This is a genomic window from Lactiplantibacillus sp. ME-2 (genome assembly GCF_022549155.1).
Lineage (GTDB): Bacteria > Bacillota > Bacilli > Lactobacillales > Lactobacillaceae > Lactiplantibacillus > Lactiplantibacillus plantarum.
The window spans coordinates 1-47,972 of sequence record NZ_JAKZEQ010000028.1 but is presented as its reverse complement, the minus strand read 5'-3'; the positions used below and the strand labels follow the sequence as shown (position 1 = coordinate 47,972).

At 45.6% G+C, this 47,972-nt stretch carries 54 protein-coding genes and 2 pseudogenes; 12 read left to right on the top strand and 44 right to left on the bottom strand.

Annotated elements, in window-relative coordinates; all coding sequences use genetic code 11:
- The 3 genes from MMY95_RS10830 to MMY95_RS10820 form a co-directional block, all read left to right on the top strand.
- On the top strand, positions 1–742 hold a 742-nt coding region (locus tag MMY95_RS10830), incomplete at its 5' end, for a C69 family dipeptidase (protein WP_241277641.1).
- Between the two features lie 183 nt (positions 743–925).
- Positions 926–1,192: a hypothetical protein gene (locus MMY95_RS10825; RefSeq protein WP_003640448.1), complete on the top strand. Its 267-nt coding sequence runs from the start codon at positions 926–928 to the stop codon at positions 1,190–1,192.
- Between the two features lie 77 nt (positions 1,193–1,269).
- Positions 1,270–1,491 (top strand): CsbD family protein, encoded by a 222-nt coding sequence (locus MMY95_RS10820; protein WP_003640447.1) that lies wholly within the window; start codon positions 1,270–1,272, stop codon positions 1,489–1,491.
- 211 nt (positions 1,492–1,702) lie between these two features.
- Here the strand turns inward: MMY95_RS10820 and MMY95_RS10815 are convergent, their stop codons facing one another.
- The gene (locus MMY95_RS10815; RefSeq protein ID WP_241277640.1) at positions 1,703–1,969 is read right to left on the bottom strand and encodes a GlsB/YeaQ/YmgE family stress response membrane protein; all 267 of its coding nucleotides are present in this window, start codon (positions 1,967–1,969) and stop codon (positions 1,703–1,705) included.
- Positions 1,970–2,175: 206 nt separating this feature from the next.
- Positions 2,176–2,424: a hypothetical protein gene (locus tag MMY95_RS10810; protein WP_053267271.1), complete on the bottom strand. Its 249-nt coding sequence runs from the start codon at positions 2,422–2,424 to the stop codon at positions 2,176–2,178.
- A gap of 211 nt (positions 2,425–2,635) precedes the next feature.
- Here MMY95_RS10810 and MMY95_RS10805 point away from each other — a divergent pair, with 211 nt between their 5' ends.
- The 4 genes and pseudogenes from MMY95_RS10805 (at position 2,636) to MMY95_RS10790 (ending at position 5,168) form a co-directional block, all read left to right on the top strand.
- Positions 2,636–3,532 (top strand): diacylglycerol kinase family protein, encoded by an 897-nt coding sequence (locus MMY95_RS10805; RefSeq protein ID WP_202861360.1) that lies wholly within the window; start codon positions 2,636–2,638, stop codon positions 3,530–3,532.
- Between the two features lie 146 nt (positions 3,533–3,678).
- A complete protein-coding gene (locus MMY95_RS10800) occupies positions 3,679–4,044 on the top strand; it encodes a DUF805 domain-containing protein (protein WP_003640442.1) in 366 nt (121 codons plus the stop codon).
- Between the two features lie 157 nt (positions 4,045–4,201).
- Positions 4,202–4,660, top strand: a complete 459-nt coding sequence (locus tag MMY95_RS10795) for a universal stress protein (protein ID WP_003644345.1) — start codon at positions 4,202–4,204, stop codon at positions 4,658–4,660.
- 27 nt (positions 4,661–4,687) lie between these two features.
- Positions 4,688–5,168: pseudogene (locus MMY95_RS10790) on the top strand (TspO/MBR family protein).
- Between the two features lie 144 nt (positions 5,169–5,312).
- Here MMY95_RS10790 and MMY95_RS10785 read toward each other — a convergent pair.
- Positions 5,313–5,561 (bottom strand): hypothetical protein, encoded by a 249-nt coding sequence (locus tag MMY95_RS10785; protein WP_003640439.1) that lies wholly within the window; start codon positions 5,559–5,561, stop codon positions 5,313–5,315.
- A 389-nt stretch (positions 5,562–5,950) separates the two neighbouring features.
- On the opposite strand from MMY95_RS10785, the gene MMY95_RS10780 reads away from it, so the two are divergent.
- Entirely contained in the window at positions 5,951–6,232 is a 282-nt protein-coding gene (locus MMY95_RS10780) for an antibiotic biosynthesis monooxygenase (RefSeq protein WP_015825545.1), read from the top strand.
- A gap of 374 nt (positions 6,233–6,606) precedes the next feature.
- Here MMY95_RS10780 and MMY95_RS10775 read toward each other — a convergent pair whose 3' ends face one another.
- Together MMY95_RS10775 and MMY95_RS10770 are read right to left on the bottom strand one after the other, a co-directional pair.
- Positions 6,607–7,212, bottom strand: coding sequence for a lytic polysaccharide monooxygenase (locus tag MMY95_RS10775; protein ID WP_045351306.1), 606 nt, complete (start codon positions 7,210–7,212; stop codon positions 6,607–6,609).
- 247 nt (positions 7,213–7,459) lie between these two features.
- Complete coding sequence (locus tag MMY95_RS10770) at positions 7,460–8,632, bottom strand: cyclopropane-fatty-acyl-phospholipid synthase family protein (RefSeq protein WP_003640436.1); 1,173 nt, start codon at positions 8,630–8,632, stop codon at positions 7,460–7,462.
- 332 nt (positions 8,633–8,964) lie between these two features.
- Between MMY95_RS10770 and MMY95_RS10765 the strand changes: the two genes are divergently transcribed.
- Positions 8,965–9,165: a hypothetical protein gene (locus tag MMY95_RS10765; protein WP_003645107.1), complete on the top strand. Its 201-nt coding sequence runs from the start codon at positions 8,965–8,967 to the stop codon at positions 9,163–9,165.
- Between the two features lie 128 nt (positions 9,166–9,293).
- Positions 9,294–9,632, top strand: a complete 339-nt coding sequence (locus tag MMY95_RS10760; RefSeq protein WP_045351301.1) for a hypothetical protein — start codon at positions 9,294–9,296, stop codon at positions 9,630–9,632.
- Between the two features lie 201 nt (positions 9,633–9,833).
- Here the strand turns inward: MMY95_RS10760 and MMY95_RS10755 are convergent, their stop codons facing one another.
- Both MMY95_RS10755 and MMY95_RS10750 read right to left on the bottom strand, forming a co-directional pair.
- Positions 9,834–10,700 carry an SPFH domain-containing protein gene (locus tag MMY95_RS10755; protein WP_011101510.1) on the bottom strand — a complete coding sequence of 289 codons (867 nt, stop codon included), beginning with the start codon at positions 10,698–10,700 and terminating at the stop codon, positions 9,834–9,836.
- 160 nt (positions 10,701–10,860) lie between these two features.
- The gene (locus tag MMY95_RS10750; protein ID WP_027821427.1) at positions 10,861–12,564 is read right to left on the bottom strand and encodes an MFS transporter; all 1,704 of its coding nucleotides are present in this window, start codon (positions 12,562–12,564) and stop codon (positions 10,861–10,863) included.
- 89 nt (positions 12,565–12,653) lie between these two features.
- On the opposite strand from MMY95_RS10750, the gene MMY95_RS10745 reads away from it, so the two are divergent.
- Complete coding sequence (locus tag MMY95_RS10745; protein ID WP_045351297.1) at positions 12,654–13,205, top strand: TetR/AcrR family transcriptional regulator; 552 nt, start codon at positions 12,654–12,656, stop codon at positions 13,203–13,205.
- A gap of 60 nt (positions 13,206–13,265) precedes the next feature.
- On the opposite strand, the gene rsgA is transcribed toward MMY95_RS10745, so the two are convergent.
- From rsgA to MMY95_RS10730, 3 genes are all read right to left on the bottom strand, one after another.
- Complete coding sequence (gene rsgA / locus MMY95_RS10740) at positions 13,266–14,324, bottom strand: ribosome small subunit-dependent GTPase A (RefSeq protein WP_045351295.1); 1,059 nt, start codon at positions 14,322–14,324, stop codon at positions 13,266–13,268.
- 264 nt (positions 14,325–14,588) lie between these two features.
- Positions 14,589–15,089: an acyl-CoA thioesterase gene (locus MMY95_RS10735; protein ID WP_003645113.1), complete on the bottom strand. Its 501-nt coding sequence runs from the start codon at positions 15,087–15,089 to the stop codon at positions 14,589–14,591.
- A gap of 205 nt (positions 15,090–15,294) precedes the next feature.
- Positions 15,295–16,182 carry a LysR family transcriptional regulator gene (locus tag MMY95_RS10730; RefSeq protein WP_003645114.1) on the bottom strand — a complete coding sequence of 296 codons (888 nt, stop codon included), beginning with the start codon at positions 16,180–16,182 and terminating at the stop codon, positions 15,295–15,297.
- A 126-nt stretch (positions 16,183–16,308) separates the two neighbouring features.
- Between MMY95_RS10730 and MMY95_RS10725 the strand changes: the two genes are divergently transcribed.
- Positions 16,309–17,034 carry a DUF554 domain-containing protein gene (locus MMY95_RS10725; protein WP_087509765.1) on the top strand — a complete coding sequence of 242 codons (726 nt, stop codon included), beginning with the start codon at positions 16,309–16,311 and terminating at the stop codon, positions 17,032–17,034.
- A 193-nt stretch (positions 17,035–17,227) separates the two neighbouring features.
- Here MMY95_RS10725 and MMY95_RS10720 read toward each other — a convergent pair whose 3' ends face one another.
- The 34 genes and pseudogenes from MMY95_RS10720 to MMY95_RS10555 all read right to left on the bottom strand — a co-directional run.
- Positions 17,228–17,779: a 4'-phosphopantetheinyl transferase superfamily protein gene (locus MMY95_RS10720; protein ID WP_003645116.1), complete on the bottom strand. Its 552-nt coding sequence runs from the start codon at positions 17,777–17,779 to the stop codon at positions 17,228–17,230.
- Positions 17,779–18,537, bottom strand: a complete 759-nt coding sequence (fabI, locus tag MMY95_RS10715; protein ID WP_003645117.1) for an enoyl-ACP reductase FabI — start codon at positions 18,535–18,537, stop codon at positions 17,779–17,781. The genes MMY95_RS10720 and fabI overlap by 1 nt, the downstream gene beginning before the upstream one ends.
- A gap of 20 nt (positions 18,538–18,557) precedes the next feature.
- Positions 18,558–19,328, bottom strand: coding sequence for a carboxyltransferase subunit alpha (accA, locus tag MMY95_RS10710; RefSeq protein ID WP_003645118.1), 771 nt, complete (start codon positions 19,326–19,328; stop codon positions 18,558–18,560).
- Positions 19,321–20,163 (bottom strand): acetyl-CoA carboxylase carboxyltransferase subunit beta, encoded by an 843-nt coding sequence (locus MMY95_RS10705; protein WP_003645119.1) that lies wholly within the window; start codon positions 20,161–20,163, stop codon positions 19,321–19,323. Before MMY95_RS10705 ends, accA begins: the two co-directional genes overlap by 8 nt.
- Positions 20,132–21,520, bottom strand: a complete 1,389-nt coding sequence (locus tag MMY95_RS10700) for an acetyl-CoA carboxylase biotin carboxylase subunit (protein ID WP_003645120.1) — start codon at positions 21,518–21,520, stop codon at positions 20,132–20,134. Before MMY95_RS10700 ends, MMY95_RS10705 begins: the two co-directional genes overlap by 32 nt.
- 14 nt (positions 21,521–21,534) lie before the next feature.
- Positions 21,535–21,948: a 3-hydroxyacyl-ACP dehydratase FabZ family protein gene (locus tag MMY95_RS10695; protein ID WP_003645121.1), complete on the bottom strand. Its 414-nt coding sequence runs from the start codon at positions 21,946–21,948 to the stop codon at positions 21,535–21,537.
- Positions 21,948–22,409, bottom strand: coding sequence for an acetyl-CoA carboxylase biotin carboxyl carrier protein subunit (locus MMY95_RS10690; RefSeq protein ID WP_003645122.1), 462 nt, complete (start codon positions 22,407–22,409; stop codon positions 21,948–21,950). Before MMY95_RS10690 ends, MMY95_RS10695 begins: the two co-directional genes overlap by 1 nt.
- Positions 22,406–23,638, bottom strand: a complete 1,233-nt coding sequence (gene fabF / locus MMY95_RS10685; RefSeq protein WP_003644335.1) for a beta-ketoacyl-ACP synthase II — start codon at positions 23,636–23,638, stop codon at positions 22,406–22,408. Before fabF ends, MMY95_RS10690 begins: the two co-directional genes overlap by 4 nt.
- Before the next feature lie 18 nt (positions 23,639–23,656).
- Positions 23,657–24,385, bottom strand: a complete 729-nt coding sequence (gene fabG / locus MMY95_RS10680) for a 3-oxoacyl-ACP reductase FabG (RefSeq protein WP_015640346.1) — start codon at positions 24,383–24,385, stop codon at positions 23,657–23,659.
- Entirely contained in the window at positions 24,372–25,304 is a 933-nt protein-coding gene (locus MMY95_RS10675; RefSeq protein WP_053267014.1) for an ACP S-malonyltransferase, read from the bottom strand. Before MMY95_RS10675 ends, fabG begins: the two co-directional genes overlap by 14 nt.
- 3 nt (positions 25,305–25,307) lie before the next feature.
- Positions 25,308–25,556, bottom strand: coding sequence for an acyl carrier protein (gene acpP / locus MMY95_RS10670; protein ID WP_011101500.1), 249 nt, complete (start codon positions 25,554–25,556; stop codon positions 25,308–25,310).
- Between the two features lie 56 nt (positions 25,557–25,612).
- Positions 25,613–26,599, bottom strand: coding sequence for a beta-ketoacyl-ACP synthase III (locus MMY95_RS10665; protein ID WP_045351278.1), 987 nt, complete (start codon positions 26,597–26,599; stop codon positions 25,613–25,615).
- A 74-nt stretch (positions 26,600–26,673) separates the two neighbouring features.
- Positions 26,674–27,117 carry a 3-hydroxyacyl-ACP dehydratase FabZ gene (gene fabZ, locus MMY95_RS10660; RefSeq protein WP_003640408.1) on the bottom strand — a complete coding sequence of 148 codons (444 nt, stop codon included), beginning with the start codon at positions 27,115–27,117 and terminating at the stop codon, positions 26,674–26,676.
- Positions 27,118–27,579: 462 nt separating this feature from the next.
- The gene (locus tag MMY95_RS10655) at positions 27,580–28,566 is read right to left on the bottom strand and encodes an AraC family transcriptional regulator (protein ID WP_003645127.1); all 987 of its coding nucleotides are present in this window, start codon (positions 28,564–28,566) and stop codon (positions 27,580–27,582) included.
- Positions 28,567–28,580: 14 nt separating this feature from the next.
- Entirely contained in the window at positions 28,581–29,393 is an 813-nt protein-coding gene (locus MMY95_RS10650; protein ID WP_003644332.1) for an oxidoreductase, read from the bottom strand.
- A 289-nt stretch (positions 29,394–29,682) separates the two neighbouring features.
- Positions 29,683–30,045, bottom strand: a complete 363-nt coding sequence (locus MMY95_RS10645; protein ID WP_045351275.1) for a DUF1648 domain-containing protein — start codon at positions 30,043–30,045, stop codon at positions 29,683–29,685.
- 306 nt (positions 30,046–30,351) lie between these two features.
- A complete protein-coding gene (locus MMY95_RS10640; protein WP_053267684.1) occupies positions 30,352–31,395 on the bottom strand; it encodes a Zn-dependent alcohol dehydrogenase in 1,044 nt (347 codons plus the stop codon).
- A gap of 300 nt (positions 31,396–31,695) precedes the next feature.
- Positions 31,696–32,244, bottom strand: coding sequence for a M20/M25/M40 family metallo-hydrolase (locus MMY95_RS10635; RefSeq protein WP_241277639.1), 549 nt, complete (start codon positions 32,242–32,244; stop codon positions 31,696–31,698).
- The gene (locus MMY95_RS10630) at positions 32,214–32,816 is read right to left on the bottom strand and encodes an amidohydrolase (RefSeq protein ID WP_238352302.1); all 603 of its coding nucleotides are present in this window, start codon (positions 32,814–32,816) and stop codon (positions 32,214–32,216) included. Before MMY95_RS10630 ends, MMY95_RS10635 begins: the two co-directional genes overlap by 31 nt.
- Positions 32,817–32,828: 12 nt before the next feature.
- Positions 32,829–34,067, bottom strand: coding sequence for a hypothetical protein (locus tag MMY95_RS10625; RefSeq protein ID WP_087509325.1), 1,239 nt, complete (start codon positions 34,065–34,067; stop codon positions 32,829–32,831).
- A 208-nt stretch (positions 34,068–34,275) separates the two neighbouring features.
- On the bottom strand, positions 34,276–34,776 hold the full coding sequence (locus MMY95_RS10620) for a GNAT family N-acetyltransferase (protein ID WP_053267683.1): 501 nt from the start codon (positions 34,774–34,776) through the stop codon (positions 34,276–34,278).
- Between the two features lie 214 nt (positions 34,777–34,990).
- Positions 34,991–35,941, bottom strand: a complete 951-nt coding sequence (locus MMY95_RS10615; protein WP_241277638.1) for a zinc-binding dehydrogenase — start codon at positions 35,939–35,941, stop codon at positions 34,991–34,993.
- Positions 35,942–36,481: a cysteine hydrolase family protein gene (locus MMY95_RS10610; RefSeq protein ID WP_003640399.1), complete on the bottom strand. Its 540-nt coding sequence runs from the start codon at positions 36,479–36,481 to the stop codon at positions 35,942–35,944.
- Between the two features lie 160 nt (positions 36,482–36,641).
- Positions 36,642–37,436: a tryptophan synthase subunit alpha gene (trpA, locus tag MMY95_RS10605; RefSeq protein ID WP_053267681.1), complete on the bottom strand. Its 795-nt coding sequence runs from the start codon at positions 37,434–37,436 to the stop codon at positions 36,642–36,644.
- Positions 37,429–38,628 (bottom strand): tryptophan synthase subunit beta, encoded by a 1,200-nt coding sequence (gene trpB, locus MMY95_RS10600; protein WP_003640397.1) that lies wholly within the window; start codon positions 38,626–38,628, stop codon positions 37,429–37,431. The genes trpA and trpB overlap by 8 nt, the downstream gene beginning before the upstream one ends.
- A gap of 1 nt (position 38,629) precedes the next feature.
- Positions 38,630–39,256 (bottom strand): phosphoribosylanthranilate isomerase, encoded by a 627-nt coding sequence (locus MMY95_RS10595; RefSeq protein WP_021356291.1) that lies wholly within the window; start codon positions 39,254–39,256, stop codon positions 38,630–38,632.
- Positions 39,253–40,035 carry an indole-3-glycerol phosphate synthase TrpC gene (gene trpC / locus MMY95_RS10590; RefSeq protein ID WP_053267680.1) on the bottom strand — a complete coding sequence of 261 codons (783 nt, stop codon included), beginning with the start codon at positions 40,033–40,035 and terminating at the stop codon, positions 39,253–39,255. The genes MMY95_RS10595 and trpC overlap by 4 nt, the downstream gene beginning before the upstream one ends.
- Positions 40,032–41,051: an anthranilate phosphoribosyltransferase gene (trpD, locus tag MMY95_RS10585; RefSeq protein ID WP_027821416.1), complete on the bottom strand. Its 1,020-nt coding sequence runs from the start codon at positions 41,049–41,051 to the stop codon at positions 40,032–40,034. Before trpD ends, trpC begins: the two co-directional genes overlap by 4 nt.
- 24 nt (positions 41,052–41,075) lie before the next feature.
- Complete coding sequence (locus MMY95_RS10580) at positions 41,076–41,651, bottom strand: aminodeoxychorismate/anthranilate synthase component II (RefSeq protein WP_003640393.1); 576 nt, start codon at positions 41,649–41,651, stop codon at positions 41,076–41,078.
- The gene (locus tag MMY95_RS10575; protein ID WP_104795695.1) at positions 41,635–43,071 is read right to left on the bottom strand and encodes an anthranilate synthase component I family protein; all 1,437 of its coding nucleotides are present in this window, start codon (positions 43,069–43,071) and stop codon (positions 41,635–41,637) included. Before MMY95_RS10575 ends, MMY95_RS10580 begins: the two co-directional genes overlap by 17 nt.
- 472 nt (positions 43,072–43,543) lie before the next feature.
- Positions 43,544–45,139 carry a hypothetical protein gene (locus MMY95_RS10570; RefSeq protein ID WP_016511669.1) on the bottom strand — a complete coding sequence of 532 codons (1,596 nt, stop codon included), beginning with the start codon at positions 45,137–45,139 and terminating at the stop codon, positions 43,544–43,546.
- Positions 45,132–45,896, bottom strand: a complete 765-nt coding sequence (locus MMY95_RS10565) for an ABC transporter ATP-binding protein (protein WP_003640390.1) — start codon at positions 45,894–45,896, stop codon at positions 45,132–45,134. The genes MMY95_RS10570 and MMY95_RS10565 overlap by 8 nt, the downstream gene beginning before the upstream one ends.
- A 496-nt stretch (positions 45,897–46,392) precedes the next feature.
- Positions 46,393–46,863, bottom strand: coding sequence for an alcohol dehydrogenase (locus tag MMY95_RS10560; protein ID WP_003645142.1), 471 nt, complete (start codon positions 46,861–46,863; stop codon positions 46,393–46,395).
- Between the two features lie 21 nt (positions 46,864–46,884).
- Positions 46,885–47,972: pseudogene (locus MMY95_RS10555) on the bottom strand (mucus-binding protein); the annotation flags it as partial.

Genomic DNA, 47,972 nt, shown 5'->3' with positions numbered 1-47,972 from the left:
ACTGAATTTCCGGGAAGTCTTCGGTACGGCCGACCTTTCTGATCGATATTACAACACGCCTCGCGTTTGGTATGGTCAAAGATGCTTTACACCAAGTGTCACCCAGACGCCTGAGTCGTTTGACTTACCGTTCATTCAACGGGCGGATGGCTTAATTCATATTGACCAAGTCCAAGGCTACTTAGCGTCCCATTATCAAGGCACACCGTTTGATCCCGTCGGCCAGGGCACTGCTACGGAGAAACATCAGTATCGGCCCATCAGTCTCGCCAAGACGCAAGAATCACACGTCTTACAATTGCGACCGGACCTTCCCGTCACGCTGAGCGGGATTCACTGGCTGGCGATGGGTGTAGCCGCTGAAAGTGTCTACGTTCCATTCTATGCCGGTGCTACGACCACTCCAGCAGCTTATCAAGTTGCTACAGAAAAATACGATGCTACCTCAGCATACTGGATTTTCAAGCACGTCGGTATCCTAGTCGACGCCCACTACCATGAACTACACGGGGAATTACAAACAGTACAAAAGGAATTGGCGATTCAACTTGGTCACCACATTATTGTCACGGATCAGCAAGTTGCCGCTTTGACTGGCGACGAACTCGCTATGGCACTGACCAAAGCCAATCAAAAAGCCGCTGACCAGGCCTTGAACACAATGCAAGCTCTCGCCGCTGACCTGATTACTAAAAGCACCGATATGTCACCGTTGAATTACGATACTGATTTAAACCTATAAATCACACCCCCTATCCGTTTTTGAGGGCAACCATTATTGATGTGGCGCGGCTTTCGGACTGGTCAAAATGCGCTTAGTTCCGTTACTATCCAAATAAAACTCGGTGCACGCCGTTAACCTGGCAATGGTGTATTTTTTCTTAGAAACCATCAGCATGATTATTTCTAAGGGAGGTTACCATTGATGACCACGTTAAAGTATCTACGCCATAGTATCCTAATTGCGTGTTTTTTAAACTTGATTTTTGCCCTGACTCATTGGGCCGGCATTGCCAGCGACCATCTGTTGATCGCTACAAATTACGGGCTCAGCGCCCTGATTATTTTAATGGTTTTGTTGAACACGATCGTTTTGACACATCATCCGACAATCATGCTCCCCCAGCGACAACAAATTTGGCTGATCAACTTTGCTGCCCTACTGATTGCCTTTCTGACCGAGTGGTTATGAGCATTGTGCATATTGGTTGCGTTTTGTCATCACTTATCGCAAACTAAGGTTAATTCTTATATTAGGAGGCGCTTTTTATGAGTGATGTTAACAAGAAGTTCGATAGCAAGAAGGACCAGTTGAGCGGCAAGGCCAAAGAAGTCGAAGGTAAAGTAACCGGGGACCGTGCACGTGAAGCCCAGGGCAAAACACAATCCTTAATGGGCAAAGCTAAGGACAAATTAGCTGACGCAGAAGAAACTGTTAAGGGCGTCGTGGATGAAGCTAAGGATAAAATGAAGAAGAAATCTGACGATTAAAATTTGTCGTGGGCACGGCGCAAACGGATGGTGATCAAAATCACCATCCGTTTTTTTATGATTACGCCACTTCAAATGAGAGCCCCCATCGGCGCACACAAAAACAACTTCGAGTAAGCTAGTACCTCGAAGTCACCTGTGGGGCTGTTTAGGGTGATGTTTAACATTTTTTGATGCCGAGCGTAACAGCCAGGCTGTCAATTGGCACTGTTCAATTGTGTTTTGACCGTCGAACCCGTGCCCACTGAACCACGAACATCATTATCAGAGCGACGGCAATTGCACCGATTGCGGCTGGTATCACAGTCATTCCGGCTAACTCAGGCCCCATCGGCCCCAGCACACCTTCACCAATGAGTGCCCCAAGAACGCCAGCAATAATGTGACCGATCCAACCCCGCGATTGACTGGGGCTCATGATAGCACCTGCAAAAGCACCAACCGCCGCGCCAACAATCATTACCCATAACCAATGCATGCTGTCATCCCCTTTTTAGCGGCGGTGTTTGAACTGCCGCACTTCTCGAAACACAGTCAATCCTAATTGCCCAATTGCAATCAATAGTGACAATTTACCCCAAAAACCAGGGGTCTGTCGTTTAATTTTAGCCATTACGGACACCTCCATCTTTTGATAACGCTAACAAGTGCTACTTCAACAAATCCTTTTATGCCTAATCACAATTACTGCGGCTGAAGCACCTGGGCAGCAACGGTTCCGATCACAATAAGTATCATCGCCCCGCTCACGACTGGCAACAACGTCATTCCAGCAACTGTTGGCCCGAACCATCCAAAAGACAGCTGGCCACCAAGTGCACCGAATAAGCCTGCGATTAAATTAATTGTCGTTTGACGCCGACCATGTGCGCCTACCGCATTTGCAACGATACCTATTGTTAGTCCTAATATCGCAACACCTATCCATCCCATTGTGAACACGCTCCATCCCGATATTGTGTGATTAAAATTATCATAACTATAATATTTATATTGAGCAATCAAAATGCTCATTGACCCGACTAATTCAGTAATGATGCATATCATTTCCAGTCAAACTAGTGTTCAAGCTATACTGAGACTATCAAAAGCTTACTAAATAAGCGATGAATAAACTTAATTTTTTAATCAAGAGGTGATTGTCATGGCAACAACTTACGGCATTTTCTATAACGGACAAGCGGGTAATGGGCAAGCGGCAACCGTCGCCCATCAAACCGCGCAAGCGCTATCGAACCACGGCATTGAGTCTCAATTACTGACAACACCAGGAATCCCCCGGGCAATTGCGTTAATTAAGCAAACGCTTCCTCAACTGTCAGCACTAATTATTGTTGGTGGAGATGGCACACTGAACGTTGCAATGACAGCCCTAATCCAAGCTGAAGCACATATTCGTATCGGCGTTATTCCCATGGGAACGGTTAATAATTTTGCCACCCGCTACCAGTTACCAACTGACCCCCAAGCGGCCATCGAACTAATTTGTACTCAGCCGGCAACCCAAGCAGTCGGCATGCTAGTTTGTAATCAACGCCGGGCAGTCGTGAGTTCACTGACATTCGGTAATTTGGCTGACATTTCCAATGAAGTTCGACAATCTGAGAAGCAGCGATTCGGTAAATTAAGCTATCTTTACCGTGCTATTCGCCATATTGGTCACAATAAGTCACTGCCAATTCGATATCAATTCAAACACGAAGGAAGCCACACCTTAAAAACATGGTTCTGTTTGATTACAACGACCAAATCAGTCGGTGGACGCGTCTATAGCGCGTCTGCTCCAGGAAAAATGCATATTAGTCTACTTAACAACATTGGCTGGCGGCAAGTAATTCCATATTTTTGGTTCGCACTAACGGGGAACTTGCAAAACTCCAAGGCCATTACACAGCTAACGGCAACCAGTGCACGAATTACGAGTGCAACTGGTCAAGCCGTGACGACACGTATTGACGGCGACCCAGCGGTTAAACTACCAATTGAATTGACCTATTTGACGGACCGCTTCGAATTGATCGTACCAGCAGTCATCGAATAACGACGTATTTTTTATTAATATAATCAACATATTGATTGCGTACTATTAACTTTTTGATTATAGTTAAACATAGTTATTAATTAATCCCAATTAACACAGGGAAAAAATAATAATGTTCACATCATAACTTTATTGGGGGGATTACGATGGCATCTGCTTATCGCAAATTTTGGGACAATCTTTTAAACTTTTCGGGTACAGCAACACGCTCTGAGTACTGGTGGCCCGTTATCATTAACTACATTCTTGGTGGTATTATCATTGCAATTATTCAGATGATTATGGGACACCCCATCGAGGATATTTACAATTGGAGCGATCTGAGTGTTAATACGATGAGTAAACTCATCGCATTAATCGTTTGGTTAGGAACACTCTCGTTGAAGTTTCGGCGATTGCATGACAGTGATCACACTGCATGGTGGATTTTAATTGACTTAGTTCCAATAATTGGGACCATTTGGTTCTTCATCTTAATGGTGTTGCCGTCACGCTCAAATCGTTGGCAATAATTTAACTAGGCGCAACTTTTATTGGCTAAGCGGCCCATAATGGTTGCGCCTTTTGTGACTGAGCGCTGGCAGTTAATCATATTAATAGACGCACTAATTATGTGAATGTTATCATTAATATAATAAATAACATCATTTCATTTAGGAGGTCCTGAGGATGTATCAAAATATTCTAGTCCCGCTTGATGGCTCTGATAATGCCTACATGGCTTTAAAACACGCGGTCAAACTAGCCCAGACGTTTAAATCTAAATTATTTCTGGTCAATGTTATTGATATTACACGCCTGAATGCGTATAGTCCTGCAGCTTACGGGGGAACGCTATATACAAACCTTCTAAAAGTCGCAAAAGATAATAGTCAGGACATTCTGGATCGTGGTCAGCAAATGGCTTCGGCAGCACAAGTCGAATCCCTACCAATTCAAGTTAATAGTTCACCAAAAGCTAGCATTGCAACTGATATTCCCAAAAAATATGCAATTGATCTAATCGTCATGGGCAAATCCGGCACCAACGCGGTTTCTCGAATTTTGCTAGGATCAACAACCGCGTACGTCGTACAAAAAGCGGAAGTCAACGTGACAGTCATTAACACAATTGACGACCCTGATTAGACGACTAATAGAAGGAAGGAAAAATCAATGATCAAAGAACGCCCTAAATTCAATTGGCTTCATCTGCTCATTTTCATTGTGGTCGTCGAAGCAATCGGTAGTCTGTCGGCATGGCTCGCGGGAGACATTAAGGCCGTTTACAATGGGCTCAACTTGCCAGTACTATCACCACCAGATGGCCTCTTTGGCATCGTTTGGCCGATCCTATATGCGCTGATTGCGATTGCTGGTTACTTAGTTTTCCAGCAGGCTACGACACACCGTGACCGCCTCATGGACGCCACCCTGTTTGGTATCCAGCTGTTACTAAACTTTATTTGGAGCATCATCTTTTTCAGCCAGTCGGCTTATTGGTGGGGCTTAGTCATTATCATTGTGCTTGATTTAGTCGTCTTACTTTGCATATTACAGTTCTAGTAGTCGGCTAGCCGCAATTTTGATGGTCCCCTACTTGGTCTGGATCTGTTTTGCAACTTATTTGACATTAGGCGTCGCATTATTAAATTAAATATAATCGCAAATCAAATAACGGTCCCATCAGTCATTGTTACTGATGGGACCGTTATCTTATTGTATTAAAGTTTTAACGCGGCTTAACTGGTGTTGTCACCGCCAGGGCCCCGTGTATCGGCACTGATTACCAATCAACTATTTAAAGCGTTCTACGTTGCCGTTTTCTTGAACGATACGGCACAGCGTAATCTTGTGGCGCATCTTCCGGACTGGCACTCGTCCAATGGCCACTACCCTTTTTAGCTGGGCGGGCATCATCTTTGAGACACGTAAACCGTGAGCCGTGTTTATCCTGGATAATAAAAATTCGACTAAATTCGTTAATGGTATCGACTACCGTACAATCCGTATGCTTGATGTTGAACACATCCGTATAAACTTTACTCATTATTGTCCACCCCCTAGGAATTAGTATTTAACATTGTTAATATACCGCGTCTTGAATGACAAATCCATAAATATACATCTGCTGGTTATTATTACTAAAAAATGATAATCGTACAGGTCACTGATACCCCGATATACCGCCTAATTCGTTTAAATTTTCGCCCGCACCAATCGGCCTTGATAAATGAGTAATTAATCAGATGCAGTTGCATAATTGATACCTGTTTTCATTGTACAATCCTGGTCTCGTACGATATAATCAGAATATTCTTTTTGTATGATTACTGTAGTATGGTGGTGACCTTTAGTCACTTAACGAATTTTGCAATTTTAAAGTTCACCACCGAGTGGCGGTCAGTCTACAAGCACGAACAACAGGGGGAGTATTCAATGAAAGTCATTAATGTCGCACTACACGTCAAACCCGAGTTAACCACTCAATATGAAGCCTTTATTCATGAACTAGTGGTCAATTCTTCACAAGAACCCGGCAACGGTTTCTACGGCCACTTCAAGCAACTGGATCATAACAGTGACTACGAGATTATTGAGCACTGGCAAGACCAAGCCGCCGTTAATTTTCACAATGAAACGCCGCACTTTCAAAACTTTCTCGCCCATATCAACGAGTATCTGATAACTGAGCCTGAAATTACCCGGATGGATCACTAGCGACTTGGTACTGTAGTCACATGAGCGCAACTGACAGTCACCTATTGAATCACAAATTTGAGCCACCTTTGTTCAGCTAACTTGCATTGAGAGGATGCTCATGCGCGTACCCCTTAATGCTAAAATGCCAGCTGCCAAGCTGTAATCGCAAATCCGATTCCCGGCATCCGCTTAATTATTACCACTAATTTACAATAGCAACCTGTACTTCACTAATCAGTAAAGACCGGTCATCGCCATTCGCTTCTATGAATCCTTAAAGCACATTTAAAAAGGTCTTACTAGCCAATAAACGCCAGTAAGACCTTTACGATATCTCAAAGACAACTTTTATAGTCTAAAATCACCTCAAAGTAAATTTAGGCCTCATCTAATTACTGTACGTCAATATCTGAGACTTGATAGAACGCATTACCAGTATCCGCTATATTCCAAACACTGAGTAACACTTGATAGCCTTTTTCATTAGCAGAAATATTGACTTGATGGGTTACAAATTCACTAGGGATGGCACCATTGTCATTATAACTAGCTATCTTCTTGAAATCACTAAACTTAAGTGGTGCGTTTGGATTCCAGCCAGGCTTGGTAATATAGTAATCCCAAGTACTAGTTTTATGACGAGCAGTTAACTGCCAAGTCACACTAAGATTGCCGACCTTCACAGGTGTCTTATACCACCGTTTGGCATTTTGCTCGTCCAGTGGTGCAAAGTTAGCAATACCGGCACTGGCAATTTTGCCATCAATAAATGTATTTTGGGGCGCTTCAATACTCTGTGGTTCATACATAACCGAACCAATATTGGTATTCAAAGGCCCACCTGGATACCAAGTACTCCCCAGATAAGCTCTGCCACCCGGGTTCGTCACAAAGCCATGTGCTGAAACTTGAATCACGCCACAACCTAAAAACGCGATCATCATACCAACTATAATAAATAAGTACCGTAATACATGATTCTTCTTGGTGCTCAACATAAGATCCCCTCCTCAATTGTCACTATAATGCCCTGACAACATGATAGCCACCAAGATGCACAGAGGCCCGAAATCTTTTCTATGCCTATCGATTCCAGCCTAATACTGAACAAGTCTGGAATGGTTGCCCTTGTCTATCATTCCAGATCCATAATAAAAAATCCCTCATGTTTTTATGAGGGATCAATGAAACTACATGTTTATTGTGGAGCTATATTTCGATACGACTACCGCAGAACCGACAAGATCAATCATAAATATAATGGCGAGTCATCGGAAGGCCAGTTCCACTCGGCGCTTTCACTAATAGATATTGAATAACATCGATATTTCCGGCCTCAAAAGCAGCTGCACATGCCTGTAAATATAATTGCCACATGCGGTCAAATCGTTCCCCATAATTCTTGACGACCTGTTGTTCGACCTGCTGATAATTGTGATACCAGATTTCTAACGTCTTTTGGTAATGGCGCCGCAAGGGTTCAATGTCTGAAAATTGTAACTTAGCAGCCATAATATGTTTGAGATTCTCAGCAACATTTGGGATATAGCCCCCTGGGAAAATATATTGGTTAATAAATGGATCAACGCCGGCACCTTCATGTTGACCTGTAATGCCATGAATTAAAGCTCGGCCTCCTGGAACTAAGAACGCTTGAATTTTATTAAAGTACAACCCTAGATTTTCTTTACCAACATGTTCAAACATACCTACCGAGGTGACATAATCAAATTGGCCAGTGACTTCTCGATAGTCCTTTAACTGCACATGCACTTTTTCCTCCAAATGACGTTGCTTGATTTGCGCTTGTGTATAATCATACTGTTCTTGACTTAAAGTAATACCCGTTGCATCTAACCCAAACTCATCCGCGGCCATAAATAATAATGTTCCCCAACCACTCCCAACATCCAATAATCTTTTACCAGGCTGGGTTGCCAGCTTATTTAAAATATGTCTCACTTTATTGAGTTGTGCCTGTTTTAAAGTATCATCGTCATGTTCAAAGTACGCACAAGAGTAGGTCATGGTATCATCTAACCATAGTTTATAAAAATCATTGCCGATATCATAATGACTTTGAATATCTTTTGTGCTGCTTTTTTCGGAATGTGATATTTTTGGCAAGTGTTTCAAAAATGAATTATGTGTCAAAAAACTGTCTTTTTGGCGGTAAGCAGAGGCAATTAATTCCTGAATGCTCCCGTCTACTTCAATATCCCCATTCATGTATGCTTCACCTAAAACCAATGTTGGCTGATTAGTTAATAGCTTAATTGGGATTTCTTTATTTAATCGAACTTTAACAGCTGGCATGCCGGTACCATACCGTTCAATTTGCCCATCCCAATAAGTGACTTCAATAGTAATATCGAACGCTTTACTAAATAAGTTTTTATAAATGATTTTGTCTAACATAACAGTCTCCTATATAATGTTTTGTGTATGAAACATTATATACCTGAATTTGATTTTCTGGAAGATTGATTGTCTTTATTTCACTGAACCTGTGTTGAACAGCCAACGGTATTTCTAATAATAGCAATGATTGCCAGTTTTATTTATACTTAAAATTATGCTGTTCATAATATTTATATTGATAATCTTAAACTACTGATATTAAATTCAGAATGACCTATTTTTTAAATACCAAAAACTAAGGTCTGTTGCCAAATATCGAGATTGTTCAGCATCAATATTTACTGCAGTCATTACATCTAAATTGCTTAAACTAAATGGAGGTATTACAAATGGATTTCATTATCGCAATTGGCGGCCTCATCACTGGCATTGGCCTCATCATCAATGTCTTTAACACCCGGATCAAGTATGGCTGGTTCACTCACTATCAGAGCAAAAGTCGTCCACTTAATTATGTTAGTTTATTATTAATCATAATAGGGTTAATTATTATTATTGGCAAAGCCTATCTAAACGGACAACTAAATTAACATAAAAACTAAATTGCTGATGCAGTACAGTATTCATTTGTATGTTAGCCTATATAGTAGTAACGTGAAGTCTATATCATTTATAACTAATTCATTTATTCAAACTAAACACTACACTGGGGGATTCAATGATGAAACAGCAACAGAAATTAGCGCGTTTAACAACTGTTAATCAGCTTTTAGAACAGCTAAACACTTCAGTTCCAATTGAAAAAGTTGAAATCAGAAAATTAATTAGCCAAGCCTACGCAACTATCAACCAACCAGATTCAGTTACTAAGCGTTATCAACAAATACCCGACGCAATCAATGAATTAATCGGTCAACTTCAAGTGATGGCTGTCGCTAAAAAATACCATTTCTCATCTGAACAAGATCAGTTAATTGCCAACTTAACAACTTCTACAAATAAAATGTTTGCCCACGGTTGGTATGGCCTAATTGCCATGAGCGCTATTGGAAAGTAAACCTAGCAATTCATAAAGAGTGTTCCAGCTACGATTTGACCCATTGCAGGCATCCCCAAAAGAGCATCTTTTTGAAAGATTAGCGGGTCATGATGTCAATTTTCGTTACTGTTTGAACTTAACTGTAGTATAAAAGGCGCTCAGCAAATGAGCGCCTTTTATATTACTGCTACAACTTTGATTGTTGTTGTAACAACGTTCCTACTTGACTTCCGAAGTATTCACAATTGGCTGAGTACCCCGCTCCGAAATAATGGTGACCATCATGTTATTGATCAGTTGCAGTTTCTTATCGTCTGATAGCTGCATCCCCGTATCTTTCTCTAAACGGGCGATCGTGTCTTCCGTAATTGAAACGGCCCCTTCCACGATGACCTTGCGAGCAGATAGAATTGCCGAAGATTGTTGGCGTTGTAACATCGCACTGGCGATTTCAGTCGCGTATGCGAGATGCGTTAAGCGTGTCTCAACGATCTCGACCCCCGCAACATTTAGCCGTTCTTGAAGCTCTTCCGTTAACCGGTCAGAAACTTCGGTTGGATTACTCCGCAGCGTAATCTTCTTGTCGTCATCAAACGTATCATATGGATATTCAGAGGCCACGTGCCGCACCGCTGATTCACTTTGAATCTCAACAAATTGTTCATAATCATCCACTGCAAAGAGTGCCATACTGGTATCAACAACTTTAAACACGATAACGGCCGCAATTTCCACGGGATTTCCCCGGAGGTCATTAACTTTTAAAATGGCACTGTTAAAGTTGCGGACCCGCAGTGAAATGGAAAACTTACTGGTTAACGGAACGGTCATAAACAGCCCTGAATCACGAATTGTCCCGATATACTTACCAAAAAATGTTAACACGCGCGCCTCGTTGGGGCCCACAATTGTTAGCGAACTAGCCCCAAAGGCCGCAATAATAATTAGCAATGCGCCCAAAAAGATACTCGCAAAATGATCGCCAGTCGCACCGGCCCAAACCAGCCAACCGCCAACTAACACAAATGCGATCGCTAACACTAGACCAATATAGCCATTGATATGAAACACTTGTTTTTCTTTCATCAAGACTACCCCCTTTGGCCCTTATTATAGCATAAGCGCCTCACATGCTCGCAAAGCTAAGTTCGATGGCAAGTTCCAAAGTCAGTGATGGCGATCGCCTTCGCGGCCCTCCCGGCTCAGCTATTCAAACGTGCGTGAAGTCCATCCCCATCAACGTGACTTAACTCGGCTTGCCACTTTTCCGCTCCCGTCCCGCAAAACACCAGGTCGTCATCACTAGCAATAGCGTGAATGGCCAAGCGACTTGGTAGGGGCGCATAAACGCAGCAGTTAACTCAATTTTGGTTTTGGCCTTAATCGCTGATGCAGCAGTCCTTATTCGCTGGTTAGTATGTTTAACTTGACTGTGAACCTTTTGGGCCACCAGCTGATGAATTTGAGCTTTGATACGCACTGGAGCGGACTGCAATGACCGTGCTTTTAACACTTGCATATAATTGGCAGCAACCAACCGGCGGGCCTTAGCCGCCGTGATTGGCTCGTGGACCATTTGCGCGGTTTGCTCAGTTGCTAATTGGTGGTCAACCACGCGTAACGTATCACGTTTGGCTTGCTTAGGAATTGATAAAGTAGTGACCGTCGTCGTTGCATACGTTCGTATCTGTGTCTTAGCCGTTGTCAAATTAGCGGCTAAAGCTGACACAAAAATGGCTACGGCCAACGATGTGCCAATTTGCCGAAACACGCCAATCACACTTTGTGACGCTGTCAGTAACTCACCGGTAAAATCACCGGCCGCTAATACCGTAATTGGCCCAATAATCGTGCCGTAGCCCGCACCAACCAGTAACGCCGCCAATGCAAACTGCCAGTACTGACTAGGACTCATCAGGCTAAGTACCCCATAACCCGTAGCCATTGCGAGACTACCACTAAAGATCACGCGCCGCGCACCAAGCTTTGCTAACAAGAAACCACTGATTGGTGAAAAAATAAAAATCATCATTGAAGCGGGCGTAATCATAATCGCCGCCATCAATTCCGTCTTACTTTGAACTTTCGTGAAGAAACTCGGCATCAAGACTAATAGTCCCACCATAAAGACCCCTGATAATACGGTCGCTAACGCCGCACCGTTAAACTGTCGGTCTTTAAATAGGGCTAATGGGACCATCGGCGCTGAGACGTGGGCCTCCATCCAGACAAAGGCAATCAATGTTAGCGCACTAGTGACGCCCAGGCTCAGGACTACGCGACTCGTCCATCCCCAGTCATTACCTTTAACCAGGACCAACGTCAATGCCAATAAGGTCGTCATCACTAAGGCACTCCCACCGAGGTCTAGTTTTACTTGACCATGACTAGGGTGCCGCCATGATAGCCAGGCGATGCAACCACACAACGCGACGGCAACTAAAGGCACGTTAATCAGGAAAATTCCCCGCCACCCCCAAAATTGAGTGACCGCACCACCAATGGTTGGTCCTAACGCTGCGGCTAGCCCTTGCATCACGCCCAAGCTTGCAATGACCCCCGTGCGCCTGCTGAGTGCAACACTCTGAATACCAATCGTCATACTAGCCGGGAAGACGATGGCCGCACCAATACTTTGAATCGCTCGGCCAGTAATCAGCAGCCCGACACTGAGACTCAATCCAGAAGTTAGTGAACCAATACCAAAGAGCCCGAGTCCAATCAAGTACATCCGCCCACGTCCCCAGACATCCGCTAACCGACCGAGTGGAATCGCCAGACTAGCAAACAGGACGGTGTAAATATTCAGTGCCCACGACAGGTGCGTCAAATCAGTATTTAGTCCCGTCTGAATTGCTGGCAACGCAATATTCATAACCGTCGTATCAAGCATACATAGAAAAATGCCAATCATCATCATTGCAATTACTTTCGTCGATTTTTTCATCATAATCGCCTCCCGTTAAGTTAATGGGAGTATATCTGGTAAAATGGTCATAAATAAATACTTACGTTACAAAAAAGGAGATGTTGTAACCAATGAACCCACAAACACGAAAACGCCAAAATTTAACTGCGGTTTATGCGGCCTTACTACAGCTTATGTCGCAAAAACCACTCAGTCGTATTTCAATCACAGAACTTTGTCAGCACGCTCAGGTTTCTCGCACCTATTTTTACCGTAATTTCGCCAACTTCGATCAGATTATTTTGGCCTATCAAAAACAGACTATCCTTCAATATCTGCGCCAATTACCGCGACAATCAAAGGTTAAATTGCAGGTATTGATGACTCAATATTTCACTCTCATGCAACAAATGGCAGCGACAAATGCGTTATTGATCAAAAACGAAAAAAACCAGATTTTTATTCAAAGTTTCGAAGCCGTCTTTGCATTACTCATTAAACAAGACCGTATTATCGGTTCAAGCAATACCGCGCTTCGCCAACCGTACTACACGGCTTATTTTTCTGGTGCGGTCATCAATATGCTCGTTCATTGGCAACAGAATGGGATGGTTGAAACACCGGCCTATCTCGCTCAACAGGTCACTCGGTTCACTCTACGCGATAACGAAAGTAGGTCCTAAATAAAACGGGGTGCCGTTGCCGACATCCCGTTTAGTAGCTTCTTTAATTTACTTATCAACTCAGTCGCGATGGTAACGTTGTTTAACACGCTTCATCGCTTGTTTGCCACCGAACATCCGCTGAATTTTAGCCTGCTCCAACTGGCGTGAATTGAGTCCTTGATAGCTCATTTCACGTTGTAATTTTTGATAGCTTTGTAACCGTTCAGACGTTACCGTGCCCACCTCAACTGCTGCCCGTACCGCACAACCAGGCTCGCTAGTATGGGTACAATCATTAAACTTACACTGTGTCGCCAATGCGGCAATTTCCGCGAAAGTTTGATTTAAATCACCCATGAAGATTTGTAACTCACGCATTCCTGGTGTATCAATGACACAGGCGCCCGTTGGTAGCGGTATTAATTGCCGACTCGTCGTTGTGTGCCGCCCTTTGTCATCATCTGTACGAATCGATTTCGTCGCCAAGATATCCTGGCCCAACAATCGGTTAATCAAAGTCGACTTACCGACACCCGAAGAGCCCACGAAGGCCACCGTTTGACCAGTCGTTAGGTATGGTTGCAATTCATCCAAACCCTGACCCGTTTCGGCCGAACAAGCGATCGTTGGTACGCCGACACTGACATCCGCCACAGCCCGTAACTTAGTGGCTAGATCCGTGCAGACATCCGCCTTGGTTAAGACAATGACCGGAAGTGCACCGCTATCCCACGCAATCGTCAGGTAACGTTCTAACCGCCGCACATTAAAATCCGCGTTCAATGACATGCAGATAAAGATGGTATTAATATTTGTCGCAATGATTTGGCCGTCTTGGCGGTTCACGGCACCGCGCGCCAAGACACTCTGCCGTGGCGCGATTGCTTCAATCTGCGCCTGATTATCAGCGGATGAAGATAGGCACACCCAATCCCCAACCGCCGGAAATGCCGCGGGACTGGCCGCTTCATAAGCCAGTTTTCCCGTAACTTGTGCTGAACGTTCCCCAGCCGTCGTGATGACTTGGTACCAATCACGATGTTGGCCGATAATCCGGCCAAGTATTTGACCGTTTTCCTTAGTCAAGTCGGCTTGAACCGCCGTCGTCAATCCATATTTAATTAAATTAATTGTCAATTTTTATAATCCTTTCGCAAAGTGACTTACCCTAACGCTCTGCGAATTAAAAATGCGCCCAGTCTTATCCCAACTGTGCGCAAAAACCGTCCGGCATGTCTATCTGCCAGGCTATTCGTCACATTAGGGTACACGAAACTAAGCGGGTCCAACCCACTTTTTTCGCTCAACAACACCCTAACGAATGCCCGACATAAAACACCCCTCCTATATTTGATAATTACAATTTAACAAGTCTCACCAAAATTGTCAATTTAAAGCGATTCACCACGGCAATTCAACGCTAATGTGCGCATTAAAGTCTTGCTGGCGCTTTAGTTTGGCTAACCGGGCGGCCTGCCGCTCTTGATAGCCCTGAGCAACAAACGTGTATTCTGGTTTATCAGCGACTAACAGTGGTAATTCAATATTACGGTCCGTCACCACGAACGTTGAAAAGCAGGTCAATCCCAAAAACCGTTCGCCGGTCTTCAAGTGTTCACCAATGATTTTAGTAAATACCTCGATTGAGCGGTGACCAACGCCCGAAACGTAAGATTCCGCACACATTGAGTCTTGTAACCGAAACGGCAATAAAAAATTGACCTGATCGACTGACACGGTCACCGTCTCAATTCGAGCCACTCGCGATGCGGCAATCGATGAATTATCATCGATAGTCGCCAAGATTTTTCCGCCGAAAACCGTGTCGTGCTCATTCAAATCAGCTGAAAACACACGGTGATTGCTAATTGATAAAGTCTGTGAAATATGAATTGGTTCCATGTCTGCACCCCGTCATCTTTAATTATTTTATTTATATCACTGCAAACGACCTACAATGTGATTAAAACAGACTAGCTAGCTCGATTGTTGTTCGGACACGTCCTTCCTGCTACGACCACCGAAACCGACTGCTTTTATCCTTATGTCATCGTCGGCTTTGATTCCGATTCAAGACACATCGTTAGAATGTGATCAGCCGCCACAATTAATCTGAAAGTGATTGGCTATACTTCGTCGCAAACGCCCAAAATTTAGCAACCACGGCAGCGTGATTATCTGGACGCTTCATGAAAGCCATCTGACTGCGAATAGTAGGCGTCAGTGGAATGGCTTTAATGTTGTCAAAACCAGTGAGATCAAATGACCGCGCCATGACAACCGAGACACCATCACCCTGATTCAGCATTTCTAAAATGAGATCAATTCGTTGACCATCATAAACCATCTGTGGCGTATGCATTTTTTGAAATGCCGAAAACAACGGGTTATCTTCACCGATGGTATCTTTCAATAATAAAATTGATTCATGTGCCAGCATCGACAGACTAATCTCAGCTTGTTGCGCCAACGGATCGTCTTTCGGAACAAGGACCACAAACTGATCGGTCTCATTCAATAAAACGTCATAATTATTGGGTTGATCCCCGAAAATCCGTGTAAATACAATGTCGACATTCGTATGATCCAGTGCATGCGCTAACCGATCGACACTCGCCTCACTAAATTGTAATTTCACTTCCGGATACCGCTTCGTAAATGCCGTGATAATATGAAAAGCCTGGTATTGTGCTAAAGATGGTAGTCCCTGAACAACCAGCGACTGCGCATTATGAGCGGTATTAGCGGCCAGAACTTGTTGTAGCTGACGCTCTTCGCGCAGAATTGCTTGGGCCCGTGGCAATAATTGTTGCCCAACCCGTGTTAACGTGACTTGCCGATGCGCACGTTCAAATAATTGGACCTGCCAATCGCGCTCTAAAGCCATAATGTATTTTGAAATGGTCGACTGTGACAAAAACATGCGTTCAGCACTGCGACTATAGTTCTGGGTCGTGGCAAGGTCAACAAACACTGCCAATTTCCGTGTTTCCATAATTAACCCTCTTCTAACTATTCCTATTTAGAATAGTTTACCACATATTCAGAATTGTTCTTATCCGAAACAAGCTCTAAACTAATAGCTGTTGTTTTTATCAATTAAATATTGAGGAGGGCTTGCGTGCCAATTGGAATTATTACTAACGTGTGTGCGATCTTTTTCGGGGGTATTGTGGGCGCATTGACCGGCAAACGAATGTCACAACGTTTAAAAGATGGGCTGAATATGTCCTTTGGGATCTGTTCCATGTGTATGGGGATTTACGCGATTGCACCATTAAAAAATCTAGCGGCGGTCATCTTTGCCGTTATTATCGGAACAGGTATTGGATTGCTTTGCCATTTGGGAACTGCAATCAATCACGGCGCTGCCGCGATGCAACGTTTCATTTCACGGTTTGTCAAAGCACCAGCAACTTTTGAGAAACAGGCCTTTGAACAGACAATGGTCACGGTAATCGTATTATTTTGTGCCAGTGGAACTGGTATTTATGGGACTTTAACTGAAGGGATGAACGGCGACGCCACAATTTTGATTTCCAAATCAATTCTGGACTTCTTTGCTGCGGTAATTTTCGGTACTAACTTAGGGTTAGTTGTTTCCTTAATTGCTGTTCCCCAACTAATCATCCTGACTGCTTTATTCTTAGTCGCTCACCTAGTCTTTCCCTTGACCACTCCTGACATGATTCTAGATTTCAAAGCGGTCGGTGGTATTTTAATGGTTGCCAGCGGCTTTCGCATTATTGCCGTCAAGATGTTTCCGACCGCCGATATGATTCCGATGATGGTCGTTATCATGCCGATTTCATGGTTATGGATGAATTTTGCATTGCCATTATTATAGATAAATTATTGAAGGATAAATTAAAAAGCAGTTCTGAGCCCACAATTATGGCTTGCTCAGAACTGCTTTTAGTCAGCACGTAGAAGGCTTGCACTAGCAGGTCAACCAGTTGGCCGATAATAAAATCCAGTGGCCATTGTTCACTAAACTTAAAAAAGAGCGTACTAAAGTTAATACCAACCATGCGCTCCAATCAGCCAACCGACAAGGGACGAGCCAAAAATCCCTCGTGGGTCGCAGGCAATTCTAACGGCGTCAACTGGTATAACTGTGTTTGATAGCACGCTAGTCCACGTTGTAAATCAAGAACCTCGACACGGCGGGGCGCATGGGTCAAGCCGCAGCCCACTAACTTTAATACCGCTTCTTTAGCCGTCCAAAGTTGCCACCCTAACCGATAACGATCTTGCACCGATAAAGCCTGTAATAGCTGCCATTCCGCCGATGTAAAGGCTCGCCGAATGGCAGTTACATCATATGGACGGACCTGTTCAACATCGATCCCCAAAGGTCCCGGACCGACCGCCACCATCACTAACTGGTGCGTGTGACTAACACTAACACCTAATCGAGGATGACTTGGAAAATACGGCTGGCCCAATCGATGATAAGCTAATGGTACCGATAACACTTGCTGAATTAATTGGCGACTCACGGTTCGCTGAGTGACCCGCCGCATTTTTTTAGAAACATCGACCGGCATCTGAAGCCACTGCCGTTTAAAGACAACTTGAGTGATTGGCATTAACTTAAGTGGACCCCTTTATCCACGTATACCACGTCCCCGGTCATTCCAGTCGATAGATTGCTTAATAAAAAGGCAGCCACGTTGCCGATCTCACGCGTTTTTACCGGTTCTCCATCAACTGTCATACTGCGAGATAATTTTAATAATTGCTGATGCTCATGAATACCCGTTACCGCCAACGTTTTGACTGCTCCGGCTGAAATTGCATTCACGCGGACTTGTTGTGGTCCAAGGTCACGTGCCAAGTAACGCACATTTGCTTCCAACGCGGCCTTAGCAACCCCCATCATATTATAATTTGGTACGGCTCGCTCTGATCCAAAATACGTCAACGTTACGAGACTGGCTCCTGGTTTCAGCATTGGCCGAGCTGCTCGGGCAACTGCAATCAGCGAATACGCACTAATATTTTGTGCCAAATCATATCCAGCTTTCGTGGTATTCACAAAATCACCTTCTAAGGTTGCTTTATCCGCATAAGCAATCGCATGGATAATCCCATCGATGGCACCATACTGTTGTTTAATGCTTGCAAATGCCCGCTCAACATTGTCATCATCAGCAACATCACAGGCAATTAACGGCACATCTGGCGCAACAAACCGTTGTAAGCTTTGCTTCAAACGGTCATTTTGGTAAGTCAAGATAACCTGGGCCCCCTGTGCAATTAATGCCTCGGTACACCCCCAGGCAATACTGCGCTGATTGGCCACACCCATGACCACAATGGTCTTACCCGATAAAATTCCATCCATACTTATCATTCCTCACTTATTTAAAATTGCCGATAACGGGCTTGGCGTTGCGTAACCAGTTCCGCCACCGACTTTGCTGTTAAAGCAGTTAACGTCTCGTCAATGGCTGTTTTCAGCGGTTGACAATCTGCTGCGGTTGCTACTTCAGGAATAATCCGATCGATAATCCCATCTGCCAATAATTCTGTCGGCGTCAAGCGCATTTTTTCCGCAGCTTCAGCAGCACGTTGCGATTCTTTCCATAAAATAGTGGCATAGCCTTCAGGTGATAACACCGAGTAAGTACTATTCGCCAACATCCAGACTTGATCACCACATGCTAAGGCTAATGCACCACCACTGCCACCTTCACCAACAATCAAACTCAAAAATGGTACTCGCAATTGTAATCCTGCTAACAAACAGTCAGCAATTGCTCGTCCTTGTCCCTCATATTCCGCATCAACACCCGGATAGGCACCCGGCGTGTTGATTAAGGTCACGACCGGCTGCCGTAATTGTTCTGCTTGCCGCATTAACCGCAATGCTTTTCGATAACCGCTAGGCGTCGCACAGCCAAAATGCCGAGCTTGATTCTCGGCCAAATTTTGACCCTTCTGAATACCAATAATGGTGACGGGCCGTTGAGCAATTGTTGCTAAGCCGGCGATTACAGCTGGATCATCCGCCCGTTGACGATCACCATGACAATCAAAAAAATCCTCTGTCAAGCCATCAATCAACGTTTGAATGCTAATCTTACTAGCATCACGGGCTGCTTGAACTTGTTCATAGGCCGTTACTTTAGACATCCTGATGACCTCCCTGAGTGATTGTTAATAATCGTTGTAGTGTTTTCCGTAAGGCTGGTCGGGGTACAATTTGATCTAACCATCCATTGGCTAATAAGGTTTCCGCCCGTTGAAAATCCGCAGGTGGTGTCTGTTGAATGGTTTGTTCAATGACTCGCCGACCCGCGAATCCAATGAGCGCTCGTGGCTCGCTCAACATAATGTCACCCTGCATCGCAAAACTAGCCGTGACACCACCAGTGGTTGGATCAGTTAAAATTGTAATATACAACAGTCCAGCTTTTCGGTGATTTGCAACCGCCGTGGACACCTTAGCCATTTGCATCAATGCACGAGCGCCTTCTTGCATACGCGCCCCGCCAGAAGCAGTAACCATCACAACGGGAAGTTTTTGGGTCGTACAAGTTTCAAATAATCGCGTAATTTTCTCACCGGTTGCCGCCCCCAAACTCCCCATCATAAATTTAGTTTCCATGACACCTAAGCCAAATTGATAAGTCGCTAACGTCCCAATACCAGTCAATACGCTCTCATTCAAGTGTGAGGCTGCTTTGGCACGCTGCAACTTTTCTAAATATGCAGGGTCATCAAAACTGACGGGCGCACTTAGGTCCGCATCCCGCTCTTCAAAACTCGCCGTCAATTGTTGAACACGTTGCCAAGCAGGCAAGCGAAACCCATAATCACAATGGGGACATACCTTGAATTCACCGAGATCTTGGGTATAACAATCTTCATGACAAACTGGACAGCGCGTCAATAACGCGTCTGGGATATTATCCCGTCGAACAGCTAACTGCCGTTCAGTGGGTGCTTGAAACTTGCGCTTGGGCATCACTTAACCATCCTTTCAAAAAGTCTTGTTCGATATAAGCTGTGGTATAGGTACCACGGCTAACAGTCGAATCTGCAACTAATCCTGCTAAGAAGGTCCGGTTCGTTTGAACCCCATCGATGGTCAATTCCAATAAACAACGATGCATCTTGCGACTGACCATCTTCCGATTAATACCGTGAACAATGATTTTTGCAATCATCGAGTCGTAAAACGGTGCAATCATGCTACCAGTCACCACACCAGCATCAATCCGGACTCCCAGTGTCCCCATTGGGTAGATCAACCGGGTGATTTTTCCAGGTTGCGGTCGAAAATCGTGGTACGGATCCTCCGCATTCAAGCGACACTCCATGGCAACACCATGAATTTTCACATCCGCCTGTTTAATTTTTAATGGTATACCAGCTGCAATTTGTACTTGCGCTTTAATCAATTCAATACCCGTTACCATTTCAGTAACCGTATGTTCAACTTGCAACCGCGTATTCATTTCCAAAAAATAAAAATGATGCTGCTGATCCATTAAAAACTCATAGGTACCCGTATTTGTATAACCCAACTTTTTGGTTGCGTTAGCCACTAATTGTCCCAATTTGGTCCGTTCAGCAGTCGTGATGACCGCACATGGACTTTCCTCTAACACTTTTTGATGATTCCGTTGTAGCGAACAATCGCGCTCTGGTAGATAAATAACATGCCCCTGTTGATCGGCTAAGACCTGCACTTCGATATGCTTCGCCGGGGCAATGATTTTTTCTAAGTACAACCGATGATCATCGTATGAAGCTTGAGCTTCCTGCTGAGCTGTTCGAAAGGCCTTCGCTAAATCTTGATCATTGCTAACAGCGCGAATCCCTTTACCGCCACCCCCAGCAGCGGCTTTGATCATAACTGGGTAACCTAAGGTATGGGCAGCTTGCATAGCCGCCTCAACATCCTTAAGCACCGATGGACTGCCGGGAATCACGGGTACGCCTAATCGTTGCATGGTCTGCCGGGCATTTTCTTTGTCACCCATCTGGTCAATCACCTCAGGACGCGGTCCAATAAACGTTAACTGACAATCCGCACACATTTTTGCAAATTCCGCATTCTCAGATAAAAAGCCGTAGCCTGGATGAATCGCCTGACACCCGGTCAAATTAGCAGCGCTAATAATTGCTTGCATATTCAAATATGACTGGTTGACGGGACTCGCCCCAATACAGACCGCCTCATCAGCCAGATGTACAAATAAGCTCTCCTGATCAGCCACTGAATAGACAGCGACCGCTTTAATCCCCATCTCATGAAGCGCGCGAATAACTTGGACCGCAATTTCACCACGGTTCGCGACTAAGACTTTTTTAAACAATCGCCATACCTCCTTCAGGCTTGCATTACAAAGGTTAAATCAGCACTAACAACCTCACGACCAGCACAGGTAATCACGCCATGGCCTGTTCCGATTTGACGACGCAACTTAGTTAACGTTACCATCGCTTCTAACCGGTCACCTGGGCGCACATCCGTCTTAAAATCAGCCTGCCGAATTCCGCCAAAAAAGACGTTATTACCATGATGCTCCGGCATCGATAGTAAAGCCACAACTCCCGTTTGAGCCAAAATTTCTAATAATACTGGCCGAATCATCGTTCTTCCGGTCAGTGTCGGACTCTGAAAAAACCATTCATTAATCGTGACTAATTTTTCCGCTGTTGCGCTGACACCTGGTTGGACCGCTATGATACGGTCTAATAATTGCAGCGGAAACCGTTGGGGAATTAAATCCGTAACTTCCATTAAACGGTCGTCTCCTCAATTGCAAACAATGGTTCATCAAATTCAACCATAGTTGCATTCTTAATTAAAACTTCTTTAACGATCCCACTAACTGGGCTAGGGACTTCGTTGATCATTTTCATCGCTTCGATTACACACAAGGTTTCCCCTGACTTGACACGATCACCCACCTGAACAAACGGCGCCTGTTTCGGGTCGGCAGCTAAGTAAGCCACCCCAACTAGGGGCGCCGTGACCATCGTTGTTCCCGATTGAGTCGCCACTTCAGTCGTCGGTTTGACCACTGGTACCGTAGAGTCGGTCACTGCCGGCTGTGAACGCGCTGAATTTGTCTCAGCAGTTTCAGCTTGTTTATTCAAATGCAGTTCAAAGGTTGTCGTCTTGACGTCCATGACTTGAGCGCTGGATTGATTAAACTGATTGATCAGGGCGGTCATCGCTTCCGTATCCGTCATACTCATACATTCACCCACTTCTTAAAGGCAACCACGGCATTATGGCCCCCAAAACCAAATGAATTACTCAAAGCATAGGTTGCGGCTTGATGTTGAGTTGCTGGCGTTACTAAATTGACTGGACACTCAGGATCTTGGTCCGTACAACCAATATTCGCAGGTAACTGACCCGCTTGCAGAGCACCAATCGTTGCAACAGCTTCAATTGCACCCGCAGCGCCTAATAAGTGCCCCGTCATTCCTTTAGTACTGCTGACTTGTACATCTTGACCAAACAACGCGCTAATTGCTTGAGCTTCGGCACTATCATTCGCATGTGTGGCTGTTCCATGAGCATTGATGTAATCCACATCACGCGGCTGAATGCCGGCTTCCGCAACGGCTTGTTGCATTGCACGTTTGGCACCAGCACCATCCGGTCGGGGGGCTGTCATATGATAAGCATCGCTAGTCGTTCCGTAACCCACGACTTCACCAAGAATCTGGGCGCCTCGGGCTTGGGCATGGGCCAACGTTTCTAAGACTAACGTCGCACCCCCTTCACCCATCACAAACCCATTGCGTTGACGATCAAACGGTAATGAAGCCAACGTTGGGTCAGTGGCTTTCGACAACGCAGTCAGGGACGCAAACCCTGCAATACCGATTTCGTTGACGGAAGCTTCTGAACCACCCGTGATGATCACATCTGCCTTTCCTTGACGCAAATATTCAAACGCATCGCCGATGGCATTCGTCGCCGACGCACACGCGGTCACAATCGCTTGACTGGTATTCTGTGCGTTAAATTGCATCGCGATATTACCAACAACCATGTTGATGATTGAATTAGGGACGAATAACGGTGAAACTCGTTTGGGACTCTTGTCGTGCATCTTGATCACTTGCGCTTCAATCGTCGTTAAACCACCGATACCCGAACCATAAATAACGCCTAATCGTTCTGGATCAATATTTGCTTCATTTAGTCCGGCTTGCGCCATCGCTTCACTTGCACTGTATAGACCATAAACGGAAAATAAATCCAATCTTTTCGCTAATTTCTTTTCAATTCGTTCTTCTGGCTGAAAATCCTTAACCTCACCGGCAACTGTAATCCCAGTGGGCGTCGCGTCAAACTTCGTGATGGGCTTAATCCCAACTTGTCCCGCGAATAACCCCGTTAAAAATTCATCAACACTATTACCGAGGGGCGTCACCGCACCCATTCCAGTCACAACTACTCGTTCTGTCATTGGATAACCTCCCATATCTTATATCGTCATGCCACCGTCAACTGTTAGCACTTGTCCCGTTAAGTACGGTTGGTGCAATAAAAAGTCAATTGCTTGGGCAATTTCGTCGGGCGTCCCAAAGCGTTTGAGTGGAATATCACTTAAGGCAGCCGCCGTTACACGGTCATTCAATTGTGCCGTCATGGCCGTCGTAATCATTCCTGGGGCCACCGCATTACACCGCACTTGGCGCCGAGCCCCTTCCTTTGCCGTCGTTTTAGTTAAACCAATAATTCCAGCCTTACTAGCCGCATAGTTCGCCTGGCCGATATTGCCATGTAACCCGACCACACTAGCAACATTAACGATGGCGCCTTGTCGCTGTCGCTGCATGACTTTTAAAGCGTATTTGGTCATATTAAATGTGCCCAATAAATTTGTTTGAATCACACTCATGAAATCTTCCGCGTGTAGCCGCGTTAATAACTGATCATGGGTCACACCAGCGTTATTCACGAGTCCATCTAAGCGACCAAAATTTGTCATCACGGTCTCAATTAAATCAGCCGCCGTTTGATCATCGCTCACATCTCCAACTAATTGCGTCAACCTTGGATATTCAGCCGTTAATGCTTGCCAATCGGCCGCTTCAATTTCATGATGAACGTTTAAAATAACGCTGGCCCCCTGAGCTGCCAGCCGTTTGACTGTTGCCAAACCAATACCCTTAGCAGCTCCAGTGACTAAAATCACTTCATCCACGCTCACGTACCTCCTCAGTATCCTGACAATAATTCTGCCAATCTGTCACATCTTCAATTGACCAAACCCTTACCCCCGGCAATGTTTGTTTGGCAAAAGTTGCTAAACTATGCCCCGGTCCAACTTGAATAATCTCATCGACCTCATATGTCGCAATTCGTTGTAAGCAGGCCGCAAAGTGCGTTGGCGATACTAACTGTTTTACCAACGTTTCCTTGACAGTTGCCTGGCTAAAGGGGGTCACGGTCGTATTACTGATGACCGGAATTTGGGGTGCTGCAATATTAACAAATCGTAATCGTTGCGCCAACGCCTCACTCGCTGCTGCCATTAACGGCGTGTGTGAAGCCACCGCAACGTCTAATGGGACCACCCGTTTAACGCCGTGTGTTTTTAAATAGGTTCGCGCAGCTTGAATACCAGCTGCATCGCCACCAATAACAATTTGATCAGCTAGATTGTAATTAGCGGGATACGCAACCCCCACTGCTTGGGCACTTTGACAAGCGGCTGCAACCAGTGCCGGCGTTACCTTCAACGCCGCGACCATCTCCCCGGGATGCTGTAATCCCGCTCGTTGCATATATCTAGCCCGATCGGCAACTAACTTCAAGCCATCAGCAAATGGCAGGACGCCAGCTGCAATCAATGCGGCATACTCGCCAAGGCTCAATCCTGCTAACACGGTCGGACACTCATTAAGCAACGCTGTTAAAGCACGATATAACCCCATATTCATCGCTGTAATTGCAACCGGCATCCGTTGAGCATCATCGATCCAATCAGAAGTTACCCGCAGATCCCAGTCCAACACTTGATTAGCTTCGTCAATCGTGGCTTGGTACGCTGGTAACGTTTGATAAAGATCGGCCCCCATATCGGCAAACTGTTGTCCTTGACCACTGAATAAGATTGCCGTTTTCATAACTTAGTCCTCGCTAGTTTCTTGATGAGTCGCCACATAATCAACTAAATCACCAACCGTGGCTAACGCGTCATCCGTTTCGATTTCGATATCATATTCGTCTTCGATCTTATCGATCACTTCAAAAACGTCCAGACTATCAAGTGCTAAGTCTTCGGTAAAATTCGTTGTCATCGTAATCTTGTCAGCATCCACGTCTAATTGTTCCACGATCATCTTTTTAATTTGGTCAAAAATTTCAGTTTTAGTCATTGTTGATTCCTCCAGAATTTTTAAATTAATTTTAAATGCTTGATTTCAGTTATCAATTAATACTCAATTACGGCACTACCGACGGATAACCCGCCACCAAAACCGGTAAACACCAGCTTGTCACCACGTTGAACTTGCTTTTGGGCAACCATTTCGGCAAATAGAATCGGTTCACTGGCTGCCGCAGTATTGCCATACTGTGCAATGTTCATCGGTAATTGTTCCGTAGCTAAGTTTAATTTTTGACCAACGCTCTTAACAATACGTGCGTTGGCCTGATGAAGCACAAATGCTTTAATATCACTCGACTCGAGCCGTGCCTGCATCAACGCCTGCTCAATTGAGTGCGGCACTTGCTTAGTGGCAAAGTCATAAACCCGCCGACCATTCATCTGAAAGGCCCAGCGGTTAGAATCTGCACCATCAGTCCGTGTCGACCACGGATTCACCTGAGGTTGCTGTCCCGCCGTTAAATAATGCCCGTCAGCGCCAAACGTCGCGTAATGACCGCCCAGCCAGTGCCCAGTGGCCGTATTAGGCTTAGCAGCAATCAATAGACCACCCGCACCATCACCAAATAAAACGGCAGTGCTACGATCATGCCAGTCTACTAACCGACTCAAGGTCTCGCTACCGATTAACAAAGCGGTCTGGCCCGGTTGTAAGTATTGGTGAACCAACTGCATCCCATAAACAAAGCCCGCACAGGCAACATTGATGTCAAAGGCAATTGCTTTTTCAGCCCCAATCGCTGCCTGTACTTGAGGAGCCGTCGCCGGTGTCAAATAATCCGGTGACATGGTTGCCACGATGATCAAATCAATCGCCGTCGCCGCTAGCCGACTTTGCTGCAACAACTGCTGGGCAACTGAAACAGCTAAACTCGTCGTTGTCTCATCGGTCGCGACGTGGCGAGAACGAATTCCCGTTCGCTGCTTGATCCAATCATCAGAAGTCGCCATCAATTGCGTTAGTTCTTGATTCGTGACTTTGGTCGTCGGCAGTGCCTTAGCACTCGCTAAAATCGAAAAATTAGTTGTCATGGTTGGTTACAATTCGGCAATGCTTTTAAAAAACTTTCCCAAACGACAATCGCCGAATTGCCATTACCACCTTTCTATTTTGAATCAGTTGCACCAACGATAAAGGTTAAATCAGTTGTGCAGGCTGCCTTGTCACCGACCATCGCCTGACAACTCACCGTTCCCATGTTGGACCGTTGCTTGACCATTTGGACATGCAACTTCAAGACATCACCGGGACGGACAATTTTGCGGAACTTGGCATCCTTAATGGCGCCAAGATAAGCCGTCTTACCAGCAAACTTTTCAGATTTCAAAATCAGAATCGACGCGGCTTGCGCCAAAGCTTCAATAATCAACACGCCCGGCATGACCGGGTTACCGGGAAAGTGCCCTTGGAAAAATGACTCATTGATCGTGACATTTTTCGTCACCACGATCGATTCACCCGGATTTAATTCATCCACCCGGTCCATGAATAAAATTGGGTACCGGTTGGGGATTAATTGCATAATTTCACTTGCTTCTAACACACTCATAGTTAGTCGCTCCTTTCACGGCGTTTGGGAATGGCATTAAGTTAATCGTCCGGCCAAATCTTGTCAATTGATTTCAGCAGATTAATTTATAGTATGTTACATTTTTTAGTAGCCAAATCCCGGTAAGCTGGGCTCTAATCGAGCTTTATTTTTTGCGAAAATTTCTTGACGATCCATTTTTTGCGGTCATAATCCGTCAACGAACTGGCACAGTTTAGCAATTTGACTATAAAGTTTATAATCAAATTGCTAACAAGTTTTGACTTCAGTAAGCAGTGATACAATCTGTTCAACTGTCACTAGCTTAAATGCACGCAAAAAAAAAATTGCATCTAAGAACTAGCATTCTTAAACACAATTGTTATGACGATCTATTAATTTAAAGGATTACCCATCAGTCTAAAGCCATCACATCCATAAGATTTTAACGCTCATAACTTTTAACCTAAACGGCAATGCCTGTTAATTTTTGAACATCCCCAGAGATTGTTGGCGGTAAACGGATGGACTCTGATGAAACCATTTTTTAAAAGCTCTCGAAAAAGACTCTGGGTCTGAATACCCTAACAAATAGCTGATTTCAATCAAGTTTAGCGATTGATCTTTCATCAAGGGTACCACTAGGGTTCGACGCGCAATTTGGACTTCATCATTAAATGTGGTGCTTAAAGTACTAAGATGACGCTGCAAGGTTCGTTTACTGAGATTCAAACTTGTTGCAATCTCGTCAATTGAGAAGGAACCACTAGGAATTTTCTTCAACAATAGTGCTTGAACAGTCGCGAGCAATGATTGGTTGTGTTCAATAGCCAGTTTTTGTTGGTCTAACCCTGGTTGCAAAAATGCCCACATTGAATTATTGGCCGAAATAAACGCCCGCTGTAAGTCCGTGACTTGAAACTGAATGCAATTATCAGCCAATTGTTGAGGTCGAATGCCCATCACGGCATCAATCTGATCACCATACGGATACTTACTACCAACTGAAATTGGCTTGATGAGTTTTCCCGTACCTACTCGTAACAAGCTGATTAACAACAATTGTTCCGTCATAATCGTGAAACGCGGCAACTCGACGCCAAGACTATTTCCCAAAATATGAATATTGACAATATCTGGCTTGGTCACTATCTCTAAATGAACCGGACCTGCCAATGATTTATAGTTTGCCATGCGTGCAATCGCTTGTTCACCATTTTTAGCAGCTAATGCTGCAAAAAAGGACGGCATAAACGTATTAATGTTAGTAATATTCCCTAAACTAAGAATCATTTCATCCGTCAATTGGTTGTCGAATTCGTTCATTAACTGCCAATACTCCACATCAGAAAGCATTAATTGTTCTTGCCAAACCACTTTATTAATACCGGCAGCTTCAAGCAGGCTATTTAAATCAACGCCAAGGCTTGCCATAAAACACTGAAACTGTTCAGAAACCATAATCTTCACACTAATCACTCCTACTAACTGGCATGCATCATGATAAAATCAAAAACACGAGTCGGTAAAATCGCCTTAGCAAGTACCAGCGGTTTAGCCCCAAATCCAATTAAATAACGCACCCGTGGTCGTTTCTGATTGACCGCCTTCGAAATAGCTTTAGAAATAATTTTTGGATCAGACATCATTCGCGACGAGTATTGTCGGCGCATACCCGCGGCAGCCTTGGTCGCTTGTGTTTGATATGCACTGTGACGTGCTGAGGCTTCTAAATGATCCGCAGCAATGAATCCCCAGTTGGTTTTAATCCCACCAGGTTCAATAATTGCAACTTTAATGCCAAAGTCTTTAGTCTCCATTCGTAATGCGTCACTAAACGCTTCGACAGCGTACTTGGTTGCGTGATACCATGCGCCCATATAACTCACCAACCGTCCACCCATGGAAGAGGTATTGATAATGCGTCCTTCACGTTGCGCGCGCATATACGGTAAAACTAATTGTGTCAGCCGAGCCATCCCAAATAAATTAACCTCGAACTGTTGCCTGGCTTCATCAATGGAAACATCCTCCACAGCGCCATATGAGCCATACCCCGCATTGTTGATCAAAACATCAATGCGTCCTTCACTGGCAATTAAAGTTGCTACGGCCTGACTAAGCGACTGCTCATTGGTTATATCTAGTGACAAGGGCTTAACGCCGTATGGGGCTAGTGCTTCAAGTTTATTCAACCGCCGCGCCGCACCGTAAACAACGTGACCTTGCTGTGCTAAGTCTTTCGCTGTCTGAAACCCAATACCGCTGCTTGCACCCGTAATTAAAATAACTGCCATCTCAATGACCTCCTATGTTTTTCAATAACAATAGTTTACATAGAAAATCGCAACGGCTTAATGATTTATCACGTCATCATCATAACATAACATGCCATTTTTTGGCGCAGGCCATTAACAGCTGATATTAATCAACTCAGACAACTGCAAAATCGCACTCATTACGCCTGGCGCTGTTGATCAAGCCCTGATGGTCTAAACATTTTAAAATAACTACACCACCAAAAATTCGCTTGAAATTAATTTCAGGCGAATTCATAAACATCCTGCTGCCAATTTCTCATCCTAATCACCATCCGCCAATGCTCCCGCTAACTAGCCGGCCCTGCACTTCCGATTGCAATATAACCCACAACAGGACGCTGAAACCCACCATGACACCTAAACACTGCCCTTCAAAGCCTGTTAGCGTCGGCAGTTGCAAGAGTCCGAGCTTGCGCCGTTTTTGACGGGCTAACTTAATCATGACTTCACCCGTGACCACAACTAATAGTGGTAACATCACTAGCCACCAACGGCTGCCGAATGAATCAGCCAAGCCGGCACTATTAAAATGTGTGACAACTGTTTGCGGTGCCAAACCAATCATAATGACACATATCAAAACGGCACCAGCCACAATTGTTCGCACGATCCAAGTAAAGACTCGCATTACGCTCACCTCATTTTTGACCCAGTATAGCAAGCTGGCGACAGCACGGACAGCAAAATGCGTTCTTTTAAACGGTTAATTATCGAAGCCAACTACAATCGTGCGACCAGCTAGCTTTAATGACACGGTTCAACTGGTTGCATGTCTTTTTTCTAATACCAACGCAAAGACTAGTCTAAATCAACTAAGTTTGATTGATTTTTACCATTAAATTATCGCCATCGAAAAAGTCGTTTCAGCACGATGAATCAGTACTGAAACGACTTTTAATCGATTGCTTTTAAGCGACTAGTTACCTAGTCGAGATTAATCAATGGTAATCATAGCCTTAATTGTCTTTCGATTTTGCATGTCTTGATAAGCCTGATTAATGTCGGCTAATGGATACGTTTGCGTAAATACCCGGCCCGGATTAATATTACCGTCCAAAACTGCTTTGAGTAAGAACTGTTTGTCATAAGTCGTAACGGAGGCGGAACCACCAGCAACCGCAATATTTTGAGCAAAGGTTGACCCAAGTGGCCGGTTATTATAATGTGGTACACCCACATAGCCTACGCGACCCCCGTTATGCAAAACACCTAAAGCTTGGTCAATGGCCGCTTCGGTGCCGACACATTCCAACGCCGCATCCGCGCCGCCACCAAGGATTTCACGTACCTTCGCAATGCCTTCGTCACCACGTTCAGCGATAACCGCGGTCGCGCCAGATGCCAGTGCCATTTGCTGCCGATCTTCGTGGCGACTCATCAAGACGATTTGCGCGGCACCCCGCAACTTAGCTGCAATCACAGCACATTGCCCAACGGCACCGTCACCAATAACCACGACTTTATCGCCCTTTTGAACGTTTGCACACCGTGCCGCGTGATAACCAGTCGGCATCACGTCTGCCAGCGTCAACAATGACTTGAGCATCCCTTCCGTATAGTCACTAGGTTGACCAGGAATCTTAACTAACGCCCAGTTACCATAAGTGAAGCGAATGTATTCTGCTTGAAAGCCATTAGACCAATTTGTGTGGCCCGGATGCCGATCACAAGTACCATCGAAACCAGCCAAACAAGCCGCGCACTCACCACAGCCATGGGTAAATGGGGTGATGACAAAGTCGCCTGGCTTGACCGTCGTAATGGCCGAGCCAATTGCCTCAACGATTCCGATAGCTTCATGTCCTTCGTTGATCGAATGGGCAGCCTTGTCATCACCATGCGCATATGACCACAAATCGGAACCACAAACACAAGTCCGCACGATGCGCACAATGACATCATCATCAGCTTGTAATGTTGGTTTGTCAACTTCCTGAACAGATACTAGTCCAGCTTTTTCGAAAATTGTTGATTTCATCCTAATCACCTTTGGCCGCCTCAACCAAAATTCAATCAGCGGTCGTTCCCTTCATCATTAAAATAATAATATTAAAACTAATACACATATATTATAACAATAATCTGCACGCACCAGTTACTGATTGCACCAAGTCGGGTATCAACAAATACTTTAGTTACTCAGATAATTGTGACCAGACTCGCTTGTTACTTATCATTCAGAAGCTTTCCATAAAAAATGCGCCCAACCATGTTAGTTTCCTAGCAAGGTCGGGCGTCTTCCCTTTGTCGATTGACCACTTTCAATTCAAGCTCGAACCTACTTTAATAGTGCCGTAGCTGCCAATTCATGGAAGCGAGCGCCATAGGTTAGGCCAGCGTCATCACAGCGGTAATTTGATTGATGTAAGGTCCCATTGCCGCCTGAACCTAAGAATCCATAGAATCCTGGAATACATTCTTGGTATAACGCAAAATCATCGTCGGCATTACATAACTGGGCAGGCACAACATCAAAATCATCTTTCATAACACGTGATAGTACGGCGGTAAGTGCCGCGTCATTGTTGACACAGCTTGGTCCTCGGTCCCAATCAATTGTAGCGGTTTGCTGATTCATCTTGGCAGTTGCACGCACAATATCGTAAAAACGTACTTTAGCTAAATCCCGGTTAGCCGTGTTGAAGGTCCGAATCGTGCCTCGTAAATTCGCCGTATTTGGAATCACGTTAAAAGTCGTTCCCGCTTGGACGGCAGCAATCGTTAGCACCAGTGCTGCGTCTGGCGCAATATTTCGGCTACGAATGGTCTGTAAATTACTGATCAATTCACCAAGCGTCACGATGGGATCATGACTTGCTTCGGGCATCGCTGCATGGGCGCCTGGCCCAAAATTGTGACGTCAAAATTATCATTACTAGCCATGAGTGGTCCAGACTTCATCGCTAAAGTGCCGACTGGTAAATTCGGCATATTATGGAATCCCGCAATCGCACGAACACCTGCTAGAACACCATTATCAATCATCATTTTGGCCCCGCGGTGTCCTTCCTCCGCAGGCTGAAAGATCAGTCGCACCGTACCATTGAGATCTGCCTCATGCACTTTCAATAATCGCGCTCCCCCTAATAAGGCGGCCGTGTGAAAATCATGCCCACAAGCGTGCATCCGACCAGGAATCGTTGATCTAAAGGATAACTCATTGTCTTCTTGGATTGGGAGTGCATCAATATCCGCGCGCAACGCGATGATTGGCGCACCATGCCCAATCTCGGCCACCACCCCAGTTTCTCCCGGATAGTCTACTAACCGAATGTTCAACTCAGTCAATGTTTGCTTAATTAAAGCGGTCGTCGCGACTTCCTGCAGTGCTAACTCTGGGTGTGCGTGTAATTGATGGCGCAAGGTCGTCATCCAAGCTGCTAAAGTTGTTGTCATCATCTGAAAAGCCCCCTATAAAATTTTCAAGAAGATTGACGCAATAATCACTGACGCCACTGAGACGGTTGCAAAACCGCCCACTAACATTTTAGGTAACATCTGGTCTAGTAAATATTGCTTTTCCTCCGCAGTCGATCCCATAATTTCGGTCACTTCATGGGTGACGATATAGTCCGCGGGGAAACCAAATAAGGCAGTCAATGCACTTGCAAAAGCCATTTCGCGGCTAAATCCCAACGGTCGCGCCAATAAGCTAGATGCAATCCACATCCCTAAAACACCAAGAACGATCAACGTTACAATCGGGATCAAAATACCACTTAACATGCTGATTTTAACAATGTTTAGATTGGCAAAAATATAAGCTAGCAAACCATACATCAGCCAGTGAAAGACGCCCGCTTTCTCCAACACCGCATCTTCTAAAAAGCCCAACTGATGCGCGATAACACCAAACACTAAACAAATGATGTACTGATTAATCGTGCCATGGGCTAACTGGGCAGTCCATTCAGCTAGCCCAGTCACAGCAGCGACTTTAAATAACATAAAAGCTGAAGTATCATAAGCAGCCGGTAGTTGCCAATGCCGTAATTGAGGTTGAACTGATTTCACCTTCGCTGGTACGGTTGGTAGCGGGCCCACTGGTAATTGCGCCGTTGTTTGAACTGTCGCACTGGTGGCAGAATCAGCGGTCGTGACCGTGACGTCTACATGTCGGACTTGCAATAGTCGGCGACTCTCCCGTTTTAGCATCCACGCGGTTAGCGGATAACCGAGCATGCTGTGCATGACAAACATTGCCACCGGAAACGCCACAAGTGCGGTAATATGTTGGTCCTTGAGTCCAGCTGTCATCAGAAAGGCAGCCACTAACCCACCCGTCAACGGGGGCACACTGGCAACGATCGTGTGCCAATCAAATAAAAGACGGCCAATTCCCATCGTGAGCACCACTGTCCCAACCACGCCACTCAGGGCAATCACAACTGCGCGCCACTGTTTTAACAACAATTTCAGATCTATCAACGTCCCCATATGAACCAATAAAACGGCTTGGGTAATTTGAATAAAGGCAGTGCCAAATGAAGCAGCAGGGACAATGTTTTTGGGAACAATTGTCCAAAAACCCACTAGAAATAAGAGTGCCGTAATAAATACGGATGGAACATAGGCCCGACTGCGCGTGGAAACCCACTCGCCAAGCATCATAAAACCCATGACAACCATTAGAGAAAGAATTGCTACCATTACCATCATTTCCATTAGCTTAATTTACGATTGGCTTTTTCTAATCGTATTATCATAATCTAACAGAAAGCCAATCGTAAAACGAGCCGTTCAATCAGATTTCGTTTACATCTAATCTCATTCGCAACGACACAAACGATTCTAAAGTATCGCACCTAGTTCCGATAAGATTCCAAATACTAGATTGACTGAACTAACTAAGCAAATTTCAATCAAAATTTAAATCCATGGGACAATGGACTGGGCGTTCATAAATAAATTGACGCCCCAATCGACCATCTATGCGGCGATGCGTATCAGTGAAACCATGGGTCAGGTATAAATGTTGCGCCACATGATTGGCATGATTGACCGCTAATAATATTGTTTGAATCATCGGATAATGACTGGCAAGATAACGTGGTAATTCGGCAAGCGCGTCAGACGCAACCCGCTGATGCTTAAAGCGATAATCAACAGATAAGGCTCGCAACAAAATCGTATTCACTTCCGTTTCACCGTAACTGAGCGGTCCTTGACCAACATGCAAACAGAAAAAGCCCACTAATTGGTTGCCATTCATAATCATAACGGCCGTTCGTTCTAAATCAGATTTGCAAGCACGAATAACTTGTTGTGGCGTCGCCGTGTACATCACATTAACCAGTTGATACTGTTGTATTTGCTTCAGTGCTCCCCGTGTCGTCGAATAACGTACTAATTGAATCATGACCATCACACTTCCATTTGACCGATTTAGCACTTAGTGTAACAGTCCGTGGTCATGACTGGGAATTTTAATAATTCAATTGTTGAATTGACTAACTGGTGCTCGATTCAGCCTGCACTACTAATCCACCACAAAAACGGCATCGGAAAAACTGCCCGATGCCGTTTGGTGATATTCGATTAAACCAGTTAATTTCAAATACGATTCAAGTACTTCATGGGCGCAATAAAATCTTGCCAGCAACTTGCCCGGTCTCAAGGGCCCGGTGCGCAGCGGCTCCTTCTGCTAATGAATAGACTGTCGCTGGTCGTATCGTCACGCGATGCGTGAGCACATCATCAAACAATTGATTGGCACGGCACTGACGAGCAGCCGCGCTGTCCAAATAATCCCATAAATCACCAGTCATCAAACTCTTGGATTCGGACATTAGCTTGACTGGATCAATTACTGGTGGATTGCCAGCTGCCATGGCATAAAAAATGACCCGCCCACGGTGCTTGGTAGTCGCCAGACTAACTGGTAGTGTCTTACCGACCCCATCAAACACCGTATCAAAAAAATTATGATGGGTCGTGTCCCAAGGATCATGGCGCATAAAAACGGTGGTTGCGCCAGCTTGATAGGCCAATTCAGCTTTCGCCGGTGTTGACGCCACACCATAAACAGCCACCTCATTGGCCACGAGCAGTTGCGTTAATAGCTGCCCAACACCACCGCTGATGCCATGAATCAAGACTCGATCGTGCGGTTGGTTTTGTGCTAAGTCATGGACTAAGAACTCCGCAGTCATGCCCTGCAATCCAATGCTAGCGACCTGCTGATCATTGATTGCCCGTGGTACTTTAATCGCCTGATCAGCTGGAACCGCGACAAGGCTAGCGTTGGCAAACGGCACGTCAACGAATAACACCCGATCACCGCGTTTAAAATTCGCCACTTGCTTACCAACTGCCACAACCGTTCCCACGCCTTCATAACCATCAATGTACGGTTGATGCTTTTCCAAATGATAGGTACCACGACGACGATAAATGTCGGCAAAGTTGAGCCCGATATACGTTGTTTTAACCAATACAGTATTTGCAGTAACGATTGGGTCCGCCACCTCACCGTACTGTAGGACCGACGCATCGCCAAAATCATTAAAAAATAATGCTTTCAACTAATCACCCGTCTTTTCTAACAAATCGTCAATACGGCCCGATGCTGTTACCAACGTCAAGAAACGGTGGTTCCAAATCCGATCTTGATAAAAATCAATCGTTTGTTGCGCACTCATCATGGAATTGGCCGTCGTTGTCGTCAGCCCCCGAACCATTTCGAGGTGGTAGCCTAACCCATGAGCCATTTTAACCGTCGTATCCACACAAAACTCGACTTGCGCACCACAGATTTCAAGTGTTTGACATCCAATCACCGTCAATTGGGCTTGTAAATCCGTGTGATAAAAAGCGTTGGCGTGCGTTTTCTGGACCACAATATCGGTTGCTTCAATTGGCAACTCTGGTATCATCTGCCAATCGGCAGAACCAGTGACTAAGTCAGCATCGTGATGTTGCACAAACACGATTGGCTTATTTTGAGCCCGATAACTCGTAATGCGTTGTTGAATACCCGCAATCACGGTTGCCAAATTGGTAACCGGTTGGGACCCGCGACAGACACCAACTTGCATATCAATAATAATCAGTACATCCGCCATGTTGAGCCCTCCGTAAATTAATTTAACTGGCTTGGTTAGCGTCAACTATTATTAACGACGCCCACAAAGCAGTAAGCTGTTTTTAGACTAGCACATTATCCTAGCGTTTCCCAGCATTTAATCGAAGTAGCCCGGCACAACAACATCGTAACAAATAAGATCAGTCAACTGTATCAGCCGTGCGACCATCCAATGCGCGCCGCATCCGTCGCGTATAGTCCCTTAAGACTGCTGTCGCTGGTTGGTGCGTCGCAATCAAATGCACGACTGCACTACCAACGATGACCCCGTCCGCAATTTGTGCCATGGCTTGGGCCTGAGCTGGCTCATGGATACCAAAACCAATTGCGACAGGTAACGTAGTCGCATGGCGAATCTTCGCCACCAGTGTTGCTAAATCAGTCGTGATGTGTCGCCGGGTCCCCGTGACACCTAGTGATGATACGACATAAATGAAGCCCCGCGCCTGCTGGGCAATCGCTGTGATGCGTGCATCATCACTCGTTGGCGCAATCAATGGAATCAAAGCAATACCATAGTGGTCTAAGGTTGGTCGAAGTTCACCAGAGGCTTCTAGTGGCATGTCGGGAATAATCAAGCCTGCGACATTCAAACTTTGACACTGCTGGGCAAAGGCAGCATAACCAAACTGATAAACAATGTTCGCATAGGTTAAAAATACGAGTGGAATAGTTGTCTTCTCTCGAATTGCCACCACCAATTCAAAAACGCGTTGGGGTGTGATGTGTTGGTCAAACGCACGGAGATCAGCGGCCTGAATTTCGGGACCATCAGCCACAGGGTCTGAGAACGGAATGCCAATCTCAACGAGATCACAACCCGCTTCTGCTAACGCAACAACTTGGTCAACTGTCGCTTCAAAATTAGGATCACCGGCCACTACAAAAGCAATAAACGCCTTATGATTTTTAAAAATTGTTGTTAAATCAGTCATCAATTGTCACCCCTCGATACTTTGCAATTGCCGCCACATCTTTATCTCCACGACCGGATAACGTACAAATAATAGTTTGGTCACGTCGCATCGTTGGTGCTAATTGTTGTACGTAGGCGACTGCATGGGCACTCTCAATCGCACAGATCACCCCTTCGACCTTAGCAATCAGTTCAAATGCTTGTACTGCTTGGTCATCGGTGATCCCCACATATTGCGCCCGGCCACTCGCAGCCAGGTAGGCATGTTCCGGTCCGACGCCCGGGTAATCCAGCCCAGCCGAGATTGAATAGACCGGGGCAATTTGTCCGGCTTTATCTTGTAAAAAGAGTGACTTCATGCCATGGAAGATACCAGTCCGACCACGTTCAATCGTCGCAGCCGTCAACGGCGTTTGAACACCCTTACCCGCTGCCTCACAGCCAATCAGCTCAACTGACGTATCATCAAGAAAAGCCGCAAAACTTCCAATGGCGTTACTGCCGCCCCCAACACAAGCCACGACGGCATCCGGCAAATGACCTGTTTGGTCCAGGATCTGCTGTCGGGCTTCTACACTGATGACACTTTGAAATTCATGTACCATCATTGGAAATGGGTGTGGTCCCGTTGCAGAGCCCATGATATAAGCTGTATCATCACAGCGCCGCGTCCACTCTTGTAAGGCCGCATTGATCGCATCCTTTAGCACCATTGAACCAGTCGTGACCGGGTGGACCTTGGCCCCTAATAGTTGCATCCGGTAAACATTCAATGCTTGACGATCCGTGTCTTTCTTACCCATAAAGACGTCGCATTCCATCCCGAACAAAGCAGCAATAGTTGCAGTTGCGACCCCGTGCTGTCCAGCCCCAGTTTCAGCAATCAATCGCTTTTTGCCCATCTTCTTTGCCAACAGTGCCTGCCCCAAGACATTGTTAATCTTGTGCGCACCCGTATGGTTCAAGTCCTCACGTTTAAAATAAATCTGAGCACCACCTAATTGATCTGATAATCGTTGTGCATGGTACAACAACGATGGCCGGTTCGCATAGTTATTCAACAAGTCAGTCAACTCTTCTTGAAACTGCGCGTCCTGTCGGTAATGTTGAAAGGCGCGATCCAACCGCTGTAGCTCGGTCATTAATGTTTCTGGAACGTACTGACCACCAAAGTCGCCGTAACGCCCCGCCTGTGATTGATTTTTAATCATACTAATTCCTCCTAATTTCTGTTAATAATGGTGTTGACACGCCCGTTTGGTGCGCCCGTTGGACCATCAGATTGATTTTTTCACGGTCTTTATTGCCCGCCGTCTCGACGCCACTAGCCACATCGACCATTGCCGGGTACACCTTGTTGATTGCCGTTACGATATTCGTCGGTGTTAAACCACCAGCCAAGATAAACGGCCGGACGGGACGCTGTGATTGTAATTGATTCCAATCCAACACCTGTCCACTACCTGGACGGGCATTATCCAATAATAAGTAATCCGCTTGACATTGCGTAGCATTCGCTGGCGTCATCGCTTGAATCACCGGCACATGGGCGGCCATTAAGGACGCAATCCGAGGATCATCGACGGTAGCGTGTAGCTGGACCACCTGAATAATGTGCTGTTGCACGAGAGCTAAAATTTCCGATAATTGATTAGTTGTAAACACGCCAACACGCCGGATACGCGGATCTAATTGCTGTGACAGTTGGCGCGCGGTCGCCATCGTAATCCGTCGTCGTCGACCGGGGGCAAATACCATCCCAATTGCGTCTGGGAGCGCTTGATTAACCATCACGACATCCGCTGGTTGCATCAAACCGCAAATTTTAATTTGTGTCATCCACGCACCCCCGCCCGCAGTTGTCTGACAGCTTGCTGCTTATCTGGCGCACGCATCAACGTTTCGCCGACTAAAATAGCGTCAAAGTCGGCGGCCGCCAACGTTTGTACTTGCGTCGACGTTTGAATGCCAGACTCGGCAATCACATAACACTCAGCCGGAACCGCTTGCCGCAACTGACAGCTCGTTGCAAAATTGACACTGAAATCTTTCAAATTCCGATTATTAATGCCAATAATCCGGGCCCCAGCCGCCACCGCTTGCTTAATCTCAGCCGTTGTATGGACTTCAACTAGCGCACTTAAATTCAGCTCATGTGCAAGTGTAATAAAGGCCTTAAGTTGGGCCGGCGTTAAAATACTCACGATAAGTAGGACTGCACTCGCACCAGCCAGGCGGGCACTCGCAATCTGACTAGCGGCCACAATAAAATCTTTACGTAATGTGGGTACCGAGACCGTTTGCGCAATGGCTTGTAAGTAAGACAACTGTCCTTTAAAATACCGGGGTTCAGTCAACACAGAGATTGCATTAACCCCAGCGGCGGCATAGTCCTGTGCAATCTTTAAATAGTCAAAATTGGCTGCAATCAGGCCCTTAGAAGGTGACGCCCGCTTAACTTCACCAATAAGCTGTAAGCCCGGCTGGGCCAGCATTGCTTCAAATGATAAAACGGGGGTGGTCATTTTTCGAGCTTGTTGAATGCGCTTCACACGCTCCCTAACTGGCACCTTCTGAACCCGTTGCTGACTCGCCTGGACGAGTTGATCTAAAATCATGAGGCCATCACCGCCTGACTACTCTGAATTAATTGGGCCAACTTAGCCGTGGCCGCTCCTTGATCGATTGTTTGCTGGGCCAACTCAAAAGCGGCCGCTAGATCCAACTGTGGCTTGGCAATATGCAACGCCGCGGCGGCATTCATCAACACCACGTCACGAGGGGCCCCCGGTTCTCCAGCGAGTACTGCCCGCGTGATGGCGGCATTAACTTGGGCACTACCACCAATAAGAGCCGCATGGTCACAACGCGTCAGTCCAAACTGTTCAGGCGTCAGGATTCGCGTTACTTGCTGCCCATGATTAATTACGATCACATCCGTAGGGGCTGCTGCTGAAATTTCATCTAAGCCGTCTCGGCTATGCACGACCATGGCATGTTTAACACCTAAACGCGTCAACACTTCGGCTAATGGAGCCATTAAAGCTTGCCGGTATACCCCTAATAGTTGCATCTCAGCATGAGCTGGGTTGGCTAAGGGACCCAGTATATTAAAAATAGTTGGAATCTTGATTTGTTGCCGGGCCGGAGCGACGAATCGCATCGCCTGATGATATTCGCGCGCATACATAAAGGCAAAATTGGTCCGCTCTAGCAATGCTAGACTCTGAGCGGGCGTTAGATCGATTTTGATACCGAGTGCTTCTAAAACATCCGCCGCACCACTCTTGGACGACGCCGCACGATTGCCGTGCTTGGTCACTGGTACACCCGCAGCAGCGACCACTAGCGCAGTGGTCGTCGAAATATTAAACGAATTCGACCGGTCACCGCCCGTCCCAACGATTTCTAGCGTGGGCCGTTTAACTTTAAAAGGTAACGCCTGGGAACGCATCGCAGTTGCTGCACCAGCAATTTCATCGATAGTTGCCTTTTTGATGGCTAAGGCGGTCAAAAAGCTCCCAATCTGTGCGTCGGTGGCCTGACCTTTCATAATTTCCGTAATGACTTGTTGGCTCATTGTAAAGTCTAGATTTTCTTGGTTAGTGAGTTGTGCAATCGCTGTTTCAATCATAAGTATTCCTCCACTCTCGTCTGCTTAATGTTTAAGTGCTAAAAAATTACGGATCAGTTGCTCACCAACGGCGGCTGGCGTCATGATTGATTCTGGATGAAATTGAACGCCGTACAGCTGACGGCCCACATCTTCCACTGCCATGATTTCCTGATCATCGCTTGTCCCAATGATTCGAAAGTTAACGGGCAAACGGCCCGCATCAGCTACCAACGAGTGGTAGCGCGCTGCCATGAACTGCATCGGACAATCTTTAAATAGTGATGACGGCTGCACGTGCATTAACGTGGCTTGCCCGTGAACTAAATGCTGGGCGCCTTGCAGCGAACCGCCAAAAGCGGTGACCATCACTTCTAATCCCATACAAATCCCCAATATGGGGACCTGACCGGCTAATTGTTGCACGACTTGTGGACTAACTCCCGTGTGGGCTGGCGTCCCCGGCCCTGGTGATAAAATGATATGGTCAGGTTGTAATGCCTTGATTGCAGCAACCGTCAAATCGTCATTTTTAATGACCCGTACATCGGGCGTCAGACGACCAATTAGTTGATACAAGTTATAAGTAAAGCTGTCATAGTTATCAATTAATAATTCCATCTTTAACTCGTCCTTTCGCGTCTTGTACTGCATTAACGATCACTCGTTGTTTATTCTGGCACTCCTTAAATTCTTGAGCGCCGATACTGTCAGCAACAATGCCCGCACCCGCTGGAATCACCAACTGTTCATTCATTCGGTAGGCCAGCCGGATGCCAATCGCCATGTCTAAATTACCGTTACAATCCAAGTAACCAAAGCAACCACCATAAGCACCCCGCGGCACCTGCTCATAATGATTAATCAGGGTCATTGCTTCAATCTTAGGCGCGCCAGCTAACGTCCCAGCCGGAAAAGTAGCGGCAAGCACTTGGAGTGCTGTAGTAGTCGGCGCCACTTCTGCGGCCACCCGAGACCCTAAGTGCATGACTTGCGAATAACGAATTAATCGCCGTAAATTAGTCACTCGGACACTTTTAAACTTTGCAACTTGTCCTAAATCGTTACGTCCCAAATCAACTAACATATTGTGCTCGGCAATCTCTTTAGGGCTGGTTTGTAATTCATGAGCCAACTGCTGATCCTCGGCAGGTGTTCGACCACGGCGTCTCGTCCCGGCCAATGGATACGTCGCGATTTGTTCCCCATCCTTCGTCACTAACGTTTCTGGTGAGGCCACCGTCATTTCGAAATTAGCCTGTTTAAAATAACAGGTATACGGGGCCGCTGTTTTTTGAAGTTGCTGATAAACTGCCAGCAATGACCCGCTCATGGTCCCCAAACATGGATTAGCATATATCATTTGGAAAATATCACCAGCGTAGATGTGTTGGCGAATTCGGTCAACCTGACGCGCATAGGTCGCTTGGTCCACTTGCATGTGTAATGGTTGCTGCAAGTCAAATGGTGGCAAAGCTATTGGTTGCTGCAATTGTTCAATAATGGCGGCTAACTGTTGCGTTAGAGCCGTTTGAGTCACGGCGTAAGTTGCCGCTAAATCCGCAGTTGGAATCAGCTGTGTCAACCCAAGCTCATGATGTCGATGATCATAGACGAGCACACTCGTAACTAAGAATAAACCTAAGTCATCGAGATCTGCGGTTGCTGGTGATTTCAAATGCAACTTGGGTACAAATTGTTGAACATACTCATAGCCGAAGTATCCTATCAAGCCCCCCGTAAATGGTGGTAATCCATGAATTCGTGGTGTTCGATATTGGTTTAGAATGGCTTGGAGTGTCTCATTAGCTAGTCGTTGGTGCTTGGCTAGTTGCCGACCCGTGAGACTTCGCTGTGGTTTAAAACTAAAATAGCTATATCGTTGGTGCCGATCAATCGTCAGCGCGAAACCGTTCCCCATCTGGTGGATAATTTTAGCAACCGCAATGGGGTCAAATGTGACGAGTGGTCGTTTGACCATCACTGGTACGTAGGGATAATGATCCTGATAAGGAATCAAGGTTGGTAATGTTGGATTCATATTGAACCACTCCTCATTAATAAGATAGTTTTACTTGAGTTGTGGTTAATTGCCATCGTTGCTGCATTGAACTGCCCCCTATCAAAAAAATCCGTCCATGACTAATGACAGTCAAGGACGGATTTTTCCGCGGTACCACCTTGGTTGGACACCAAATTACCCCATTCAGGTTAGACTTGGGTCCCAGCTTAGCGAAATGCAAACACATTCCCGGGAATTGACGACTCCCTATCGTCGCGAGGTAGTAGAACAAAACTGTTCGTTAGTCGCGCCCTCAGTGGTCCATTTAATAATTTGCGTTCGATCGCACTCTCAGCAACGGCGACTCTCTTTACGGGCATCATTATCTTGATCTCCACTTCATCGGTTTCATGGACGAATATTAAGTTGTCATTAACATTAAAACTCAATGAGCAATTTGTCAACACTTTTATCTTAATTTAATATTATGTGACTGTGAAATTAACACTTATTAGTCAAGTTGCTGCCAAAAAGTCTTGTAGTAATGCCAGACCAAACCAGCAGAAATAATTCCGACGCCAACTAATACAATGATATTAATCAGCATAGCTGCCGCCGCGAACAGCTGAATCAGCACACTATAGATCACAATTGTCAGCACACCCACAATACTGCAGGCCAACAAGTTAAGCATCAAACCAAGATTACCGCCGCCCCGATTAAACAATTGGGTCACATTAGTCCAATTCGTCAGCCGTAGCTGATAATCACGCTTAAAGTAATGTTGGGCAGCTAGGTACGTCCCCCAAGCAGCGCCCAATATTAGAGCCAAATCTAGGGCTAATGGTGCTCGCCCAGCGATACCCACCACTAGAACCATCACGCCATTAATCATGACCTGGAACCAATAACCCAAGTAAAACTTTTGTCGTAAGTAACGGGACATTGGGATTGGCAGTGCACGCACAAAGTCAAAGTTCATTTTATCAAGTGAAATGAGATTACCGACTAATGAGGTTTGATTAACATTGACGATCGCACCGGCCATCCCACTGACAAACCAGACACCGAGCCAGTTCAGCGATAGCCGGCTAAAATTAGGAGCGGTCCCCGAAAAGAAAACGGTCCCGACTAAAATCAATGGCAGCAGGATTGAATCTGTGAATAATTGTAAGGCTAAACTGGGTTCTTTCAGTAACTGAAACTGGTAGGTACGCAAAATTTTATTGCGGTTATGTTGTCGTGAATGTCGACGCGGTGGTGTTGCCACTAACACTGAGTTGACTTGCGTAAGCTGTTCCGCTAAGTGGGTCAAAACAAACCGTCCTGTCAGTGCGAACAAAATCAGCGAGATGACAATTAAACTCGCCCAGGTTAGCAAACTCGTCATTGTCAACGGCGTCGTGAAAACTTTAAAAATCGGTATCAATAGGGGTAATGCTGCGCGGTCAACCTGCGTTCCGGTGTCAGATGATGAGCCGCGATTCATGAAGTAGAGCCCGACTAGCACTAAGACAGCGTTAAGGCCTAACATGACGTTCATCACCATTTTTTGATGGGCGCGAAACACGGTTAGCTTGGTTAAGCCAAAAACTATTAGGGCGCACAAGCATAGTAACAGACTCAGTATTAGGCCATACATCAAGACGGCCATCAGCACACCTAACACCACAAAGATTCCGGCCCGTGTTGCGGTCATGATAAAAATTAAAAGTAACGGAATGGTAAAGGGTACCGTGTTGAATATCACGACCAAAATCTTACTCATAAAAATTTCTTGATTGCGGAAAGGTAACGGTAAGTATTCAACAAGATCATTGCCGGCAAAAAAGACGTTATAAATACCGGAGATACTCTGTGAAACTCCCAATAAGATAAATAACGCCACATAGAACGTAAACATGCCTGGCAACTTGCTAAAATCAAAGGCCAACATCGTCAAGCCATAAATGCCAAGAAACATCAAGGCATTCAAGTAAAATTGCCGCATTAGCTTCTTACTCAAGGCTGGCCCCGAAGCGCCCTTTTTACGTAGCCGATCTGTTAGTTGCGGATTCAACAACCTGAGATTAACAGCCAACAAAACACGTAACTGACTTTTATGCATCATGCTCACCCTCCAGCGCATCGACAAGGTGATCATCCGTCAACCGCCCGGCCATTTGTAAATATATCGCCTCAAGTGATTGTTGCGGATGTTGAGCTAGTAATTGTTCAACCGAACCGGTATAAATCAATTGCCCCTGCTTCAAAATTGCCAATCGGTCACATAACTGCTGCGCCGTATCCAGATTGTGGGTGGAAAAAATGACCGTCTTGCCTTTGGCAGCATGGGCCTTCATCAAATTTTTTAAATCAAAAGCAGCTTGGGGGTCTAACCCTTGCAGCGGCTCGTCTAAAATCCAAATATCTGGATCGGGAAGCAACGCCCCAATCAAAATGGCTTTTTGCCGCATCCCGTGTGAATAACTAGCCATGGGTTCGTCAACGTGTTCAGTCATATCGAACAGTGACACCAGCTGCTGTCGCCGTTGCTGAACGGCTTCCTCTGATTGCTGGTAAGCGGCAGCTATCAAGTCCCAATATTCCATCGCCGAAAGTTGAAGAAAAATATCGGGTGTGTCCGGTACGTAAGAGATCTTTTCTTTGACGGCTTGTCGTTGCTGTTCAAGGTCTAAGCCATCGACCGTAACCGTGCCACTCGTCGGTTTAATGATACTGACTAAATTTTTGATCGTCGTTGATTTCCCCGCCCCGTTGTGGCCCAACAAACCGAAGATTTGTCCTGATGCGATGGTTAAAGTAAGCTGATTCAATGCTGTCTTATCCCCATAACGCTTCGTTAATTCGTGAATTTCAATCATGTGATTATCCCCCTAGTCATCAGTTACGTTTATTATACCGGAATCGTCCGAAAATTCGAAACCGGAGCGGTACGTTGCTCATTGATTAACGCTTCTGTCGCCAATGACTAGTTCCATCACGAAACTAACGATTTCACCGATCCAGAAGCATCAGTTAACCTCAACTTCTAGGGCAAGTTTCATCAGACTGTTGATTAAAAAACATATTGCAACCAAGAACCGTTAAATCACCTGCCCCCAAGATACTTATGATTCTAGTTCGATCAGGGACCGTCTTATTTTTAATAATTGTCATATACAAGCAAATCATTTAGGAATTTTCATCGCCATAAATCAAGCACAATTTATCCGCTGGCATTCCCATGTTAGGCCTTTTTGTTACTTACAATTCTGAAAGAACTCCACTAAGTCCAATTAAGAAGCTGGTACCGTTGCTGTAACGCAAAAAAGTTCTTCTCTGACAAGGCATCAGGCCCTATCAAGGAAGAACTTTAATTTACACTTTGTTATTTAAATAACGGCTTTCCATCGCCTGGCGGGCAAGAACAGCGTCCTCAAAATGCTGAAACGGCTTGTGTAACAGGTAGCGCCCCTTGTAGAAAAATGTCGCCACCCATTTTTGAGTATTGCTATCCCAGCTGACACCGATGACACCACTCTTATTACGCTTAGACATAATCTTTGACGGTAAATCAGTGTGATGATCATGAATTTTCAGATTGCTTAACCGCCCCATACTGGCAGCCGTTTTGGGATTACGTCGAATTAACTGCGACCGACTTTCTCGTGTCAAACACCCACAGCTTCTTGCTCGCCCATGCCGCAACGCGTACGAATCAGCTTTGGTCTGATTGCCACAGCGACACTGACACAACCAGAGGGCATTGCCATTTTTGGCAGTTCCACAACGTCTAATGACTGTTAAGCGGCCAAACTTCTGACCCGTGATATCGATTAAAGTAGTCATATTAACGCCTCCATTTAACGGCTAATTATGACGTTTCTTCAAAATTGCACTCACACCAACTAGTAAGGTTGCTGCGGTCAAACCAAGTAGTTCCGCCGCAACACTAGCTTGCCGATTATCATTGGTTTGCGGTAAAGTCGCTTGTTTGTGGGTGGCTGATTGATGAGCCGCGGTTGGCTTAACGGATTTAGTCGTCTTCGCCAGTTTAACCGTTTTTACATTGGCTGGTCGTGTCTGAGCAGGCTGTTCAACAGCCTGTGCTTGTTTGAGATCCACTGACCGCTTGACGCTAGCTTGTTTAGCAGTTGTTGTTGCGACGGTCTGAGCCTTATCCGGCGTCTTGACCGTTGCGACTTTATCTGGCGTGTCAGTCGTCTTAATTTTATCCGACTTATTAACTGTCACCGTCTTCACCGGTGTTTTTGGTGTCTCACCGGTTGAAGGCCTATCGGTAACGTAACGAATCGTTTGAACATCATCCACGCTAGCTGGCGTAACCATGACTGCCTGAGTACCCGTTACCACCGCATGATAGCCCGGAATACTGAACGCCGCGACGCGCTCAAAAGTGTGATCCGCCTGATTAGTCGACCAATTGCTATACGTTACGTCCCCGGTGACCTGATCAACCCGTTTAGTACGAGTGAATGTCATCGCTCTGACCGTATCATCGTGCAACTGCGTGCCAGTCGTACTCTGATAATGTACGGTTTGCGTGATTGTCTTGGTCTCGGTTGTCGCAGTTGTCACATGTGCAAGCTGAACCAGATAGCTGTGAACGACACCATCATCATTGAAAATAGCTCCTGAAACTGGATAGCTATCGCGGACAAGCACGTAGCCCTGATTACTGTAATCAGCAATTGTGTTAGCCGTGCGGTAATCGGATGATGTCTGATAATCGCCAGTCAAACTGACGGTCGCGAGCGTTTTATCCGTGGTGACATCAACATAGGTGACCGTCGCCTTTTCTGCGTTAAGCGCATACGTCACAATAATGTTGGTCGGTTGCGCCGCACTAGTTACTGCATCGTTTCCCGTGACCCGCGCCCGGTCAGCTGTATAGCCAATAATAACGGGTGACGTCACGGTGGTATAACGACCAGTAG

Bases quoted from the DNA above. Each gene is read 5' to 3' on its own strand.
- MMY95_RS10825 (WP_003640448.1), top strand. From the start codon at position 926: ATGACCACGTTAAAGTATCTACGCCATAGTATCCTAATTGCGTGTTTT.
- MMY95_RS10820 (WP_003640447.1), top strand. From the start codon at position 1,270: ATGAGTGATGTTAACAAGAAGTTCGATAGCAAGAAGGACCAGTTGAGC.
- MMY95_RS10815 (WP_241277640.1), bottom strand. From the start codon at position 1,969: ATGCATTGGTTATGGGTAATGATTGTTGGCGCGGCGGTTGGTGCTTTT.
- MMY95_RS10810 (WP_053267271.1), bottom strand. From the start codon at position 2,424: ATGGGATGGATAGGTGTTGCGATATTAGGACTAACAATAGGTATCGTT.
- MMY95_RS10805 (WP_202861360.1), top strand. From the start codon at position 2,636: ATGGCAACAACTTACGGCATTTTCTATAACGGACAAGCGGGTAATGGG.
- MMY95_RS10800 (WP_003640442.1), top strand. From the start codon at position 3,679: ATGGCATCTGCTTATCGCAAATTTTGGGACAATCTTTTAAACTTTTCG.
- MMY95_RS10795 (WP_003644345.1), top strand. From the start codon at position 4,202: ATGTATCAAAATATTCTAGTCCCGCTTGATGGCTCTGATAATGCCTAC.
- MMY95_RS10785 (WP_003640439.1), bottom strand. From the start codon at position 5,561: ATGAGTAAAGTTTATACGGATGTGTTCAACATCAAGCATACGGATTGT.
- MMY95_RS10780 (WP_015825545.1), top strand. From the start codon at position 5,951: ATGAAAGTCATTAATGTCGCACTACACGTCAAACCCGAGTTAACCACT.
- MMY95_RS10775 (WP_045351306.1), bottom strand. From the start codon at position 7,212: ATGTTGAGCACCAAGAAGAATCATGTATTACGGTACTTATTTATTATA.
- MMY95_RS10770 (WP_003640436.1), bottom strand. From the start codon at position 8,632: ATGTTAGACAAAATCATTTATAAAAACTTATTTAGTAAAGCGTTCGAT.
- MMY95_RS10765 (WP_003645107.1), top strand. From the start codon at position 8,965: ATGGATTTCATTATCGCAATTGGCGGCCTCATCACTGGCATTGGCCTC.
- MMY95_RS10760 (WP_045351301.1), top strand. From the start codon at position 9,294: ATGATGAAACAGCAACAGAAATTAGCGCGTTTAACAACTGTTAATCAG.
- MMY95_RS10755 (WP_011101510.1), bottom strand. From the start codon at position 10,700: ATGAAAGAAAAACAAGTGTTTCATATCAATGGCTATATTGGTCTAGTG.
- MMY95_RS10750 (WP_027821427.1), bottom strand. From the start codon at position 12,564: ATGATGAAAAAATCGACGAAAGTAATTGCAATGATGATGATTGGCATT.
- MMY95_RS10745 (WP_045351297.1), top strand. From the start codon at position 12,654: ATGAACCCACAAACACGAAAACGCCAAAATTTAACTGCGGTTTATGCG.
- MMY95_RS10735 (WP_003645113.1), bottom strand. From the start codon at position 15,089: ATGGAACCAATTCATATTTCACAGACTTTATCAATTAGCAATCACCGT.
- MMY95_RS10730 (WP_003645114.1), bottom strand. From the start codon at position 16,182: ATGGAAACACGGAAATTGGCAGTGTTTGTTGACCTTGCCACGACCCAG.
- MMY95_RS10720 (WP_003645116.1), bottom strand. From the start codon at position 17,779: ATGCCAATCACTCAAGTTGTCTTTAAACGGCAGTGGCTTCAGATGCCG.
- fabI (WP_003645117.1), bottom strand. From the start codon at position 18,537: ATGGATGGAATTTTATCGGGTAAGACCATTGTGGTCATGGGTGTGGCC.
- accA (WP_003645118.1), bottom strand. From the start codon at position 19,328: ATGTCTAAAGTAACGGCCTATGAACAAGTTCAAGCAGCCCGTGATGCT.
- MMY95_RS10705 (WP_003645119.1), bottom strand. From the start codon at position 20,163: ATGCCCAAGCGCAAGTTTCAAGCACCCACTGAACGGCAGTTAGCTGTT.
- MMY95_RS10695 (WP_003645121.1), bottom strand. From the start codon at position 21,948: ATGGAAGTTACGGATTTAATTCCCCAACGGTTTCCGCTGCAATTATTA.
- MMY95_RS10690 (WP_003645122.1), bottom strand. From the start codon at position 22,409: ATGAGTATGACGGATACGGAAGCGATGACCGCCCTGATCAATCAGTTT.
- fabF (WP_003644335.1), bottom strand. From the start codon at position 23,638: ATGACAGAACGAGTAGTTGTGACTGGAATGGGTGCGGTGACGCCCCTC.
- MMY95_RS10675 (WP_053267014.1), bottom strand. From the start codon at position 25,304: ATGAAAACGGCAATCTTATTCAGTGGTCAAGGACAACAGTTTGCCGAT.
- acpP (WP_011101500.1), bottom strand. From the start codon at position 25,556: ATGACTAAAACTGAAATTTTTGACCAAATTAAAAAGATGATCGTGGAA.
- MMY95_RS10665 (WP_045351278.1), bottom strand. From the start codon at position 26,599: ATGACAACTAATTTTTCGATTTTAGCGAGTGCTAAGGCACTGCCGACG.
- fabZ (WP_003640408.1), bottom strand. From the start codon at position 27,117: ATGAGTGTGTTAGAAGCAAGTGAAATTATGCAATTAATCCCCAACCGG.
- MMY95_RS10650 (WP_003644332.1), bottom strand. From the start codon at position 29,393: ATGGCAGTTATTTTAATTACGGGTGCAAGCAGCGGTATTGGGTTTCAG.
- MMY95_RS10645 (WP_045351275.1), bottom strand. From the start codon at position 30,045: ATGCGAGTCTTTACTTGGATCGTGCGAACAATTGTGGCTGGTGCCGTT.
- MMY95_RS10640 (WP_053267684.1), bottom strand. From the start codon at position 31,395: ATGAAATCAACAATTTTCGAAAAAGCTGGACTAGTATCTGTTCAGGAA.
- MMY95_RS10635 (WP_241277639.1), bottom strand. From the start codon at position 32,244: ATGCCCGAAGCAAGTCATGATCCCATCGTGACGCTTGGTGAATTGATC.
- MMY95_RS10630 (WP_238352302.1), bottom strand. From the start codon at position 32,816: ATGATGACAACAACTTTAGCAGCTTGGATGACGACCTTGCGCCATCAA.
- MMY95_RS10625 (WP_087509325.1), bottom strand. From the start codon at position 34,067: ATGGTAGCAATTCTTTCTCTAATGGTTGTCATGGGTTTTATGATGCTT.
- MMY95_RS10620 (WP_053267683.1), bottom strand. From the start codon at position 34,776: ATGATTCAATTAGTACGTTATTCGACGACACGGGGAGCACTGAAGCAA.
- MMY95_RS10610 (WP_003640399.1), bottom strand. From the start codon at position 36,481: ATGGCGGATGTACTGATTATTATTGATATGCAAGTTGGTGTCTGTCGC.
- trpA (WP_053267681.1), bottom strand. From the start codon at position 37,436: ATGACTGATTTAACAACAATTTTTAAAAATCATAAGGCGTTTATTGCT.
- trpB (WP_003640397.1), bottom strand. From the start codon at position 38,628: ATGATTAAAAATCAATCACAGGCGGGGCGTTACGGCGACTTTGGTGGT.
- MMY95_RS10595 (WP_021356291.1), bottom strand. From the start codon at position 39,256: ATGACACAAATTAAAATTTGCGGTTTGATGCAACCAGCGGATGTCGTG.
- trpC (WP_053267680.1), bottom strand. From the start codon at position 40,035: ATGATTTTAGATCAACTCGTCCAGGCGAGTCAGCAACGGGTTCAGAAG.
- trpD (WP_027821416.1), bottom strand. From the start codon at position 41,051: ATGATTGAAACAGCGATTGCACAACTCACTAACCAAGAAAATCTAGAC.
- MMY95_RS10580 (WP_003640393.1), bottom strand. From the start codon at position 41,651: ATGGAATTATTAATTGATAACTATGACAGCTTTACTTATAACTTGTAT.
- MMY95_RS10575 (WP_104795695.1), bottom strand. From the start codon at position 43,071: ATGAATCCAACATTACCAACCTTGATTCCTTATCAGGATCATTATCCC.
- MMY95_RS10570 (WP_016511669.1), bottom strand. From the start codon at position 45,139: ATGCATAAAAGTCAGTTACGTGTTTTGTTGGCTGTTAATCTCAGGTTG.
- MMY95_RS10565 (WP_003640390.1), bottom strand. From the start codon at position 45,896: ATGATTGAAATTCACGAATTAACGAAGCGTTATGGGGATAAGACAGCA.
- MMY95_RS10560 (WP_003645142.1), bottom strand. From the start codon at position 46,863: ATGACTACTTTAATCGATATCACGGGTCAGAAGTTTGGCCGCTTAACA.